Below are 57,671 nucleotides of genomic sequence, written 5' to 3' on the forward strand. Positions count from 1 at the left end.
TTAACACCACCTTGTTCCAACAAGCGGTTAATAGTACCGATGAAAGCACGGCTTACAATATTTTCAGCGGCGCCAGTGTAACTAACCCAAATACGGTTGATGATACGCCTGTATCACAAAGTGTTATAGACAGTTTTAAGGTGGACGTTGAGCGGGAGTCAGAAACAGAACTTGCTTCAATTGACGCCAAAGTGTCTCGACCAGATTTATTTAGTTTACCCGCCGGTGATGTAGGTTTTGCCGCAGGTGTTGAATATCGCTATGAGAGCTTTTTTGACAAACGAACCGATGATTTGAACGGTACGCTATTTTTCAGTGACCTAGTGGGTGGCACTTCGTCTGAAATTGCTAGCCAAGTATTAGGAAGTAGCCCCACGCCTGATGCCAGCGGAAGTCGCAATGTAGTATCTGCGTACGCAGAATTTGCCATTCCATTGCTGGCCGATAAACCCTTTATTGAAAGTTTGAATTTGCAGGTGGCTGGCCGTTACGAAGATTTCTCTGACGTAGGCAGCATATTTAAACCTAAATTTGCCCTTGCATGGACGGTAAATGAAAACGCGTTAATTCGTGGTGCTTATTCAGGGGGCTTCAAAGCGCCAGGGTTACCACAGACCACAGCAGTAAATGTTGCCCGTTCAAATACCAGAACCGATCCGGTGACACAAACGAATCGTGGTACGCTAGAACTTCGAAATGGCAGCGATACTTTAAGCCCCGAAGAAAGTGAAAACTACTCGTTTGGTGTAGTACTTACGCCTACCAAAGCGTTAACCCTTACAGTCGATTGGTGGCAAATCAAGCAAGAGAACACGGTGGGTATTTTAGATAGTCAGACGCAAATTTTGTACGATGCGTTATTGCGAAGCCAAGGTAGTTCAAATGAAAATGTGGTTCGTGATGAAAATGACGAAATTATATATATTCGAAACGACTACACCAACTTACTTCCAAGAGATATTTCAGGTATCGATTATAGTGCCGATTACCGTTTTGAAACTGAAGTGGGTGACTTTTCCATCAAGCTCAGTGCCGCCAACTTACGAAAGTTCGATCAAGGATCTGACGATATCACAGACTTAGTCGTTGAAGCGCAGGAAGCTGGGAACGATGCGTTATTGTTTGAAGGAGAGCAAGTTGCCATATTTGGTAGCGATGGCGACCTTATCCGTCAAAACGAACGCCCTGAATGGCGGGCTAACTTATCGCTAACTTATTCTCGCGATGCATGGCGTGCCGGTCTTAAATATCGTTATGTTAGTGATGTTGAAGACACTAGCTTAAATTATACCGACGATTCAGGTGATTTAGTGACTTACGTCATTGATGATTGGTCAACGTTAGATGCGTACGTAAGTTACCGCTTTAGTGAAGACGCACTGTTTAGCGGAAAAACCAAAGTGACCGTAGGCATGCGTAACCTGACTAACGAAGAGCCGCCGTTTGCCGATGAAACCTTTGGTTTCAGCAGTAGCCTTCATTCATCGATTGGCCGTTATACTTACGTAACGCTTAATCATAAATTCTAGGTTAAACACTTAATCTACTTCCACATCATAAAAAGGCGCTTACTATTAGGTGGGCGCTTATTTCATGGAGATATCATGTTTCGATTATTTTTCATTGCACTGGGGTTTGCCTCCCTTCTTGCTTCCCCTGTTGCATTGGCGTGTGAATTCGAAGGCGTTACTTTTTCTGCAGATTTTGAAGCCGGTAAGTTAGATTCCTGTGAAGTCGACGAAAACGGCACCTATGTATTGAGCTTCTTACCAGAAGATAAGCCTATAAATCCTAGCCCTTGGTATTACTTTAGCGTTACAGCAGCAGGTGATTCATCGTCGAAACAAGCAGAAAAAGTAGACGTAGTACTTACCTTTGACGGTTATACGCCAAGGTATTTACCTAAAGTGAGTTACGATCAAAAAAGCTGGAAGATAACCGCGTTTGATACCGCTGAGCAGGGCATGACCCTATCTTTACCTGTATCAAAACGGCCACTATATGTGGCAGCTCAGCGTCCTATTCCAAATTCTGTTTACACAAACTGGCTACAACAAGCAGAGCAAGACTTTGCCATTAAGCCGTTTACGATTGGTAAATCTACCGAAGGCCGCACGCTTTCTGCATTTACTTTAGAAAAGCCAGAAAACACAGAGTGGGTTATTTTCATTGGTCGCCAACACCCACCGGAAGTAACAGGCGCAGTAGCTATGTTCTCTTTTCTAAATCAATTCTTAACCACTACGTTTGAAACCAGTGCGTTTTTGTCGCGCTTTAATGTGTTGGTAGTGCCAAACATAAACCCTGATGGTGTCGCTAATGGTCATTGGCGACATAGCCTTGGCCATAAAGACCTAAACCGCGATTGGAATGTATTCTCTCAACCAGAGACCAGAGCAGTGAAAAAGTATCTGGATAAAATAACGGATGCTGGCGGGAAAATTGTAATGGGCATGGACTTTCACTCTACCCACAACAATGTTTTTTATACCATTCCTGTAGATGAAAGTATTGCCCCTAGCAACATGGTTGTAGACTGGTTAGCCGACTTGCAAACGCAAACAAAAGGCGTGTTTAAAGTCGTAGATAAACCTGGCACTTCGCCAGGGAAGGGGGTATTTAAACAGTTTTTTGCTGATGTTTATCACGTGCATGGCGTTACCTATGAAGTCGGTGATAATGAACCAAATGAAAAAACTCGCTACGTTGCTAAACATGCTGCCAATACGCTTATCGATACGTTAATTGCCACCCCTGCTGAGGCATTTTATATTAAAGCATGTGCAGGCGAAGCAGCAAGTTGTGAGCAATGATGATGCATTTATGTACAATTAAACCGACAGCCCTTCGTGATAAACTTGCTATTGCAGTGCTCATATCCTCCATTAGTGTTGTGGGCGCTGTTAAGGCTCAGAGCGTTGAGCAAACCGATATTTCGGCTATAGACTCTAAAGGCGCGGTTACGTTTGCTCACCAAAGCACAATGAAGCACATCGCTAAAACCATGTGGGAAAAACCTGAACTGGGTTTTCTAGAGCATAATAGCAGCGCATTAATGCAACAGACGCTGATTGAACGTGGCTTCAAAGTCACGGCCGGTGTTGCAGGAATGCCTACCGCATTTATCGCGCAGTACAGCCCAACTGGCCAAGACAATAAAGCCGATAACAAGCCTGTTATTGGCTTACTTGCCGAAATGGATGCCCTACCCAGCATGGGGGTCTTAAATACGTCTGACAAGCAGCCGATTAGCACTAACGGACATGTTCATTCTGGTCATGCTTGTGGACACAACTTGTTTGCCGGTGGGGTAATAGGCGCTGCGCTTAGCTTGGCTGATTATCTCGATACCCATCCAAATCAAGGTTCTCTGAAGGTTTTTGGCGCACCTGCTGAAGAAGGGGGCTCAGGGAAAGTTTATCTGGTTAAGGCCGGCATATTTGAAGATGTAGATGTTGCATTACATTGGCATCCTTCAGATAGCACGACGTCTTCACCCTCATCTTCGCTGGCCAATAAGAGCGGTAAGTTTCGTTTTTACGGTGTAGCTGCTCATGCTGCCGCAGCGCCAGATAAAGGGCGCTCGGCATTAGATGGCGCAGAAGCCATGAACATGATGGTAAATTTAATGCGTGAGCATGTACCAGACGGGACGCGAATTCACTATGTCATCACTAACGGCGGAAAAGCGCCCAACGTAGTGCCGGATTTCGCCGAAGTGTATTATTACGTGCGTTCAGCGCAGCCTTCTGTGGTGTTATCACTATGGGAAAGATTAGAAAAGGCGGCTAAAGGCGCAGCACTTGGCACTGAAACCCGTGTTGATTGGGAAGTCACAGGAGGGGTGTGGAATGTATTACCTAATGTGACCTTATCAAAACTAATGCACAAGCATATTGAAGCCGCACCGCCGATTATTTTGACCAAAAGTGAGCAGCAGTTTGCTAGCGAAATAAGTAGCACTCGCGAACAAACCTTTAATCACAATGCTCACAGCACACCAGAGCCCTTTGATGAAAAGATTACTGTTTGGTCGGCATCAACTGATGTAGGTGATGTGAGTTGGCAAGTGCCTACCGTGGGACTATCAAGCGCCACCTGGGTAAAAGGAACTCCGCCTCATACATGGCAGGCGTCAGCAATGAGTGGTACTGATATTGGTTACAAAGGCATGTACTTGGCCAGCGAGGTACTCACACAAACCGCGATATCGCTTTTTGCTGAACCTAAAAATATTAGTAAAGCAAAGCAAGAGTTTCGGCAACGAAAAAGTACGTTGAACTATGAATCCATGCTTGGGCAGAGAGCACCAGCACTCGATTATCGTAAGTAGAATATTTTCGTACTACAGCGTCAAAGGTTTATAACAATCTTGTAATATTACTAAGAGATTTGGCCGAATTTCGGTCAAATTCTTGATTTTATTCCAATCACTCACTAATTCTTAACGATGACCCCAGATTAATTTATTGCTTAAATACCAGTAAAACCTTGTGTTTATAAGGGCTTTTCTTTTATCATTTGCGGTCGAAATTTGACGAAACTTTAGTGAATTCTCGAATGAGCCCATAAGTGCCTTCGAGTTAACTTCATGACAAGCCATATGATGGGCGATCCTAACGTGATAAAACCAGTAAAAGTTAGGGTTATACATCATAATTATCCGAACCTGGAGAAATGTGGATGAGCAATGTATCTGTAGATGCAACAGAGTCTGCACACAATGACAACCAGCCAGAAAACAACACCCGTCGTCGGTTCTTGACCGTTGCCACGTCGGTAGTTGGTGGTGTAGGTGTTGTTGGAGCGGCAGTGCCTTTTATTGCGTCCTGGAATCCAAGTGCCAAAGCGAAAGCGGCCGGTGCTGACGTTGAAGTAGATATCAGCGGGATTGAACCTGGACAGCTAGTGCGTGTGATGTGGCGAAGCAAGCCTGTATGGATTGTTCGTCGTACCCCTGAAATTCTTGAAGAATTGAGCACTCACGAAGATAAACTGAAAGATCCTAACTCTGAAGCAGAGCAACAACCTACGTTTGCCCAGAACCGTTTCCGTTCTATGAAAGAAGAGTACCTTATCTTAGTAGGTATTTGTACGCATCTAGGTTGCTCACCGCAGCACCTTAAAGATGGTGCTTTCGAAGAAGTAGTGGAAGGGGTTCCAGATGGTTTCTTCTGCCCATGTCACGGTTCTAAGTTTGATATGGCTGGTCGTGTATTCCAAAACGTACCTGCGCCATTAAACCTTGTTGTACCGCCTTATCAGTTCGTTGATGATACAAATATCATCCTCGGCTCAGAAGCGGAGGCTGTGTAATATGAATGCTTTTTTAGAGTGGATTGAAGCGCGTATTCCAATTATGCGTGTGGCGAATATGCACGCCATCCAATACCCAGCCCCTAAAAACATGAACTTTTGGTACGTGTTTGGATTCTTGGCTACCATCGTTTTAGTTAACCAAATTATTACTGGAATCTGGTTAACAATGAACTTCGTACCGACTTCTGAAGGTGCGTTCGCGTCTGTTGAATACATCATGCGTGAAATTGATTACGGATGGATCATCCGCTATATGCACAGTACTGGCGCTTCAGCGTTCTTCATTGTGGTATATCTGCATATGTTCCGCGGCATGATTTACGGTTCTTACCAAAAGCCTCGTGAATTGCTGTGGGTGTTTGGTATGTTTATCTACCTTGCACTAATGGCTGAAGCCTTCATGGGTTATGTATTGCCTTGGGGACAAATGTCGTATTGGGGGGCACAGGTAATTGTATCTCTATTTGGTGCGATTCCAGTTGTAGGTCCAGACTTAGTTATCTGGCTACAAGGTGACTATGTTATCTCGGGTGCTACGCTAAACCGATTCTTCGCATTGCACGTTATTGCATTGCCATTGGTTATTGTTATTTTGGTATTCTTACACATTATTGCGCTACACGAAGTGGGTTCAAACAACCCAGACGGTATCGCCATTAAGCATAAGAAAGGCTCGTTACCTGAGTCAGAAAAGACTAAGTTCCAAATTCATGAGTACTACACTAGCAAGTATGATATCGCTGATGACATCTTGCCATTCTTCCCGCACATGGTGCTGAAAGACTTAGTAGCGTTCTGTATTTTCTTAGCTTTGTTCACGTATATCTTGTTCTTCGCACCTGAAATGGGCGGCAAGTTCCTTGAGCATCCTAACTTTGAAATTGCGAACCCGTTGAAAACACCTGAACATATCTTCCCTGTTTGGTACTTCACGCCGTTCTACGCCATTCTTAAGGCCGTACCTGATAAGTTAATTGGTGTACTTGCTATGTTTGGTGCTATTGCAGCCTTGTTCGCTTTACCATGGATAGATCGCGGTCGTGTTAAATCGTGGCGCTATCGTTGTGGTTTACACACAGTAAACCTTATTGTGTTCGCAATTGTGTTCGTTTTCTTAGGTTACTTAGGTGCTACACCTCAAGAAAACTGGAAGATTGTTGCGTCGCAAATCGCGACTGTTATGTACTTTGGTTTCTTCGTGTTGTTGTTCCTATACAGCCGTAACGAGAAAACTAAGCCTGTACCAGAGAGGATTGCCTAATGAAAAAATTGATGTGCTTTTTAGCATTTTTTCTACCGGGTGTAGCGTTAGCCGCTGGTGGTAGTGTGCATCTTGATAAGGCACCTATCGACCTAACCGACAAGGCCTCGTTGCAACGTGGTGCGCAGTTGTTCATGAACTACTGCTTAGGTTGTCACTCAATGAAGTATCAGCGTTACCAGCGTACGTTTGCCGATTTAGGTATCCCTGACGAGCTAGGAACTGAAAACCTTCAGTTCACTGGCGAGAAGGTTGCTGATTATATTACTCGTGCAATGCCTGAAGATGCAGCTGCAGGTTGGTTTGGTGCTGCGCCACCAGACTTAACGCTTGTCGCTCGTGTTCGTGGTGAAGATTGGATTTATACTTACCTACGTTCTTTCTACGTAGATGAGAGCCGTCCATTTGGAGTGAACAACAAAGTATTCCCAGAAGTGGGTATGCCGCATGTGCTTCAACCTTTGCAAGGTACACCAACTGAAATGCACGAAGAAGTTATGGTCGACGGCGAAATGGTTGAACAATATGTAGGTATTAAATCTGATGGTACAGGTTCAATGTCTCCAGATGAGTACGACCAAGCCGTTGCCGATATTGTTAACTTCTTAGAGTATACCGGTGAGCCAGCTAAGCTAGATTCACACCGTATTGGTAAATGGGTTCTTATCTTCATTGCCGTACTGTTTGTATTTGTTTACTTGCTGAAGAAAGAATACTGGCGAGAAGTGCACTAATCGCACAGAATTATGTATAATAGCAAAGGGGGCTTCTCGCCCCCTTTTTTAGTATTTGAATTTCGCCCGATTTAGTGGGCATAACTAGTTTCTCGACGGAGGAAATTGAATGGCCGTAGCCGCGAATAAACGTTCTATTATGACGTTGTTCTCTGACACAATTGATATTTACAGCCATCAGGTGCGTATTGTGTTGGCAGAAAAAGGTGTGGGTGTTGAAATAAGCTACACAGATCCTAGCAATCTGTCAGAGGATCTGTTGGAGTTAAACCCTTACGGAACCGTTCCAACTCTTGTTGATCGTGAACTGGTGCTTTATAAATCGCATATCATCATGGAATACCTTGATGAGCGTTTCCCGCATCCACCACTTATGCCAGTTTATCCGGTATCTCGTGGCCAAAGCCGTCTTATGATGCACCGCATCGAGCAAGACTGGTATTCGTTAGCAGCTCGTATCTTCCGTGGTGAAGGTAACGTTGAAGCTGCGCGTAACGACTTACGTGAAGCGCTACTTGCATTAGCACCTGTATTTGGTGAATTGCCTTACTTCATGAGCGAAGAATTCAGCTTAGTTGATTGTTATCTTGCTCCGTTATTATGGCGCTTACCTGCTTTAGGTATTGAGCTTAATGGCGCAGGTAGTAAAGAAATTAATGCATACATGAACCGTATCTTCTCTCGCAGTTCATTTAAAGCATCGTTAACCGATCAAGAGCGCGAGATCCACAACCCACTATGACATCTATGACGTCTAATCAGCCCTACCTATTAAGGGCCTTTTACGAATGGATAGTGGACAACGATCTCACCCCATACATTGTTGTTGATGCAACCAATGAAATGGTGGAAGTGCCTTTAGAGTTTGTTAAGGACGGGCAAATCGTTTTAAACGTGTCGCCTAGTGCGTGTGTGAACTTCTCATTGGACCTAACCGGGCTTTCTTTTCAAGCTCGTTTTGGTGGCCAACCAAGAAGGTTAAGCATGCCTAGCGAAGCCATTATGGCGATTTATGCTCGTGAAAATGGCGCTGGTACTGTATTTGCTACCGAAGAGGAGATGGCCAAAACAAGTAAGCCATCTGAACCTCAAGCCACTGGGCCTGCTTCTATTGAAGACGTCGACGCGTCTGATAATATAGATGCACCCGTTCCCCCTAAAAAGGGAAAGCCTACCTTAAAAGTTATTAAATAAGCATTCTGACTTTCTGCTGCCTTAGCAGGAAGTCAGCTTATTCTTTACCATTCAAATATGTAGCTCGCTACTTTTTCTGTTACTTTCCCAGTTTACTAATATAGTTATTAACATTAACTAGTTTGAAAGTGAACTTATGCAAAACGCCCCTATTAAAGATCTTATTGAGTTCAGTGATTTTGAAAAGCTGGATATTCGTGTAGGTACTATTATCAATGTTGCTGACGTGGAAAAGTCTAAAAAGCTGATGAAGCTCGCTGTAGATTTTGGTGATCATCAACGCTCAATTCTTGCGGGTATTAAACAAGAGCGTGAAAACCCTTTAGAGATTAAAGGCAAGCAAGCGCTGTTTGTCGTGAATTTACCCGAGCAAAAAATGGCGGGCGAAGTATCCCAAGGTATGTTGTTCGATATTGGCTACGCTGATAATTTAACGCCTTGTTTGGCCATGCCTGAAACACCAATGCCCAACGGTAGTAGAGCAGGTTAGTTAGAAGAACTCGGTATCTTTACCCGTATCAGGGGCGAAACTCTTTGTGCTAAAATAATCACTAAGTATCAAGTGGTCTTATTTATGGCAGTGTAATCTGCTAAAATATGCCTATTTGTATCGTTATTGTTTTATATCTGTCTTTTGGTGCCAGCATAATGTTCAAACAAGAAATTAAAACGCTCATCGAGAATAAGCTTACCAAAGATGGCTTATTTGAAACCGGTGTTAAAGGTGTGCAACTATTCAGAGTGACCGAAGGGGTTCGTTGTGCGCCTGCGGTATACGAGCCTACAGTAGTGGCAATTGTCAGTGGTACCAAGGAGGCGATACTAGATGGGAAGTCTTATGTCTATGGCACTGACCAATACATGTGCTGCAGCATGTCTATGCCTGTAGAGGCGGGCACACCTAGCGCGTCACCCGACAATCCACTGTTGGGAGTATTCATTTCCCTTGATACTCGTGTGATGACCGAGCTTACCATGGAAGTAGAGCGGGCTTGCGGCATGCAAAGACAATCAAAAGGGGCTAAGTTTCCGCCAAGTATTGCATTGTCTGATTGGGACAATGACTTTGCTGAAGCGCTAATGCGATTATTGCAGTTAAGCCAAAATACGGCGGATACCGCTGTACTTGGCGACAGTCGCCTTCGCGAAGTCTATTACGCCATATTGAAAGGGGGGGCTGGGGAATCGGCAAGACGCGCATTTGGGGTAGGCAATGAAATTGCTCGCGCCATCGACTATTTATCAACGCGTTTAGATGAAACGGTCACCATCGAGGATATGGCATCGCAGGTGGGCATGAGCAGGGCGGTATTCCATCGCAAGTTTAAACAAGCGACAAGCATGTCGCCAATTCAATTTATAAAGTCTATGCGATTGAATACGGCAGCAATGAAAATTGTAGGTGGTATGAACGTGAATGAAGCCGCGATGGACGTGGGTTACGTGAGCTCATCTCAATTTAGCCGAGAGTTCAAACGTTTGTACGGACAATCACCCAAGCGATGGAGCCAAGGTAGGCAAATACCCGCAGGATTGCTTGAGTATTAAACTAAAGGTGTAAGCCGATTGTATTGCATTGTCGCAAATATATTGGGATGGTAAATAAGTGCATTACACCTTGTTAAGTCAAAAGCAACATTTACGACTAACCACAAAATTGTAAAAGAAATTTCGTTCTTCAAGCACAAAAACTATTTGTCATAAAATAAAAATAATAGGCAGTGCAGTAGTGGAACAATTACTTTTAAATAACCGACAAAAATTACAAGCGGCTATTCCTCTGATTAACAGCTACAACGATAGGTTTGATGATTTGAACCATTGGTGGGGCAAAATCTCGCTTATAGGTAAAATCAATAGCCATAATGTGTCAGATAGCATTTTAGAAGAAATGCTTAGCACCAAAGAGAAATTCTCTGAGTTACAGGGTCGGCTCATTCAAAACCTGATGAAAGAGCACTTGTTGAAACGTTTGGCTGATGATCATAATAAATCTCAAGTCGCTATCGATATTCTTATCAGAAATTTGTTTGAACGTACTGCCGATGTAGGCTTTCTGGCAACTGATGATGATATCCGAGCTTTCTTGCTCAACACTGACTCGCAATCTGAAGACATTAACAATATTCGCTATCGTCTAGAGGAATACGTAAAAAAATACAGTGTATACGATGAAATTCTTCTTCTCGATACGCAGGGGCGGGTAAAGGCTAATTTGGACAGTGATAGTCCAATTGAATTTAGCGAAGACCCTCTAATTTCGAAAACCTTATCGTCTAAAGATGACTATACAGAAACCTTTCGTTATTCAGATCTTCAACCCCATAAGCGCAATGCATTAATTTATTCATGCGCGATTAGGGAAAGTAACGAGAAGGATGCAAGAACCCTAGGTGTTCTTTGTTTATGCTTTAAATTCGACGATGAAATGCAGTCTATTTTTAAGAACTTGCAATCTGAACGTGCCGCTAGCAGCATTATGATTGTGTCTGAAAACAGAGAAGTCATGGCGACTAGCCATCCACAAAAATTCAAAATTGGTGAAAAAATACCTAAGTGTGGTTCTCCTGACTTAGTCACTATGAAACACAATAGCTTTATATCCACAACGTCGGCAACCAAGGGATACCAGGGTTTTAAAGGCTTATCATGGCAGGGTGTAGCTATGACGCCATTAAATAATGCTTTCAAGCATTCAAATGATACCGTGCAACTTCAAACAGACTCTTGTCAGTTACTTAATTCAAAACTCTTTTCCGATGAATTGAAGCAAATATTCAAAACATCGATGTTAATCAATGACGATCTGAGTTTAGTGGTATTGAATGGTATTATTGCTGCAGCGCGCAACAATGCTGTTGAATTCATGCCGGTACTTTCTGAGATCAAATCGACCGGCGAGAGCATAGCGTTAATTTTTTCTAATTCTATCGATAACCTACAATCTACCGTGATCAGCGCACGTCTTGGTGATGTTAGATTTTGCGCCAGTTTAGCGGTAGATATTATGGATCGAAACCTATACGAGAGAGCGAACGATTGTCGTTGGTGGGCGCTTACCACTGCGTTCCGACAGCATTTGCAACTTCCTACCGTAACGCCTGATGCTCAACAAAAAATTTCAGATATTCTTCGTTACATTAATGACCTCTATACGGTTTACACCAATTTATACGTTTATGATAAAAATGGCATTATTATCGCGGTATCTAACAAAGAACATGCGTCAGTGGTTGGAGACAAAGTTGATCCGCACAGTGGCGCCATAGATGCGTTAAATTGTACGGATTCACAAGAATATTCGGTGTCGAGATTCGTTCCGAGCCCGCAGTACGATAATAAGCACACTTACATCTATAACGCGTCAATTACCAGTCTAAAACAAAATAGTGTTGTGGGCGGGATAGGCATTGTGTTTGACAGCGCTCCACAATTTAGTGAAATGTTAAACGATTCGTTACCAAAAGATGAAAGCGGGCATACTTTGATGGGCTGTTTTGGCATGTTTTGTCAGCGTGACGGCATGATCATTTCTTCTACAGAAGGTTGCCCTCAACACGTTGGGGAGGTTATCGAGATAGAACCATCTCTTTTAGGCTTAGCTAATGGTGAGGAAGACTCTCGAATTATAAATTACCAAGGGAAGAAATACGCAATAGGTGTTGCTGCGTCTAAAGGGTATAGAGAATATAAAACAACCGGTGATTATCGAAATGATGTGGTGGCCTTCATCATGATGCCAAGCTAAATAACCTTAAAGCAACCTGTAAGCGATTGTCGCGGCGTTACATTAAAAACAGGGTCGCAGTACCTAAGAATGCAAATATACCCACTACATCAGTAATGGTAGTGAGTATTACGCTTCCGGCTAGCGCAGGGTCTATTTTCAAACGTTTCATGATGAGTGGCAAGGTAGCGCCTGCCATTGCTGCGGCTATCATATTAACCAACATGGCAAAGGCGATAATGATGCCTAGCATGTAGTCTTGTTTCCAAAGCGCTATTACCGAAGCAATTAAGATTGCCCAAATCGCACCGTTTAAGAAACCAATAGATATCTCTTTGCTGATTAACCAGCGGGAGTTGTTGGCATTAACGTGCCCAAGTGCCATACCACGAATAACGAGGGTAAGTGTTTGGTTACCTGCTACGCCGCCCATACTAGGCACTATGGTATTGAGTATGGCTAGTACAGCTAGTTGGCTTAATGTGGCTTCAAATAAATCACTTACCATGGCTGCCATTAGCGCGGTAACCAGGTTTACAGCCAGCCATACTGAGCGTCGCTTGGTACTTTGAAGTACGGGGGCAAAGGTATCTTCGTCATCGTCTAAACCCGCCATACTCATCATGGAATGCTCAGCGTCTTCACGAATAATATCAACCACGTCATCAATAGTAATTCGGCCGACTAGACGGTGTTTTTCATCAACCACCGGGGCTGATAGCCAATTATAACGTTCGAACAAGCTGGCAACTTCATCATCTGGCATATGAACAGGAATGGCTTCAGACTCTTCATCCATTACATCCGATACCTTGGCTTCGGTTTCTGCGGTAAGTAATCGCGTAACCGGAACGATACCGACTAAATTATCAGTTCGATTCACTACATAAAAGGTATCGGTGTTTTCAGGTAATTCGCCTTTAAGGCGAATATAACGAAGTACAACATCAATGGTCACGTCAGGGCGAAGAGTGATGGTGTCGGTATTCATGATGAACCCAGCAGTCTCTTCACCGTATGACAGCGCTTGTTCAGCTCTGAGTCTGTCTTGTGCATCCATTGAATCAAGAATATCTTGCAGCACTGGTTCTGGAAGGCTGCTAAGGGTAACCGCTAAGTCATCGGTATCCATTTCTTCTAACGCGTCTACTACGTTGGCAGGCAGCATCTTGGTGATGATACCGTTACGTACGTCGTCAGAAAGTTCTTCTAGAATATCACCGTGGAAGTCACCATCAATAAGCTCCCATAGTTCGTCACGGGTGCGGCTTGGGCTAGATTCGAGAATATGTGCAACATCAGAAGGGGGTAATTCCAGCAGAAGCTTACGTACAGAAACAAATTGGCCGTTAATTAACGCGCCATTAAGTGCCCTGAGTTGGCTTTGTACGTATTTTGAGACCAGCGCTTCTGCCACTGCTTTTGCCTAAAAATGGAATTCTTTATAACGATAGGATATCGCACTTGCCATGACGCTGTCATGACAAAAGCGCAGCGGGGACAGACAATTACGGGTTATATGATGAAATTATAAGCGGCTTTATTCAGAAAGTCGTAACACAGGCAAGTGTAGTATTATTCGTCTTCGTTAAAACGGCCTTCAATTAAGGTTTCAATGGCGTTTAGTGCTGCTTCAGCATCATTCCCTTCAACCACTACGTTCACCTGTTCACCTTGGTGGCTTTCTAGCATCATTAAGCCCAACACACTGTTCGCATCGGCTTTCTTATCGCCTTTAACCAGCACGATTTTAGCGTCAAATTGATTGGCTAATTGAACCAACTGGGTGGCGGCGCGGGCATGTAAGCCCAACTTATTGACGATAGTAAGTGTTTTTTCAATAGTCATTACTGGTTTAACTCGCGGTGGCGAATTTGAACATCTGGGTGCATTTCGCCAAAGGTTTTCGCTAACGATTGCGCAATAAATACTGAGCGGTGCTGACCGCCAGTACACCCAATCGCAATGGTGACATAACTACGGTTATTGCGTTCCAAATGTGGCAGCCATGTGGTTATTAAGTTCTGAATTTGCCAAATAAATTTTGTCACAACAGGCTGAGAGCCCAAAAACACTTCTACAGGAGCGTCTAAGCCAGTTAAGTGCTTTAAATCTGGTTCCCAATGGGGGTTGGGTAGAAAGCGGGCGTCAAATACATAGTCGGCATCTTTAGGTATGCCGTGCTTGAAGCCAAACGATTCAAACACCAATACCAAACGAGAGCTTTTCTTACCTAGAATTCGCTCGCGAATAAGTTCTGCGAGTTGATGAATGGTGAGCTTATCTGTATCAATATACAAATCGGCGCGCTCAACAATAGGCGCAAGTAAATCTGATTCGGCTTTTATCGACTCAGATAAGGATTTGTTGAGCTTGGCTAACGGGTGAAGTCGGCGTGTTTCACTGAAACGCTTCACCAGCACATCGTCGCTGGCGTCGATATACACAATGGTCATAGACCAAGACGAGGGTAGGTAATCTAAAATCTCTACCAAGTCGGCTGGATTTTTTGGCAGGTTTCTTACATCAATACTTACCGCGACTTGGTCATATTCATCAACCACAGTATGGGTAAGGGTAGGGAGAAGGTTAACCGGAATATTATCTACGCAATAGTAGCCTAAGTCTTCAAGGGCACGTAGCGCAACTGATTTTCCTGAACCGGATCGACCACTGATAATAATCAGTTTCACCTGCATTTCTCCCTTTAAAATATGGTGCTGTGCTTTATTGGCTTAAAGCCGTAATAATGTCGTCACTGGTGGAGGCCCGCCTAATGGCTTTCACCGTTTCTTTATCACTTAGTTTACCGGCAACGGTAGCAAGTGTTTGTAAGTGACCTTCTGTTTTCTCTTCAGGCACTAACAAGGCAAAGAATATATCTACGGGTTGATCGTCAAGCGCATCAAAATCGATGGCAGGGTTACTGGTTACAATAATGGCGATAACGTGTTCTAAACCCGGTAATCGACCGTGAGGCAATGCAATGCCATTGCCAATACCCGTACTTCCCATTCGTTCACGGGCAAGTAGGCTAGCTAACACTGTGGCCTGATCGATGTCGGGATTATTTTTAGCGGCAATGTCGCTAATAATCTCTAAAATACGTTTTTTACTATTACATTGAACCGCACACTCGGTGCGGTCCAAACTTACTATGGCTTGAATTTCCATACTAATATTTAGTGCTTTTTCAGCTTTTCCTTATGCTTGATAACTTGCCTGTCGAGCTTGTCGATCATGCTATCTATCGCCGCATACATGTCTGTATTATGAGATGAAGCAAACACTTCTGCGCCGCTAAGGTGCATGGTGGCTTCGGCTTTTTGATTGAGTTTTTCGACGTTCAGGATGACATGCACATTAGATATGTGGTCAAAGTGACGCTCTAGTTTGCTGAACTTAGTATCGACATAGCTACGCAAAGAGTCAGTAATTTCGACATGATGACCGGTAAGGTTGATTTGCATATTTCGTCTTCCTTAAATTATCAAGGCCTTTAGATAAGGCTTTTGCGTTGGTTTGACGGCGGAATCGATAATGATTCCCGGTATTTTGCTATTGTTCGCCGGGCAACTTTAATGCCTTGTTCGGCCAACAATTGAGCAATCTTGCTATCGCTTAATGGCTTGCTGGGCGTTTCCGCTGCCACAAGCTTTTTAATTAACGCGCGAATAGCGGTAGATGAACACTCACCACCAGATTCCGTTGCCACGTGACTAGAGAAGAAATACTTCAATTCGAAAATGCCACGTGGGGTATGCATATACTTTTGCGTGGTGACACGTGAAATGGTGGATTCATGCATATCTACCATTTCTGCGACATCATTTAGCACCATTGGTTTCATCATTTCTGGGCCGTGCTCGAAAAAGCCCATTTGTTGCTGCACAATACAGTTCGCTACTTTCATCAAGGTGTCATTTCTTGACTCAAGGCTTTTTATAAACCATTTGGCTTCTTGCATGTGTGAGCGAATAAATTGCGAATCGCTGCTGTTTTTAGAGCGTCTGCTCATGGCAGCATATTGCTGATTTACGCTTAATTTAGGCAGGCTATCGGGGTTAAGTTCCACCACCCAACGGCCATTCTTTTTGTTTACCGAAACATCAGGAATAACGTATTCCGGCTCTTTGGTAATTAATGCACTACCTGGACGAGGATTCAACGTTTGCAATAAGCGCATGGCTTCGCGAAGTTGATCTTCTTTCAAACGGCTCTTGCGCATTAACGTACGGTAGTCTTTGCTGCTAAGTAGGTCTGAATACTCGTTGATAAGCTGTCTTGCTTCAGTAAGCCATGGCGTGTCGTCTGAGAACTGGCGAAGCTGCACAAGCAAACACTCTTGCGGAGTACGTGAACCTGAACCGATAGGGTCGAACATTTGAATACGTTTTAGTACGCATTCAACTTCGTCCATTTCAACCAATTCTTCAACATCGTCGGAATTCACTGACTCTAAAATCTGTTCAATGGGTACGTTGAGGTAACCAGATTCATCAATTGAGTCGATAATGGCGGTAGCAATTGCGCGGTCGGTATCTGAAAACGGGGTTAAACGCATCTGCCAAAGCAAATGGTCTTGAATATTGTCGGTAGTTTCACCCTGAAACAGTTGGTCGTCATCATTATTAGAGGGACCTGGAGCGGGTGCAGATGAGGCCGAGTAATACTCGTCCCATGTGCTATCAATTGGCAATTCGTCGGGAAGGTCGTTCTTTTCAAGCGCGTCTCCTGCTTCTTAAAGAATCGCTAGATGCAGTAGGAGCTGCTTCTACAGAAGGGTCATCTCCATCCATGTTGTTTTTCTCAACAGGGTGGTCATCGCCGCCTTCTTCAACTTCTAAAAGTGGGTTTGAGTCTAGTGCTTCCTGAATCTCTTGCTGCAGGTCGAGCGTAGACAACTGCAGCAGCTTGATTGCCTGCTGCAACTGCGGTGTCATGGTAAGTTGTTGACTGAACTTTAGCTGTAAAGATGGTTTCATCTACGTCTTATTTTTAAACTCTTGTTGTGAATATACCCGTACTTAAAACTGAAAATGACAATTCGGTTACAGTAACTATAGCCTGAATTGTTCTCCTAGGTATACATCCCTTACTTTCTGATTACTTAAAACTTGTTCTGCCGTCCCTTGCGCGATGAGTTCGCCTTGGCTCACAATATACGCTTTCTCACACACATCCAGTGTTTCTCTTACGTTGTGATCGGTGATTAGGATTCCAATTCCTCTGTCACGAAGATGTTGGATAATCTTCTTTATATCATTAACCGATATAGGATCAACACCAGCAAATGGCTCATCAAGCAAAATAAATTGCGGATCAGCGGCTAAAGCTCGCGCGATTTCTACTCGGCGACGTTCACCACCGGATAAACTCATACCCGTACTATTACGTATATGGTTGATATTAAATTCATCAAGTAGCGCATCGGCTTCTTGTTCTTGCTCTGCTGAACTTAACCCTTTACGGGTTTGTAAGATAGCCATGATGTTCTCAAACACCGTCAATTTTCTAAAAATCGAGGCTTCTTGCGGCAAATATCCAATTCCGCGGCGTGCACGTTCATGCATGGGCTCGTGGGTTAATTCGCTGTCATCAATGCTGATTTTGCCCTTATCAAGGGGCACTAAGCCAACAATCATGTAGAAGGTAGTGGTTTTACCGGCACCATTTGGGCCGAGTAATCCAACGATTTGCCCAGTCGATACTGATAAGCTTACATCGCGAACCACCTGACGTGCTTTATACGCCTTTGCAAGGCTCTGTGCGCTCAACGTTGCCATTATTAGTTATCGCCTTCGTTATTCGATGACGCTTTACGTATTGCCTCAGGCGTAAATACGGTAGTTACTCTGCCACCTTCACCGTCTTTGCCGCCTGTTGCAAGCAATTGTTCTGTAACCATGTCAAAGGTAATCTTGTCGCCTTGTACTTTACTGGTGTCTTGCTGTAATTCAGCACTACCTTGTAAAGAAATAGTTCGGTTTACCACTTCATAGCGAATTTCATTGGCCTTCGCTGTGACGGTGGCACCGTCTTCAAGTTCTTGCGAGTAGCTGGCTGGTTTGCCGCGAGCAACGAATATCTCTCGTCCATCACCTTCGCTGGCAATAACTTCAACTTCATCGGCATTTATTACCAAAGAACCTTGGGTAATTCGTACATCATCTTTAAACAATGAGGTTTTATTTTTGCCGTCAACAAATTGCGATTTCGAGTCGACTTTAATGGGTTTGTTAAAGTCGCTTTCAGCCGCTATAGCCACAGTAGCGAATAGGCTAACAGCTAGGCTGGTCGCTAATGCTTTAGTGGCTAGGCGAATAAATGGTTTGTACATGGTCTATTAACTCGTATTCCTGGGTACGCAAATTGGCGTTAAACCCATTGCTGTTAATCACATATTGTAAGCCACGTATTTCCACGGGCTGATCAGATGTCATTTGCTTAGTGTACAGGTTTATCTCTATAAACGCTGTGCGTATTGTTCTTACAAAGTCATCGACACTTTGGTTTTCAATAACGACATTATTTTCTAGCTGTATCAATTCGTTATTATACAAAGTACCTTCTGTCGCGGTCACTTCCCACGGAGACTGTGCATCGTCGGTATACAATGTATATCTGGGCTTTTGGAATAAAACAAAGCCCAATTGGTCGTAATGTTCCATCGACGCCGCAAATACTTTGTGATTTAGCTGGCCTTCTTGATTATACAAGGTGGTCGTTAAGTTTTTGGCTTTGTACGCGGGCTTTAATGCATCTAACCCCTGATTAGTCTGCTGGGTAGGATCTTCTTCCATCCAAATCGGAATATACATGGCGGATGCCAATATAAATAACACCGAAATACTCAAGCCTAATCGGTCAAACCCTAATACCTTCATACGCTAGCACCTTGAATGCCGTGCAGTTTGTCGTTTGCTTGAAGTAGAGTGTCACATATTTCACGTACCGCACCGAAGCCACCTGGCAATGCGGTGATCCAGTTCGCTTGTTGGGCAACCGCAGGGTGGGCGTCTTTTACCGCAATTTTTATGTTAGCGTGAGGGTACATGCCGGTATCTGGCATATCGTCACCTACCACCGCCACATGCTCGGGCTTAAGTGATAAGCGAGTCATAAGTTCGGCCAGTGCGTCAGACTTATTTTCTTCACCTTGCACGATGTGTGCAACATTCAGCGCTTTCATTCTATTTTCGACAATGGCAGAGCGCCTGCCCGTAATGACCGCTACCGCTACTCCAGAATTCACGAGCGCTTTAACGCCGTAGCCATCCCTAGTATGAAATGCTTTTAACTCTTCGCCAGCATTACCGAGGTAAATACGGCCATCCGAAAACACACCATCTACATCACACACTAATAATCGAACATGCTTTAACGAGGAATACAAAGCTTCAGGCATAGCGGTATAAAGTGTATTTACGGTTGTTTGGGTGTCGCTCATTATAAAACTCCCGCTTTGAGTAGCATGTGCATGTTGAACGCGCCCACAGGCTTGCGGGTTTCATCCGTTACCATAAGCGCGCTTATCTTATGGGTTTCCATTAAGTTTAGCGCTTCCACGGCGAGTTGCTCTGGCATGGTTGTTTTACCGCCCTTGGTCATCACTTGTGTAACCGTTGCGGTATGCAAGTCTATGCGGGCATCTAAAATACGGCGTAAGTCACCGTCGGTGAAAATTCCAATCAATATACCTTGATTATCGATAACCCCTGTCATACCCAAACCCTTATTGGAAATTTCCAATAGCGCGTCTGCAACCAGGGCGTTTTCGTCTACCAAGGGTAATTCGCTACCCGTCAGCATAATATCGCTTACTTTAAGCAATAGTTTTCTGCCTAAGCTGCCACCAGGGTGGGAAAGCGCAAAATCGTCAGAGGTAAAACCTTTGCGATCAAGTAGCGCGACGGCAAGGGCATCACCCATTACCAGCGTCGCGGTAGTGCTAGAGGTAGGTGCTAAGCCTAAAGAGCACGCTTCTTTTTCTACGCTGATATTTAATACCACGTCTGCGTGCTGGCCTAACGAACTGGTTACGCTATTAGTCATTGCAATAACCGGCACGTTTAAGCGCTTTACGATGGGTAATAGGTTAACGAGCTCTGCGGTTTCACCAGAATTAGAAATAGCGAGTAGCACATCACCTTTGCTTAACATGCCTAAGTCGCCATGGTTAGCTTCGCCTGGATGCATGAAAAACGACGGGGTTCCGGTACTGGCAAGTGTTGCTGCAATCTTGTGCCCGATATGCCCTGATTTACCCATGCCGCATACCACAACCTTGCCTACGCAGTTTTGTAGCAAAGTGCATGCAGTAACAAAGTCATCGTTCATACGAGATGCAAGCGCTGATATTGCCTGCGCTTCTATTTCTATGACGCGCTTAGCTGAAGTGATGAAGCTATTTTCTTGTGACATTACGCAAAAAGCCAAAATTGATAACCAATAAAGCAAGCAATCAATAAGCCGCCATTTCTTCGACTTATTCGACGATTACCCATCAAGGTGAAACTAAATAAGAACAATAATAAAGTTAGCCCAAGCACAACAAACATATCGCGGTTATAAACGTCAGGGTCTAACGCGCCCGGGGAAATTAAGCCCGGCATGCCTAGTACGGCAAGTAAATTGAAAATATTAGAGCCAATAATATTTCCTAAGGCCAAGTCGTCTTCCCCTTTAAGCACACCTGCAATACTGGCAGCCAATTCGGGCAGGCTGGTACCAAGAGCTATAATGGTCAAACCGATAACTAAATCCGACATACCTAGGTACTTGGCTATTTCTACTGCTGAACCTACCAAGAAGTGTGCACTCAGCGGTAGCAATATTAAGCCAACAACAATCCAAAAAATGGCGGAAGAGGTGGGTACATCGTTAGGAATTTCATCTGTCGTCTCACTCACTAACGGGTCTTCTTTGTCTACTTTCATAGACAACCATCCCATTAAGCCTAAAACAATCACGAAGAGGCTGATGAGAATGATGCCTTCCAGGTGAGTAAGTTCGCCATCGAAAAGAAAAGCAACCGCAATGACGGTAATAACAAGTAGGGCAGGGAGTTCACGCTTTAACGTAGAGGAGGCAACAAGAAGCGGTTTAACTAGCGCAGTAATACCAAGCACAAGGGCAATGTTGGTAATGTTTGAGCCTAATGCATTACCTACGGCGGTATTCATATTACCGTTAATAGATGCTGCGGCTGACACCACAATTTCAGGCGCAGACGAACCCATTGCGACAATGGTTAAGCCTATCATCATGGGCGCCATACCAATATTCTTGGCAAACGCTGATGCACCGTAAACAAAACGGTCTGCACTCCAGCTAAGTACAATCAGTCCAACTAAAAAAATGACTACGTTTAAAAGCACAACAACCAGCATAGTTAGGAATTTCACAAGATTGTCGCAAAAACAATGCCATTTGCCTATGGGAACTATCGCTTATTTTAGTAAAGGTGGTATTAAGTGCCCCTTTGATCATGCTTACTGATTGAAAATTATTCGAATTTTCTAAATTCGAATAAATCGAACATAACTTGTAACGTTTTGCTTTTGTGCCGCGCTTGAAAAAGCGTACAATGTCACTTAATTACACTGCTCAGTAAACTTTATCGATTTAACGTACTCAAAGGCATAGAACTTGCCTTGGCATTAGCTGTTATGTAAAGCAGTTATAGAACACTAATAGCGTTAAAGGCGACTTAAGTAGCTTAAATCTTACATCTATAGGAAGTGAGTGATGTGTGTCATTACTTGCTTTGCTGGTATCACTAATTATTCAAGGGTCGATAAATAAAATCGCTATGGACCATTTAGTCGAGATAGACAACCTAACCTTTCGACGCGCAGACCGTGTTATTTACGACGGTATTACGCTGAGCATTCCGAAAGGAAAAATTACGGCCGTAATGGGCCCCAGTGGTATAGGGAAGACCACCTTACTGCGCCTTATAGGCGGGCAATTAACGCCAGATGAAGGTGATATACAGTTTGATGGTGATTCTATTGTCGCCATGAGCCGTAAAGAGCTTTATCAAGCACGTCGTCGAATGAGCATGCTTTTTCAAAGCGGTGCTTTGTTCACTGACATGACGGTTTTTGACAATGTGGCGTTTCCACTGCGTGAACATACCAAATTATCGGAAGATCTTATCGCTACAACTGTCGCATTAAAGCTACAGGCTGTTGGGCTAAGAGGCGCTGCGCAACTCATGCCAAGCGAACTTTCCGGTGGTATGGCACGTCGTGCAGCGTTAGCCAGAGCCATTGCGTTAGACCCTGACCTTATAATGTACGATGAACCTTTTGCTGGCCAAGATCCTATTTCCATGGGCGTACTGGTTAAATTAATCAGAGGGCTTAACGACGCGCTAGATTTAACGAGCGTTGTGGTAACCCACGACGTGACCGAAGTACTCACTATTGCCGACTATATTTATATTTTGGCAGACAAAAGGGTGATTGGTGAAGGAACCGCGCAGCAAATTAGAGAAAGCGATTCTGAGTTAGTTCAGCAGTTCTTAAAAGGTAAAGCTGATGGACCTGTGCCATTTCATTACCCTGCTCCGGATATAGAAAATACCTTTTTCGGAGGGGATAAATGAAGTTTTTCCAATCGATAGGTGCTAACACCATTGGTAAATTAACCGCCATTGGCCGCGCTACGTATATGTTAATGGGAGCGCTGTTTGCCGTTCCTAGATTGAAAAATATTCCGCTTACCATTAAGCAGGTTCATGTGGTGGGCGTTCAGTCTTTGTTAATTATTATCGTGTCAGGATTATTCATTGGCATGGTAATGGCACTGCAAGGCTATACTATTTTAGTTGATTACGGCGCTGAAGGTAGCTTAGGCCCTATGGTGGCGTTATCACTGCTTCGTGAGCTTGGACCAGTAGTAACCGCACTATTATTTGCAGGTAGAGCGGGTTCTGCACTCACCGCCGAAATTGGTCTAATGAAGGCCACTGAGCAAATTAGTAGCTTAGAAATGATGGCGGTTGACCCGCTAAGACGTATTGTCGCTCCTCGCTTTTGGGCGGGCATTATTTCTATGCCAATGTTGGCGCTGATATTTAGTGCGGTAGGTATTTTAGGCGGACACCTAGTGGGCGTTGATTGGTTAGGTGTAGATGTTGGCAGTTATTGGTCAATTATGCAGTCTACAGTGGAATGGGGCGAGGATGTGGTAAACGGCATCATTAAAAGCCTTGTTTTCGCCTTGGTTGTCACCTGGATAGCCATATTTAAGGGTTACGATTCTATTCCTACGTCGGAAGGGATCAGCAAAGCTACTACAGAAACTGTAGTGTATTCTTCATTAGCAGTATTAGGGCTGGACTTCGTGCTTACCGCCCTTATGTTTGGCATTGAGTAGGGTTGAGTCATGAATAAATATAAATCTGAAGTATTGGTTGGCATGTTCGTTGTATTAACCATTGGTGCGGTAATGTTACTGGCACTAAAAGTGGCTAATCAATCGGTAGGTGGCGATGGTGATACCTACACCCTGTACGCTAAATTCGACAACATTGGTGGCTTAAAAGCGCGCTCATCGGTAAAGGTGGGGGGTGTGAACGTTGGTCGTGTTTCTTCTATTACACTTGATCAAGAAGACTTCACGCCCGTAGTAGAGTTATCAATTTTGAAAAGTTACGACGGTTTTCCAGAAACTAGCTCAGTTTCCATACTGACCTCTGGCCTACTAGGTGAGCAATACGTTGGTTTCCAGCCAGGGTTTTCGTTTGACGGGGTAGCAAACCTTAAAGACGGCGATTACTTACAAGACACTAAATCGGCGTTGGTATTAGAAGATTTGATAGGGCAATTCTTATTTAGTCGCGGAAGTGACGAAGAGTAAGAATTCAAAGGTTAATTAGAATTAATAAAGACCTGATGAAACCTAAAAGGGACTTTTCAGGTCTGTTGTAATAAGTATTTAGTTTTAGGAGATAAACATTGAAAAAGTTAATGATGGTAATGGGTGTGTGGATGTTCTCTTTAGTGGGAATGGCACAAGCTCAAGAAATCAACGAGCAAAACCCGTATGAGTTGGTTAAAGGCGTTGCTTCTAAAACCTTCGATAGAATTAAAGCGAACCAAGAAGCGGTTAAAGCTGATCCTGAAATGTTGCGCACCATTATGGAAGAAGAGCTAGTACCTCATATCGACTATAAATTTGCTGCTTTCATGGTATTGGGCAAACACTTTAAATCTGTTCCGCAAGAAAAAATGGGTGAATACATTACTGTATTCAGACAATACCTTATTACATCTTACGCGGTTGCGATGGGCTACTACGACAACCAAACGGTTCAATTTGAACCTGAGTCGTCGTTCAGTGATAAAAAATCAGTAACAGTTCGTGCCGTAGTTCAAGATCCAAAGCGTCCAGAGATTAAAATTGCATTTAAAGTACGTAAAGACTCTAAAACTAATGAGTGGAAAGCGTACGACATGGTTGCTGAAGGTATCAGCATGCTAAATAGTAAGCGTAGCGAGTTTGAATCTATCCTTCGCCAAGATGGAATAGATGCCGTGATTGCGCTAATGAGAGAAAAAATTGGTAAGCCGGTTGAGCTAAATCAAGATGAGCCTATCGATTTTGACGGAGAAACTGCGTGAGCCTTTTCCAGGTTAACGATAATGCCCAAGTCAGTGTGCATGGTCATTTAGACCGTGACACGCTGTCTAAAAATTTTTGGGAAAGTTTAACCTCTTCGCAAAGCGCTATATTGGTGAAAGCGGGTACGTGTTGTATAGACTTAGGCGATGTTGAGCGAGTAGACAGCGCTGGATTAGCTTGGATATTAAACGCAATTAGAGATGGAAAGCGTGAGGGGATTAATGTTAGCTTGCGTGAACCTCCAGAAAAATTACGTAAACTGGCTAAAATAAGCGACGTTGATGGCTTTTTACCAGTAGAATGATCTTAATTAGCTAGGTAAAGAACAAGCAGGTAAAGAAGTAAGTTATGGAATTGTCCGAAATTGAAAAAATTCTCACCGACGCCTTAGAGCTTCAAGAAGTTCATGTACGAGGCGAAGGATCTCATTTCAACATTATCGCGGTAGGCGATATTTTTAATGAGATGAGCCGCGTAAAACGCCAACAGGCCGTTTATGCACCCTTATCAGATAAGATTGCCGATGGGTCTATGCATGCCATTACAATCAAAACCTTTTCAGTAAAAGACTGGGAGCGTGAGCGCCAGTTTCACATTCCTCAGTAAGCGGGTCTTTTTTCGTGGATAAACTTGTTATAAAGAAAGGCCCTGCACTACAGGGAACCGTGCGTATTTCCGGTGCTAAGAATGCTGCGTTACCATTATTGATGACCAGTTTACTTAGCGACCAGCCATGTCGTTATACCAACGTGCCTCGACTGCGTGATATTAATACCACAGTAGCACTGTTGCGAGAGCTAGGCGTTGAAGTAGCACAACCTGCTGCAAACGATGTTGTATTAGACTCAAGCACGCTGCAAAGCATCACAGCTTCATACGAGTTAGTACGCACTATGCGTGCTTCAATTTTAGTGCTTGGTCCTTTGCTTGCGAAACAAGGCAAAGCAAACGTATCACTTCCTGGTGGCTGCGCTATAGGTGCACGCCCTGTAAATCTTCATTTAACTGGCCTTGAAAAAATGGGCGCAAAAATTGAAGTAGACGAAGGGTACATTCGCGCTGAAGTTGATGGTCGTTTAAAAGGTGCACGCATCTTTATGGACATGGTTAGTGTTGGCGCTACCGAAAACCTAATGATGGCAGCCGCGTTGGCAGACGGTACTACCGTGCTAGAAAACGCTGCGCGTGAGCCTGAAATTGTCGATTTAGCTAACTGCCTTATTCAAATGGGTGCGGTTATCTCTGGTGCAGGTACTGATAAAATTACTATTGAAGGGGTAGAAACCCTAAATGGTTGTGACTATCGTGTACTGCCTGATCGTATTGAAACCGGTACTTTCTTAGTCGCTGCTGCGGTAACAGGCGGAAAAATTCGCTGTACTCATGCAGCACCTGAAACATTAGAAGCGGTTATCGATAAGCTTGAACAAGCCGGTGCGGTTATCACCCAAGGTGAAGACTGGATTGAGCTAGACATGCAAGGCAAGCAGCCCAAAGCAGTTCGCGTTAAAACTGCGCCACACCCTGCATTTCCAACAGATATGCAAGCCCAGTTCGTTACGTTAAACTGCGTAGCGGAAGGCACAGGTGTTATAACCGAAACTATCTTTGAAAACCGCTTTATGCACGTACCAGAGCTACAACGTATGGGTGCTGAAATTGCCCTTGAAGGTAACTCTGCGGTATCTAAAGGCAGCTCAGCGCTTAAAGGTGCACCTGTAATGGCAACCGATTTACGTGCGTCTGCAAGCTTAGTGATTGCTGGGTTGATTGCCGATGGTGAAACCCATGTAAACCGAATCTATCACCTAGACCGCGGTTACGAAGCTATTGAAGAGAAGTTAGGTGCACTTGGCGCGAACATCGAGCGTGTTAAAGAGTAATCATTAAGAATAAAGAGCCACGAGCAATGTGAGTTAATTGCTCATTCACGGCTTATAGAAAAAAAGGCGCCTATGATGGTTTATCATAAGGCGCCTTTTTTGTGTTTGTGATTAATGCATTTTATTCGTTAGTACAGGCAGCGGCGAAAGCGCTTTATTCTTGCGCTCGTAGCTCAGCAACTAATGCATTAATAGTAAGCGGGTTACCACCACGGCTAATTTCAAGCTCTAAGGTAGTACCAGGTGCAGTTTCTGCAATCATGTCCAAGGTCTTCGACGCGCTTTCTAAACGAATGCCGTCAATGGCTAATATAATGTCACCTGGTTGCAAGCCAGCTTCATCTGCAGCGCTACCGTTAGCTACCGCCGTAACTTCAATACCTGGTCGGTTGCGGTACTCACCACCAATAAACCCTAGTTGACCACGAATAACACGGCCATTATTGATAATTTTGTCCATCACTCGCTTGGCGAGTTCGTAAGGTACTGCGAAGTTTATGCCGTCTACATTACGAACACGATTACGAGAATCACGTACTTGGAAATTCGCGTTGGTAATACCCAATAATATACCGTTACTGTCTACCAGTGCGCCGCCCGAATTACCTTGGTTAAGCACGGCATCAGTCTGGATGAAATCAACATAGTTTGATAGCCCGTTGCGTCCAGCGCGACTGACAATTCCTTGCGTAATCGTTTGTCCTAAATCGAAAGGGTTACCGATAGCCATTACCACATCACCTACGTGAATATCTGGCTCGGAAACTTGGGGAATAATGTGTAAGTTGTCTGCAGTTACTTTCAATACCGCTAAATCGGTAAGTGGGTCGTTACCCACTATTTGTGCTTCCAATATTCTGCCGTCTTGCACCGCAACATAGATGCTATCAGCATTTTCTACTACATGGTGGCAGGTAAGAATATAGCCGTTTTCGGTCATAATCACGCCTGAACCTAAACTGGCGCGCTCTCTAGGCTGATTGCGAAACAAGCCGGTGTCGTTCTCAATACTAACGCTATAAATATTCACTACAGCAGGGGCAGAGCGGCTTAAAGGCGAAAAATAGCTTTCACGGCTGGCACTCACAGAGGGCTCGGTGAAAAGTCCTTGGGTAAGGCCGCTACCTTGACGTAAATCCGGCAACAAAAACAACAGAAGCAAGGCTACTATTGTTCCAAGGAATATTGATTTTATAATGAAATTAACTATTGAGCTGCCAGTCACAAGCCACACTTACATTGTTTTTAATGCCAAAGCACTTCAGCCCACAAATTTGAGCCAAAATAGTTGGCAAAATAAGGCTTTGTGTTGATGGTATTTTTTATTTGATTAAGTTAAAGGATATCACCTTATCCGTCAATCTGTCGTCTTTAATCCGATTGGGCATAAGCATTTTACGGCAAACCTACACTTTCACTAAATTACGCATAAAAAAACAGCGCCTCTGGGCGCTGTTTTATGTACAAGTTCGTTACAACTACTGACGAATCAATAAGTAAATCGTAGAGTTTCCACGTTTAACATTAAGAGCAATAACCCCTTTTGCTTTATCTAACGCATCTCTAAACTCAGCCACAGATGGCGTGCGTAGGCGGTTCACACCCATCACAATATCATCAGGCTTCAAGCCAATGCGTGCAGCGGGGCTGCCATTAGCCAGTTCAGAAATAACCACACCCGCATTACCTGCTTCATCAGTACCATTAGTTAGCGTAGCACCTTCAAGTGCAGGATGAATTTGTGCAGCTGTGACGGTTGATTGCGTAGCATCGCCAAGCACAACATCCATATTCATCTTCTTACCTTTACGCATAATGGTAAGTTCAACCTCAGCACCTGCACCCATGCTAGAGATTTTAGCTCTCAGCTCTTGGAAGCTATGCAAGTTTCTACCATTAATACCGGTAATAATATCACCAGCTTGAATGCCCGCTTTGTCAGCAGCAGATTCTGGAGTTACTTCACTAACAAACGCACCAATGTTCACATCGGCGTTCATCGCTTCTGCAAGGCCTGCGTCTATGTCGCTGCCTAGAATGCCCAATAATCCACGGCGAACTTCGCCATATTCAGCAATTTGATCGACTAAGCTTTTCATCATATTGCTAGGAATAGCGAAGCCAATTCCCACGTTACCGCCGTTAGGGCCGAAAATTGCAGTATTTATACCGACGAGTTCGCCGCGCAAACTAACCAAGGCTCCACCCGAGTTACCACGGTTAATTGCAGCGTCGGTTTGAATGAAATCTTCGTAGCCACCAATGTTCAAACCAGAGCGGCCTAGTGCACTAACAATACCTGAGGTAACCGTTTGTGATAAACCAAAAGGGTTACCAATAGCTACCACAAAGTCACCCACTCGCAACGCATCTGAATCGGCCAGTGGTAATGCGGTGAGATCATCTGAATCGATTTTCAACAACGCTATATCACTTTGTTCATCAGAGCCGAGTTTTTTTGCTTTAAACTCACGGCCATCGGTAAGCTTGACGGTAATTTCATCGGCATTATCGACAACGTGGTTGTTCGTTACCACATAGCCTTTATCCGCATCAATAATAACACCTGAACCCAACCCCCTAAACGGTCGCTCTTGAACCTGTTCTTGCGGTGCGCCGAAAAAATACTGAAACATTTCAGGCACTTGTTGACGAGAGCTTTGCGTTCCCTCAACGGCAATACTTACCACTGCAGGCGTTGCTTCTTCTAGCATTGGGGCTAGAGACGGCACCTCATCCTTTTTATCTGAAAAGAACGGCAATGCCGCATAAGAGTTCACGCTAAAGCCAAGAGAACTTACTAATACTGCAGACGCCACGACATACTGACGAAAAGACACTTTCATGCTCGCTTATACTCCTTCAGGTTATTGCGATATTGAATCATTTTACTAAAGACTCTGAAATAACTGAAAAAGTTCCTGAATTATGACTTGTCTGCGGTGGATTGCTCAGAACCGCCGACGAATAGACCCGACCCTGAATTCGCAAAATCTTTTGGTTGGGTGTCGGATACTTTATTTACTTTAGACTTTTCAGAACTTTTTAAATTGTTGCGAAGGTAAGACGTCGCTTGTTCACCGTAGAAGGGGACTTTGGCGTCTTCATCGTCACTGCTTTGCGTGAGCAATGCTTCGTATTCTTCAATTTGTTGCTTCAGTGTTTCGCATTGACCTTCAATACTTTCAAGGCTTTGACGGGTTTGATGAATGTGATGTTGAGCTTGCTGAGCTAATATCTCTTTCACTTGCTGCTCTGTTTGAGCTGCGTTATTCCCGCCCGTTTTGGTTTGTACAAAACGACCTATAAAAAAGCCAATGATTAAACCCACCACTAGTAAAGCAAGAGACACTAACAGTTCCATTCTATTCTCCGAATTAACGTACTACTCACATTAAGTACACCTTGATACGTGCTACCTAATGCATTCGACCATTACTTGAATATAGCAAGAGCCAGTATGAAAAGCGCATAGAGATCGCATTAATTGTGTTTATACGAGCTATGCAAATTAACTAGGTACGATTCTACCGTGATTTCCATTAAAATTAAGGTCATAATTGATAATTTCAAGCAGGTCGGTGCAGCCACGGCCACTATTGACATTTTGCGGGAGTGGAATAGGCGATGACGCCATGGGAAAAATATCAAGTAGATTTGACGTCGCCTGAATTTCAGTACGATGCAGCACAAGAAAATGCGGTTAAAGAATTACAGCGTTTATTTGAGGAGTTAACCCAGCCAGAGAAAAAACATACGTGGCGGGTAAAGCTTAAGTCGGCATTTGGTAAAGGCCAAAAGAACGCTGGCATTCAAGGTATTTACTTTTATGGTGGTGTAGGCAGAGGAAAAACCTATTTGGTGGATACCTTCTACGACTGCCTGCCGTTTAAAAATAAAATGCGTGTGCATTTTCACCGGTTTATGCACCGAATTCATGACGAGCTTAAGCAGCTTACCAACGCACAAGACCCGTTAAAAACCATTGCGGCCAAGTTAGCCAAAGAAACCAAGGTAATTTGTTTTGATGAGTTTTTTGTATCGGACATTACCGATGCCATGATCTTAGGCACGCTAATGGAAGAGCTTTTCGGTTATGGCATTGTGCTGGTGGCTACATCAAACATTGTTCCAGATGACTTATACAAAAATGGCCTTCAGCGTGCACGCTTTTTACCGGCTATCGACTTAATTAATCAAAATACACGAGTGATAAATGTAGATAGTGGTGTGGACTATCGTCTTCGTACTCTTGAACAGGCAGAAATTTATCATTACCCCCTTGATGGCGATGCGATTAAGAATTTACATAGTTACTTTGCGCAGTTAGCACCTGAAGCGGGTTCAGAAAACGAAACGATAGAAGTGAATAACAGGCAAATAGACACCCTTAGAGATGCTGATGGTGTGTTAATGATAGAATTTAATGCGCTATGTGGTGGGCCGCGAAGTCAAAGCGATTATATCGAGCTAAGTCGTTGTTACCATTCGGTGTTATTAGCTAACGTAAAAGTGATGGGGCAACATAATGACGATGTTGCACGCCGCTTTATTGCCATGGTAGATGAATTTTACGAACGTCATGTAAAGCTGATTATTTCTGCCGAAGTTGCAATGGACAATTTATACGGCGAGGGGCTGCTGAACTTTGAATTTAGACGCTGTTTAAGCCGATTAAGCGAAATGCAATCGCACGAATACTTAGCCACTGAGCACTTACCTTAACTAATAAAAACAGCGAGAGTGCCCGTGGCACTGTATTGTTGGGCATAAAATCGGTAGAATTTGCCCAATTTTTTCTGCTACTGATGGCAGAACTCCATTTGTAAAAAAGAGAATCTTAAGATGGGAAGAGCATTCGAAGTAAGAAAAGCCGCTATGGCCAAGACCGCTGGCGCAAAAACTAAAGTGTATTCAAAGTACGGTAAAGAAATTTACGTGTGCGCTAAAAACGGCGGCGCCGATCCAGATACTAACTTATCGCTTCGCCGTTTAATGGAAAAAGCGAAAAAAGACCAAGTACCAGGTCACGTTATCGATAAAGCTATTGATAAAGCCGCTGGTGGCGCGGGTGAAGACTTTCAACCTATGCGTTATGAAGGCTTTGGCCCAGGCAACTGCATGGTAATTGTGGATTGTCTTTCTGATAACGCTAACCGTACCATTACTGAAGTACGTAACTGCTTCACTAAGACTAATGCAAAGCTTGGCGCACAAGGCGCTGTGTCGCACATGTTCGATCACCAAGCCGTATTCCAATTTGATGGCGACGACGAAGACGCTATTTTAGAAGTTTTGATGGAAGCGGATGTTGACGTTACTGAAGTGGAAGGCGAAGACGGCAAAATTACCGTTTATGCGCCACATACTGAGTACTTCCAAGTTAAAACTGCACTTACCGAAGCCTACCCAGATATTAGCTTCGACGCAGAAGAGATGAGCTGGATCCCGCAAACGGAATCAGACATCAGTGAAGAAGATATGCCTATGTTCGAAAAATTCATGGACATGCTGAACGACTGCGACGACGTACAAGATGTTTACCACAATGGTATAACACCAAACTAAACGCTTTTAGTACGCTACGTTATTTAAAGGCCCTCTGTTTAGAGGGCTTTTTTGTTTGTGTAGAAAAGGGGAAATGTACAAATGCCTAGCCAGAAATATTATAGCAAACCCTAGGCGATAACTGCCGGATACCAGCTCCCCAATGTTAAGCCAAAAAGTCCAATAAGAAAGATAGCAGAGACAACCAACAGCGTTGCGCTTATGAGATGTTTTAGTAGGGAAGTTCGATTGCTATTGCCAATAGCACTGTCGGTAGCATTAACGTTAACCATCCAAATTAACTGTGCAATAATATGAGGTGCTACATAAGACAGCACACTTACACTTATTACCGCAGGGCCAGTAAAGTTAGCGGTATTAATGCCAAGGGTGCCAAATAATGTCATCCAAGCGAAAATGAACAGCCTAAAAAAGAGCACGCCATTGGCGGCTAAAAATAAATGTAGCGCCCATCGTTGATGTAGTGCCACGTTGGCGTTTCTTATCGCGCGAATAGCAAAGAAACTACTTAGAATCACCATCCCGCCCGAAAAAGCCGTTAACCCATGTAGCAAAGGGTTGCCAACGGTGCCCCTTGATAGAAGAAGATACATACCAGCTAATGAAATACTGCATGCAAGGGTGACAAAAAGCCGGCCATTATATTTATGAAAGGTTTTATATTTACGCCTAATGGCTGGGATAAGTTGCAAGCTTCCGCCAATGATCATGACTATCGCCAATAAAACATGCGCGGCATACATGGCATTGCCAAGTGAGTCTCCCGCAACAAAGGCCGTGCTATTAAAGCGATTCCATTGAGACACTCCTTGGGTTATACCTGTAAAGCCATAACCTGCAATCAAATAACTAACAAAGAAAGCTTGCGCGATAAGCAAGCAAGAAAATCCTATTTTCTGGCTGGTATCGTACAGCTTTGATGCGGCTGATAAGGTAGTAGGTGTTAGTGGATCAGATGCTCGGGTTTCAGGGTTTAGAGAAACGGGTGCTAGGGTACTTTTCGCCAACATGTCTTTGCCTCTTGAATAAATGTTTTGCCCTCTAATGTTCCTCTATCGTAAAGAAAATAAGGGCTCATTCTTCTCAAATTCGGAAAATGAATACCTTTAGTTGGGGCTTTTGACATACTCCTTAACAAAGTTCTTTTGTGCTTAGCGGCGATTCTTCTTACACTGAGGGCAGAGATATATATTAAGGCGTAGCACCCCTGTGGCGTGGCAAAGCGATTTACCTTATTACCTTTTAGTGTGCTGTAGTTTGGGCATAATGCTTACCCATGCGTTCAAAAATGATAAGCAGACAGTTAATTATTTAATCGCCATATTTAGTGCATCGCTTTGTATGGTGGCCACGCAGAAATTGAGTGCTGATACCCTTGGCGTGTATCAGTATGTTATTGGGCTAGCAACCTGTGCAACGTGCAATGTGGTTTGGTTAATTGCAAGAACGCTATTTCGAGAACATAACCCCTTAAGTCGCAGACATATTGCGGTAGCACTTGTGGTTGCAGGATTAGTGATATTTAATCAAACGTGGCACTTAGTAGTATCGAGCGATATTCCACACCTGTTAAACCAAGCACAGATGCTTAAACTTAAACAGGGAATGAATGAAATTACGACCTTGCTTTCATCAAGCATTTTAGCATTGTCGTTTTGGGAAGCTTTGCGCGGGTTTGAGAACAAAAATATCATCCAAAAGCGCCAGTCGATAGTCTTTGCCACAGCTTTTTTCCTTGGCTTATTTAACTCATCAATATTACCTAAATTTCTATTCACGCCCACAGAAGTTGAATTTTACGCACCCTGGTTAATATGCTCTTCGGCAATGCTAATTCTTGGTGCCATTCAGTACGTGGTTCACTCGCAAAAAATGAGTGTTCGACGACGTGGGCAAATAAAAAATCAACCACAGAATGAACCACGAAATCAAGTTAACGCTGGCACACCTAGTCAATCATTAAATGGCGGCATCTCTGATTCTTCTTGTCTCAATAGCACTAGCAGTGAGGGCGACGCAATACAACAAGATGAAGCAATTGATATGGCTGTTGTGAAAGGAATAAATACGTTAATTCATCAGGAACAAATATTTTTGCAACCAAACTTAAAAATAGCTCATTTAGCGCAAGCGTTAGATACCTCGGAATATAAAGTCAGTAAGGCCATAAGAGGCTACTTTGCTGCGGCCAACTTTAACCTGTTCGTGAATCAGTTTAGGGTAAAGCATGCTAAGCAACTATTGCGGGATAACGAATGCCAGCAATGGAGTATTTTAGTAATAGCATTGGAGAGTGGTTTTTCGTCCTTAGCAACATTCAATCGGGTGTTTAAAGCCATTTCAGGGCAAATGCCAAGTGAATATAGAAAGCAGGGAAGTACAATGAATTATAGTGTGCCGAGCGTATAAAAAAGTGATTCATAGGTATGTAGAGAATCACTGATGAGCAATAGTTTTAGTGCCTTCTAGCATGTCATCTGCACAATGATTTCCGTGAAGCACAGAAATGTCGCCAGTGGTTTCCAGCACTACCGCTCTAACTTGTTGCATGTTTAGCACGTTTGCTTCTCGAAGTTTTGCCATAAGGTCGCTACGGGCCACCCGGGTTTCGGCTAGCGCAGAGTCAATAATTTCACCGTCGCGCATTAATATAACAGGGGTATTTTGCATAAGTGCTTCAATCTTATCGGAGCGTCTGCGCAATAGTGCAGTGACGAACTGCACTAAGAACAGGGCTGCCATAGCAATCATGGCCTGAAAGAACGCGCTCCAACTATTGGCTTGAGACGCACTTGCTAGCAATGAACCTACTGCTACCGTCATCACAAAATCAAAATTGGTCATTTTGGAAAAGGAACGCAGTCCATTCACGCGAACCAGTAACACCACCCAGAACATCCCCATAGTAGTTAGCAGTAAGCCTTTAAGCAGTATATCCAGAGTAGGTAGGGCGCTAAACATGGTGTTCTCCTTAACATGGTGATTACCACTATTTGTACCGTGTTAGTAGACAAAGAGATTAATATTTTTCGGTTTGCTTTTTACTATTTCATACCCATATACAGCGCAACGCAATAATAAAAAGTTATCACTACTGCTCTCATGCATCGTTTCAAGCCTGAACGTCTCAATGATGATCAATCATCATTTAAGAAAAACTACGCGTCTTCAGTTTACGCGTGGGTGTTTTCTATTGTGGTGTCGGTACTTGTATTCAGCGCGCCATTTTCAGCTTATTCCGCGAATGATACGGCATCGTTTAACGAGCAAACCCCGCAGATATCCTTTTCCGACTTCGGACTTTCTGTTGCTACACGCTTTGGGTTTACCCAGCACAATCAAAAGCAAGATGCCGACCTAGATAATTCAGATGAACATCTACTTCTCTTTGGGTATCAACCCCATTTAGTTCTCGTCAACTTCTCGGGTGCTATCTTTAGCAAACCCTTTGAATATATTGCCTTTCACTGGAAGGGCATATCGAGTCGCGGCCCACCTTCTTCTCTGTAATACCTTACTGATATCACGCGCTGCACTTGCAGTGCTTCTCATTTTTTAAAGGTTTATTGCAGGACTTTTTATGACACGATTTTCATTTCGCGGCCTAGTGTATGCGCTAGTTATATTACTAGGCCTACTTAGCGCCGCCCCCAATATTTTACCCGATTCTATGCGTCAGCATGTACCACAGTGGTACAGCCAACACACGCTTTCCCTTGGTTTGGATTTACAAGGTGGTTCTCACTTATTGTTAGAAGCGGATACCGATGCGTTATTTGCTCGGCAGTTAGACACCTATTCTTCAGCACTTTTTAGTGACTTAAGAGAACAAAATATTCGCTACGTTAAACATGCTTCTAAACAAGGGCTAAGCGTTCAATTTACACTTTCGAACCCCGACGACTTTTACAAAGTTAAACAACGGGCAAGTGAAGTGGCGGTACAATCTGACGGAAGTAGCGCGTTGCTTCTGACACAGCAGGTCACTTCCCAAAAAGGCGTTGAACAGCAAGGCACTGCTTCAAAAGGTATTAGCCAAAAAGGGAATGTGATTGTCCTTGAGCTGACCGAGGAATACCAAGCAGCAGTAGTAAAAGATGCCATCAATCGCAGCCTCGAAGTTGTGCGTAAACGGCTTGACGAAACCGGTCTCACAGAACCCAGTGTTACCCGCCAAGGTAGCGATGCTATTTTAGTGCAAATGCCCGGTATATCAGACCCTGCCAATGTGAAAGCCTTACTAGGCACAACGGCGCAAATGCGTTTTCATTGGCAAACTCAGGTGAATAATAGTGAGAGCTTTATTCGCGCCGACATTAACGATAGGCAGTATTTGCTTGAAAAGCATGTGGCACTTGAAGGTGAGCATATTACCGATGCGGCAGCGGTGTTTAGCCCTGAAACCAGTCAACCCGTGGTGACGTTTCGCTTAGATAACGAGGGTGCACGACAATTCGCCACCATGACTAAAAACAATATAGGCCGCGTGCTGGCAGTTGTATTAGATGACACGGTAGTCACTGCACCGGTTATCAATAGTGTTATTCCCGGTGGCAGAGGCGAAATTACCGGTAGCTTTACCATGAGTGAAGCACAAGATGTGGCACTCATGCTGCGCACAGGGGCGTTGCCTGTTCCACTGCATATTATTGAAGAGCGCACCGTGGGGCCTGATTTAGGAAGCGATGCTATTGAAACCGGAGTGAAAAGCGGCATTGCAGGGGCACTGGGTGTTTTAGTCTTTATGCTGGCCATTTACGGACGTTGGGGCGCGATTGCGAGTCTAGCGCTTACGGTCAATATGGCATTGGTATTCGGTGTGCTTACCCTCTTTGGTGCCACACTTACTCTCCCTGGTATTGCTGGGCTAATACTCACCATGGGCATGGCAGTAGATGCGAATATCCTAATTAATGAACGTATTCGTGAGGAAACCAAAAAAGGGCGGCCAGCAGGTAGCGCGCTTAAAATTGGGTTTGAAAAGGCGTTTGGTACCATTGTGGATTCAAACTTTACCACGCTAATTGCAGTTAGCTTGCTTTTTGTTTTTGGTAGCGGACCGGTAAAAGGCTTTGCGGTAACCATTGCGATAGGTCTGATAACCTCGCTGTTTACCTCGGTAGCGCTCACTAAGTTGCTTATGCAGCGAGCCACTAAGAAGCATCAAAGAGAGCCCATTAATTTATCGTCGCCACTGTTAACCATGGCCGATAAGTTAGGACCGTTTAACTTTTTAAAGTCTAAAAAATTAGCGTTGAGTGTGTCACTGATATTAACCCTGTGCTCAATGGCGCTCTTCTTTAAGCCTGGCTTGCAATATGGCGTAGACTTTACTGGCGGCACTATGATGGAAATTTCTGCGCCGCAGCTTTCTACGGAGCAGTTGCGCACAGTGTTAAAAGAGCACCACTTTGAAGATATTGCTATTCAAGAGTATGGCGCAAAGAATCAGTACTTATTACGTGCACCAGTATCGGAGCAATCGAACGCATTATCTAATATAGGAGCTAATACAGGAGCTAGCACCGAAGCTAATACGGTTGCCACGCAAGGCAGCAATATTGAAGTGTTAAAACAAGTGATACAAGACGCTGACAGCACTGTTGTATTTAATAAGGTTGATGTTGTGGGGCCGAAAGTGAGTGATGGCTTTGCCGACCTATCTATTTTAGCTTTACTGATTGCTGGTGGCGGTATGCTGGCCTATCTATGGTTTCAGTTTGAAGCGCATTTTGCTACCGCGGCCTTACTTACCGTGCTGCTTGATTTAACCAAAACCATTGGGTTTATTGCCTTAACCGGTATTGAGTTTAATCTTACCGCGGTGGCCGCGCTACTGGCCTTAATAGGGTACTCAATTAACGATAAAGTGGTAGTGTTAGACCGTGTGAGAGAGTTACTGCGCATTAGCCCAGAGCGCTCGCTGGCTGATATTATTAATGAAGCGGTAAATAGCACGCTTAGCAGAACGGTATTTACCTCGTTAACCACGCTGCTCGCGTTGTTACCTATGGCGCTAGTAGGCGGCGACGCAGTTAGTAGTTTTGCTGTACCTATGGTATTTGCCGTTGTTATTGGCACCTCATCTACTTTGTTTATTACTTCATCGTTACTCCATATGTTGGGTAAACGCAGAGAGCAAAGGGGGAAAACACAGCTTCGCCCAACAGCCGAGGAGGTAAAAGCGTCGCTGGCACATATACCTTAAGCGCTAAAATCGAAATAGGTAGGGCGGTAAAATACCGCTTTGCCCATTTCATCTATATACTTCAATACTATTATGTTAGAAGGAGATAACTTGTGTTTGCCGTAGACCACATCATTCTACTTAGTGCTTTATTAGCCATTTTCGGCGTGTTGGTCAGCAAACTGTCTCCTCGTTTTGGTGTACCCGTACTTGTTCTCTTTTTGGGTGTGGGTATGCTTGCTGGTGAAGATGGTATCGGTCGTATTTCTTTTGATAATGCCGATGCCGCACATTCCATAGGAACCTTCGCACTTATCCTCATTCTATTTGATGGTGGGCTTCAAACTTCAAAGAAGTCTATTAGGCGGGCGTGGAAGCCTGCAGCGTTACTTGCCTCTATTGGTGTGGTTGGCACCGCGGCCATAACCGGTCTGGCAGCCATGTACATTCTCGATTTGCCCCTTTATTTAGGGCTGTTGCTTGGGGCAATAGTGGGCTCTACCGATGCGGCGGCCGTATTTTCTGTACTGCGTAATGCGGGCATTTCTATTCCATCAAGACTAAAAGCAACCCTAGAGCTGGAAAGTGCATCAAACGATCCAATGGCCATATTCCTCACTATTGGTCTTATCACTCTTATTCAAGATAGCAGCACAAAGGCGTCAGAATTAGCCTTGTTGTTTGTCAGCCAAATGGGTGTGGGTGCAATTACAGGTGCTGTGGTAGGCGGCTTAGCGGTGGCGCTATTTAGGCGCGTAACGCTTATGGCGATTGGTTTGTACCCCGTATTCGTTATGTTATTTGGTGTGTTGGCTTTTGGTTTAGCGGCGAACTTAAATGGCAGCGGCTTTTTGGCTACTTTTATAACCGGCGTAATCGTAGGTAATAGCCGATTTTCCTATCAACGAAATACCTTTGTATTCATTGATGGCCTCGCGTGGCTAAGTCAAATTGCAATGTTCGTTATTTTAGGCTTGCTGGTAACGCCTTCTGAACTTTTACACACATGGAAAGAAGGCTTGTTAATCGCGGTAGTGCTTATTTTTGTGGCTCGGCCGCTGGTGGCAATGCCATTGTTGTTATTAAGCCGGTTTTCGTTTAAAGCCTCGGTGTTGATTTCATGGGTAGGGCTTCGCGGTTCTGTGCCTATAATCTTGGCTATTTTTCCGTTAATTTTTGAATTACCCAGCGCTGAGCTTATTTTTAATGTGGTATTTTTCATTGTGATGATTTCAGCCTTGCTACAAGGGTCAAGTTTGCCATTTGCCGCACGTAAATTAGGCTTAGTACTCGATAATCCTCGGGGGGAGTCGAATACGCTAGAAATCGTTAAAGTGGCAAAAGATAAACGGGAGCTCATTGAAATAGTGCTTCACTCTATGTCTGCCTCAACAGGCAAAAGTATTTCAGAGTTGGGGTTACCCGAAGACACTGTCGTGGCGTTAGTCGCCCGTGGTGAAAGTACGCTTATTCCCAAAGGAAGCACGGTATTACAGGCAGAAGATCAGGTTTTTGTTATAACAAAACTGCTGGATAAAAATATCGTAGAGACCTGCTTTTACGGCGATACCTAAAAGCTGCCAAGTGATTGTCGCTAAATAGGCCATCTTCATGTAGAATGCGCCGCGGAGTTGGCCAGGCAATCGCCGCTTTCGTAAGAAAGGGGAGGAAAGTCCGGGCTCCAAAGGGCAGGGTGCCAGATAACGTCTGGGCGGCGCGAGCCGACGACAAGTGCAGCAGAGAGAAGACCGCCTAAGCCAGCAATGGCCGGTAAGGCTGAAAGGGTGCGGTAAGAGCGCACCGCACACCTGGTAACAGGTTGTGGCAAGGTAAACTCCACCCGGAGCAAGACCAAATAGGATCCCTTAACGTGTGGCCCGCATGGGGATCGGGTAGGTTGCTTGAATCAGTGAGTAATTGCTGATCTAGAGGAATGGTTGCCCACGACAGAACCCGGCTTATCGGCCAACTCCACCTTTATTTGTGTAAGTGAAGCGTCTGCTTCACTTACCCTTTCTTTAAGCGCTCAATAATTTGAGTAAGTTATCCCAAGGTAACGGGCGCGATAAATAATATCCTTGTGCCCAGTCACAGCCGTTTTCTCGCAGATACGTCATCTGAGCTTCAGTTTCAACGCCTTCGGCAATAACGCGAAGATCGTAAAGCTTTGCCAAATTTTGAATAATCATCACCATTTTGTTGCGCGCTTCACGTTCTGAAAAGAGATCGTTAACAAATGAACGGTCGATTTTCAAACAATCGGCAGGGTAATGTATCAATTGACTGAATGCCGTGTAGCCGGTACCAAAATCATCGAGTGCTAAAGACACCCCTAATTCATCTAGTGCTTTTAGAGTTTCTAAACCGCTCACATCGTCGGCTACAAATGCGGTTTCAGTGACCTCGAGCTCTACGCATTCAGGGGCAATGCAATATTGCTCTAATAGCTGTTTTACTTGGGTAGGAAATACCTCATTATGAAGCTCCACACCCGAGATGTTAATGCAAATCTGCCCTTTAAAATCATGTTCTTTTTGCAAGACGACTAGCGCTTGAAAAGCATTTTCAATCACCCATAAATCAATTTCTTTGATAAGGCCGGTAGCTTCCGCAACAGGTATAAACTGGTCAGGGCCAATACCTTCAAGCTCAGGGCTAATACCTTCAAGCTCAGGGCTAATACCTTCAAGCTCAGGGCTTTGGCAGCGCAGCAGTACTTCAATCGCGACAATGCTGTTATCTTTACAGTCGAATATTGGCATATAAACTAAAGAGAAATGCGCGTCATTCAAAGCCTGCCTTAAGCCTTTCTCGATGCGTTGACGTTGGCGTAGCGTATCAGCTATATTTTGGGTGAAAAACTTAAAGCAATTACGACCGTTATGTTTTGCGTCGTACATTGCTGCATCGGCATGATGAAGTAATGTTGAAGGATCACAGGCATCATCGGGATAAACGGCAATGCCAATACTGGCATAAATCATATGTGTGACGTCATCCACTTCAAAACCGCCGTCGAAAATATTAAGAATACGTGTTGCCACGACACTGGCATCAAGAGGCGCTTTAATATTGGGCAATAATACAACGAATTCATCACCTGCTAGCCTTGCTAGGCTTTCCGTCTGCGGCTTTAAAAGCTGATCCGTAGGGCGGATTTCTTCCCAAAGTCGTTCACTGAACTCAAGTAATAGTCTATCGCCTGCTTCATGACCGTATTGGTCATTCACCTGCTTAAAATTGTCTAGGTCAATATACAATAAGCCAATGCGTTGTTTATCTTTCTCAGCTCGGGACAAGAGGCGCTCTAGATTGGTTTTAAAACTCCACCGATTGGGAAGGCCTGTCAACGTGTCGTAATAGGCCATCTTGCGAATATCATCATCATGCAATTGCATAATCGTCTGGTAGGCTTGTTCCTCGGAGCGTAAGGCGGCCAAGCAAATGGAATTTAGAGCCAACATGGTTAGGATGAACCGAATTGCTTCTACGAGTGAGTAGTTAGTCATCATTAAAAGAGAAGCAGGCGTAAACAGCAGTAGAATACTGGCCACACTAAAAATCACAAACCAAAATACAGCAGGCCAAAAGCGATTGATAAAAAGATTGATGGCAACAATAGGGTAAACCCACAGTAACCCAGTATTATTTTTACCGCCTGTAATGATTAAGCTCATTGATAAGAAGAAAAGAATACCACTTAGTATGGAGGCTGCACGCTCAACATTACCGGTACGTTTTAATAGATAAATATTGAGTAAGCCGACCAATGCGTTGACGATTAATATAGTGCCTAGGACTTCGGCGCCGTCGACTAAGCTAAAACTCCCTAATGCAAATAAGAAAATAACGCCTAATATAGTTAAAACTTGACAGAGCCTGTAGCGCCGTCGGTATCGTACTGCCAACATTTCTTGTTGGCCTGCTTTAATTTCACCGGTGTGAGTCATTATTACCAAGGCTTCATTAAGTATTAATATTAAGCTATTGCTGCTTAACAGTATTTACTATCAATGAGTCAATTTTTCTGATGTGTGTAAATAGGATAGACGACAAATCTACCCTATTCAAAGTGCGTGTTATTTTGGGAGATGAGGAGGAGCTGTATCAGCTAAGCTGTAACTTGGCTTCGGTGCTTTTTTCCGCCCAGTAGTTTACTTTTTCTAGTAGGTCTCGAACGTCGAAGGGTTTACTTAAATAGTCGTTCATACCAGCGTTAAAACAGTCTTCTCTGTCACCTTTCATGGCATTCGCTGTTAGTGCAATGATGGGAGCATTTACATACCGCTCGCCCGCCTCACCGCGACGTATTCGGCGGGTTGCTTCAAAACCATCCATGTCAGGCATTTGGCAGTCCATCAATATTAAATCAAAAGTCACTTTCATTTTCTTTAAGGCTTCTAATGCTTCAATACCTGATTTCGCACTCAAGGTTTTGTGGCCGCTTAAATGCTGTTTCACAATGACCTGGTTGATGTCGTTATCTTCAACAATAAGAATTTTACGTTTTTGTGCTGCGGTGTTGTGGCTATGAGCCGCACTTAGTTGGGGCGCTACTAGGCTATCGTCGCCCTCTTTTAGGATGATGTTAAAAGTGAAAGTACTGCCTTCGCCTTTTTCACTTTCTAAACGAATTTCACCATCCATAAGCTCACACAACTGTTTACTGATAGAAAGGCCAAGCCCCGTGCCACCAAATTTGCGTGTTGTAGACAGGTCTTCTTGGGTAAAGACCTCAAAAATTCCTGCTTGTTTTTCTTTTGCGATACCTATCCCCGAATCTTTGACTGCGCAGGTCAAGCGAAGCTTATCGCCATTGGTATGTTCTAAGGTGGTAGTGACGTCAATTTCACCCTTCTCGGTGAATTTAACTGCGTTACCAATCAAATTAGAGAGAATTTGCCGGAAGCGAACCGAGTCTCCGATGACCACATGAAAACCTTGAAGGTTAAAATGAAAATGAAGGCGAAGCCCTTTTTCTTGACACAAAATGGCGTATTGCGACTGCAAGCTTTCTAGGGTTTCTAATAAATCGAAAGGTTGATCATCTATTTGAAGTTGCCCAGCTTCAATTTTAGAGAAATCAAGAATGTCATTGACGATGTGCAGCAGGCCTTGAATACTGAAATTAGCAAGCGAGAGGTAGTGCTTTTGCTCGTCGTTCAATGGGGAATTCGATAGCAACTGCAGTACTCCAGAAATACCGTGAATAGGAGTACGTATTTCATGGCTCATACTGGCAAGGAAGCCAGATTTCATATGCGCTGACTCTTCCGCTTTTTGCTTCGCATCTTGCAAATAACGCTCGGCTTGTCGCTGTTGTGTCACGTCTTGTTGAAAACCAATATAGTGGGTGACTTCGCCTCCAGACTTTACTGGAGTAAGTATAAGCCTGTTGTAGAAAGACGTTCCGTCTTTACGGTAGTTAAGTATTGTGGTTTCAACAGGTTCACGGTTTGCAATCGCTCTGCGAATCAATGTTGTTGCATGGCTATCAGTACCCTCACCCTGCATCAGCCTGCAATTTCTACCAATAATATCTTCTTTACTGTGCCCTGTAAGACGGTGAAATGCATTGTTAACATAAATTATTGGCTGGCCTGTGCGTTTTATGTCTGAAATAACAATAGAAACGGTAGCTTCATCCATGGCGTGATTAAGAATTTGTACATGACTTTCAAGGGAGCGCTGGGTGCTATAATCAACCCCAACGAAAATAGCGCCTTTAATATTATGGTTAGCATCTTCAAGTGGCGTATTGGTCCATTTAATATGCTTTTCTAGTCCGTCTTCTACCGAGAAGTGTTTTAACTCTCCAGAAGATTTATTAATGAGCTTGTTGAGAATGTACTTAACCGTACCCTCACGTTCTCCGTACTGATCTTCACAAAAAGCATCGAAGCGTTTGTTGCTTAACATCACGCGATGCTTATCATCTACCACTAAGAGCATATCTCCCATCGAATCAATAACATTAGAAAACTGTTCATTCGATAATGACATCTCTGCAAGATCTGATATTAAAGTATCAAACGCACTGCGAATATTAGCTAATTCTCGGGCTTCTTCTACAATCACTGGCTCTTGAATATCGGTATCTTTAATACGATTAACAATGTCTTTATAAAGGGTTGAAAGGGTATTCTCCGCAAGCAGCGCAGTGGTACGAATCATGTGAAAATTAACTAAGATAATACCTATAATAATGGCCAACATGAGTAGTGCTAACCAATACAAACCTTTTAGGGCGTTGACGATAGGTTTAATGCTATACAGGGTTAAGTTCTGATAGCGAGAGTCCTGCAACACATAGCCCATGGTATCCACGTCACTAAACGGAGTGCCTGGAATGATAAATTCAGGATCACTGCTGAAAAGTACTAACCCATTTTCATCAGTCACGACTTGGTTAGTTAGTCGAGGGTAGGGGGCTAATAAGGCTTGAAGGCTTTCCACGTACATGACTAGCGCACCTTCTGCAGCGCCGCTTAGCAAAACAGGCACTGAAAAAAGCACCCCATTTTGGGTGATTGAAGAAAATGATAGCGACGCGCCAAGGGTCTTTTGCTGCCATGCAGTATCCAGTTTTTCAGAAATAGAATGACTCCAATTTTTCTGAATAACCATTTCGCCGGAAAAGTCGTATAACGCAAATTCTACATTACGGGTTTGGGTTAACTTTAACGATCTGAAGAACATAGGGAGATAATTATCCCGCTGTTCTAAATCCACCAGTGAGTTGATAATAATATCGTTAGACGCAAGGTCAGATAACTGCCGGGTGGTATCATTAACGATGAAAGAAAGATCTTGCTTTAAGCCTTCAATAGACTGTTTTTGAACGCTCTCAATTTGCTGCTTGGCAAAAAAGAAGGTAAACGCAAAAAGCATTAACGCTACAATTAAAATTAACCCAAACAAGCGGGGCAGCATACTGGTTAATAGGCGCTTTCTAAGCGGTGGTGGCTGGAATTGCATTACTGATTTTCCAGAACGACCAAGTTACCTTTTTTATCAAATGAAGCCATAAAATAGTCCTTAGCCATTAATGCGTCATGCTGTGTGGGGGTAAATGCTGGGTCATAAGTTTTCAATGCACCGTCGAAAGTACCTAAGTCTTCTAATGTGTTTCGTAGCGCATCTACATCCGTGGTACCCGCTTTTGTTACCGCTAATGCTAGCATATTAACAAGGTCATACGCGTGCGCAATGCCTGTAACCGCGTGAATAGCTTCAGGAGCGATTAAGCCATATTTGCGGTGGTAAGCCTCTAACAACTGCTGGGCTTTTGCGTGCTTCTGATAATCAAAATGAAATGTTTGCAATACCGACAAGTTCAGTAAGTCGGGCTCTACATTTAAACGCTCTATAAAGTTGCCTGAAGCAATGCCCCAATGGGAAACAACAGGGAAAGCTGTGAGGTTTTGGGCGGCTAATTCGTTCACTACCAACGCACCTTCAGGTGCATTAGCAACTAAAACGATGGCTTCTGCTTTGTCTGACTTGATAGCAGATATATCTTCTTCAAATTTCTTCTGTTGCCAGTTAATCCAGCGGGTAGTGGTTATGGTGATCCCCATTTCGGCCGCAGCCAAGCTGAGCGATGTCTCGTTAGAGCGCCCCCACCCAGTACGTTCTAAAACCAGTGCTACACGTTTAATACCGCGAGAAGCAACATGCTGAATAAGTACTTTTCCCGCCTCGGCGTCACGGACTGACACGCGAAATACATTGTTGGGAGTATATTGGTTGTCTACCACTTGCGTGCCCGCCGCCCAAGGAACGAGATAAAGCAAATTAAGTTGATGAACAGTCTCAAGCTCGGCCAATGCCACAGGGGTATGTACGCCTCCTATTACCGCGATTAAATCGCTATTGGTGGCGAACTGTTTAATATTGTGAATACCGCGGGCAGGGTTGCCTCTGTGATCTTTCAAGAGGATATCAACCGGACGGCCTAGCAAGCCCCCCTTTTTATTAATTTCATCTACCGCAAGTTCAACGCCTCTTTTTATGGCTACACCACCGTCCACGGCAACAGCCGAAAAGTCAGCGTCTATACCAATATAGAGTGGTGTAGACGTCTCACTGCCGTTGGAGTGAAAACTTAACATCAATAACGTTAAGAGCCAAAATGTGAAACGTAAGCGCATAAAATCTTGAAGTTGAGGATAAGGCTTGTAATTGTATAGCATTAATTGGTTAGTTTTACCTTCCAAACCTTATTCTTTCGTCTATTTTTGTTTAATTATTAATCATTCATAAACCGAATTTTTAGCAAGGTTTTGTTAGGCGAAAAACAGCCTTAAGTGAGTTATATTACTGCAATTAGTTCGCAGATTGACGATCTTGGACTGGGGTGAATTGGTAGTATCGCTTAAACTCTCTGGAGAATTGCGATAGGCTGTTGTAACCCACCGCTTCGGCCGCGTCTCCCACTCGATGACCTAGCGCGATTAACTCTCTGGCTTTAGACAATCTAAATTTCTTTATATATTGGACGGGTGAGTCCAGCACGACATCACGAAATGCGCGGTGGAAACCAGATACACTCATGTTCACACTCGCAGCAAGTGAATCTACATTTAATACCGATGCATAGTCATCATGAATCGTTCGTAATGCTTGTGCGACTCTCGCATAGTGGCCGTTGTCAGTTAATCCACATAGTACGTGACCAGCTGGGCCATTGAGAACATAGTATACAATTTCTCGCACAAAACCTGCGCCCAGTGCCTGTGCACTATTACCGTGTGTTAATGCTTGTAGTAGTCTGCGTGTAGCATCGGTAATATTTTCATCTAATGACTGCTGACTGACTGTAAACGTAGGGGCGGGGCTGTTTTTTTCCTTGTCGTCACGCCATTGGGAAAGCTCTACCAGTAACGATGCGGGAATATCAATGACCAAACCTAATATGCAATCGTCATTGTCTAAGGTGGCAGCACATTGCGCAGGCAAGGGCACACCGAAAACAATGTAATCGCCTTTCTTGTATTCGATTTCACGATTATCAACATACAAGCGTTTAGTGCCTTGTAACATGATAATAATACCCGACTGATAAAGTAGCGGCTGCTTGGGGCTTCCGTGAGGATCGCGGAAAACTCGCACTCCTTCTATATCCGTTTTGCTCACGCCATTCAGTGCCGATTTACCTTTAGCGTTTAAAAACTGTTTCAGAATTTGGCTTAAAAAAGCCAGCTCAGTAGTGGAAACTGGATTGTTTGTAGAAATAGGCAAATTTTTTCCAGAAATAGACGGTTTGTTTACACGTAATGGCACTATTATGCATTAACACAGGCATGCAATGACAGAGGAAAGACCATGAAATTTTCATTTAGCAACCCAACTCGCATTCAATTTGGCCAAGGACAAATTGGCTCAATCAACACCCTTATTCCAAAAGACAGCCACGTTCTTGTGTTGTTTGGCGGCGGTTCGATTAAAAAGAACGGCGTTTACGACCAAGTAGAAAAAGCATTGGAAGGCTATAACTGGGAATCTTTCGGTGGCGTTGAACCAAACCCAACCATTGAAACTCTAGACAAAGCTGTTGCCCTAATCAAAGAAGCTGGTGTTGACTATATTCTCGCGGTAGGCGGTGGTAGCGTGATTGATGGCGCTAAGTATGTGGCGGCAAGTGCCGTGTATGACGGCGACGGGTGGGACATTCTAACTGGAGAGCACAAGGTTGATAAGGCACTACCTATTGGCGCTATTCTAACCTTGCCGGCAACAGGTTCTGAATCTAATGGTGGCTCTGTTATTAGCAAGAAAGCGACTAAGCAAAAGTTGGCGTTTATGTCTCCGTTAGTTTATCCGCAGTTTGCTGTATTAGATCCAGATGTAATAAAAAGCCTTCCGCATCGCCAGGTAGTTAACGGCTTAGTGGATGCCTTTGTTCATGTTTGCGAGCAATACTTAACCTTCCCGCAAAATGCTCCGGTTCAAGATGGTTACGCTGAAACCTTGCTAAAAACCCTAATTCAACTTGGCGGAAAAATTGATAATAAAGATGACGCATGGCGCGCTAACCTTATGTGGTCAGCAAACCAAGCACTGAACGGCCTCATTGGTTCAGGTGTTGCGCAAGATTGGGCTACGCATATGATAGGCCACGAACTCACGGCACTTTATGGCGTAGATCATGCTCGTTCATTGGCGATTGTTCAGCCGTCACTACTACGGGTTCAACTTGAGACCAAATCAGCGAAGTTAACGCAGATGGGCCAAAACGTGTTTGGTTTAGCACAAAGCGATGATATTGCTCTTCGCACTATCGATGCTATAGAAGCGTTCTATCAAAGCCTTGAAGTGGCTACCCAGCTTACCGAGCATGAAGGCGACAAGCAAAGTGCAGTGAATGCCGTGCTAGAAAACTTAAAAGGAAATAAGATGCTTTCCCTTGGCGAAACGGGTGCTATTACCCCAGAGGTAAGTGAGCAAATTCTTAACTTGGCGGTGGCTGAGTAATACCTATCTAAAAGTGGGCTATCACTTTATATACAGCCCGCCTTCTGATTGTGTATTGATACAAACTGGCACGATTCTACTATTAACAAGGTAGATGAAGTGTCGGTTTGTTTTTTAATTATACAACAGAAGTATGATTTTCAATTCCGTTTGCGCTTTCTGAGTTCGTTTATTAAGTTTAAAGAAGGCAAGGCGTATATCACGCCAGCGCAGATGGGAGTTAGCTTGCAAAGAAATTATCCCCCTTCCATTATTGATGTGGAAGCCAGTGGGTTTGGTGCCCGTAGTTATCCTATTGAAATAGGGATAGTGCGCTATGATGGTGCAAAGTGGTGCAAACTCATTCGTCCCGTTGATAGTTGGGTTCATTGGGATCAAGAAGCAGAATCTTTACATGGTATCACCAGAGCCATGTTGAACACTTACGGCGTTTGCCCGGTCAAAGTGTGTCACGAGCTTAATGCCTTTCTAAGCAATACCATTGTGTATAGCGACGGATGGGTGGTAGATAACCCTTGGCTAATAAAACTTTTTGCAGCAGCCTCGGTTCAAATGTCTTTTTCATGTCGAGCATTGGAGTATGTCTTGAGCGAACCTCAAATGGCGCTTTGGCATGACGTAAAAACAGATATTGAATCGCAAAGCGACGATCGCCGCCATCGAGCAAGTACTGATGCGAAAGTTATTCAAAGTACGTATGTGGAAACTCGTAATAAAGTGGAAGCGGCAAAGCACAAAAATTAGTACCAGCTTTTAGTAATGCTTTATAAAATCAGAAAAAGTATTGAACACCTAACGTAAGCGCATTGTTTTCTTTGTCTCCCACCTCTCGATGTTCAAATTCTAACGCCATATTCAAACCGCTCTCGTCACCAACTAGCCAACCTAATCGAGTAAACGTGCCTAAGTCTTCAGGTATGTAGCGCCATTCAGGATAGTATTGCAAAGGTGAGTGAGTCGTATTAAACGACGCATATACTTGCTGTTCAAAAAGTAGCGTTAAAGCACGCTGGGCGCGAATAGAAAGTTGACTGTTTTTGCTGGCGTTAAAGTGATTATCGTAGCCAGGTATGGATTCAAGGCGCGTTTCATTAAAGCGACTTTTAATTTTCCACTTTGCTATTTTCTCGCTTTTGAACACGATGGGGCCGTAGTAGCCATCCCAATCAGCAGCTTTCCAATCAGCTGCCTCGCTGTAAGTGGCACTCAAAGGGGCAAGCAATATTAAACAAACCACGCAAGTTGGGTAAGTTTTCATGAATAAATTCCTAGTCGAGTGAGACAGCGTAAACGTGTTCTTTTGAATACCGATTATTATAAATTTAAGTGGTAGCTTCAAAGCCACAAGGGTTTTGTTCGCCCTAAGTGCCTAACTTTATCTTAAAAAAATGACACAAAACTGAAACAAAAAATTAGAGCTGAATAGTAAGTGTAGTCTTTTATCCAAAAGGTGAAAAATAAACTTGTTAGATATTTCTATTGTGAACTAACTTTTAAAGGGTAGTAGTAAGACTTACTTCAATTGAGTGGGCAAAGCAGTACTTTCAAATAGGGAACATGGCCGGAGGTGAGTGATGCAAACGGAATGGGAATTTGAACGAAAGTTTTTAGTAAGTTATGTGCCAGAAGGTTTGTTAGATACACGAAAACCTGTGGCAATTAGACAAGGTTATTTAGCCACCGAGCCGGATAAGCATATTCGAATTAGGGACGAAGGTGGCAACTACACCATGGCCGTTAAACAAGGTGTTGGCCTTAAACGCAGAGATACGCGAATTGCGTTGGACTCTGAGCAATTTGCTGATTTATGGCCGTTAACCCAAAACATGCGGGTGGAAAAGCAGCGATATCGTATCGACTTTTTTGGTGCACAGCTGGTGGTAGACATTTTCACCGGTAATTTAGCACCTTTGAAAGTGGTGGAAGTTGAATTTGACAGTGAAATGAGCAGTCGACAGTTTTTACCGCCAGATTTCGCTGAAACGGAGGTGACCCATAAGAAAGAATTTCAAAATGTCGCGTTAGCGCGATTTGGTTTGCCTGATATGGTTATTGCAAGCGGCAGTATGAATAGTGCTTCTATTTTTGCAGGATCCATATAGTCCTATATAGCCATTATATAATCACTATGTAGCGAAGAAACTGCCTAGATATGGCTTAAAGACAGCCAAGGTTAAATAGATAAATATCTGAAATTAAAAAGGGTCGCTTTACTTTATAAAGTGAAGCGACCCTTTTTCTGTCTTTAGCTTTCAACAGCCTTGAGCTAGGTAAACAGCCTTGAGCTAGATAAACAGCCTTCGGCAGACTATACCGATGAACGAAGTGCTTCAGCTTTATCAGTCGCTTCCCACGGGAATGCCTCACGGCCGAAGTGACCATATGCAGCAGTAGGTAAGTAAATAGCACGCTCTAAATCAAGCATTTTGATTAGCCCATAAGGGCGTAAATCGAAATGTTCACGTACCAACGCCACTAAGGTTTTCTCATCAACCACGCCAGTACCGAAAGTATCAATGCTAATAGAGGTTGGCTCGGCAACACCAATGGCGTAAGAAACTTGAATTTCGCAACGCTTAGCTAGCCCTGCAGCGACAATGTTCTTAGCAACATAACGGCCAGCGTAAGCTGCGCTTCTGTCTACTTTTGAAGGATCTTTACCAGAGAAAGCACCACCACCGTGACGGGCCATACCACCGTAGGTATCTACAATGATTTTACGACCAGTTAAACCACAATCACCAACAGGTCCGCCAATAACGAAGCGACCGGTAGGGTTAATGTGAAATTGAGTGTTGCTATTAAGCCACTCGCTAGGAAGCACCGGTTTAATAATTTCTTCCATTACTGCTTCACGTACTTGTGCAGTAGAAACAGAATCACAATGCTGCGTAGAAAGTACTACCGCATCAATGCCTACAGGCTTGTCGTTTTCGTACTTAAAGGTAATTTGGCTTTTCGCATCTGGGCGCAAAAAGTCTAGCTTGCCAGACTTTCTTACTTCAGCTTGTTTTTGAACCAAGCGGTGAGAATAAGTAATTGGCGCTGGCATCAGTACGTCAGTTTCGTCACTGGCGTAACCGAACATAAGGCCTTGGTCGCCTGCACCTTGTTCTTCTAAACTTTCGCGGTCAACACCTTGGTTGATATCTGGCGACTGTTTACCGATAGCGTTTAACACTGCACAAGAGTCAGCATCGAAACCCATATCAGAGTGAACGTAGCCTATGTCTCTTACGGTTTTACGTGTAATTTCTTCAATATCAACCCACGCTGAGGTAGTGACTTCACCACCTACTAATACCATTCCGGTTTTAACGTAGGTCTCACAGGCCACGCGGGCACGAGGATCTTGCTCTAGAATAGCATCTAGAACCGCATCTGAAATTTGATCGGCGATTTTGTCCGGGTGTCCTTCAGACACAGACTCGGAGGTGAATAAATGCGTGGCCATACATGCTCCATAAGCGTTTATTGTTCAAAATAGGTGAGTATTGTACTAAAACAAGGTATAAATACCAGTCTTTACTTCTAGACGTCTAAAAGTCCTTTCGTTACGATTTGTTGACAGTGGCGGATCACTTTTGCAGACAATTAAGTAAATTTAGCCACGCTTACCCAAAGAAGCGATATTGGCTAGCAAAGGAATGATGTGAATATTCATTATTTTAGCCAACTTTCGGTAATGGCAATGAAAAGCCATTGAACTGAATGGTGGCATGGGTAAGAATAACGCCCACATTAAGATATACAGCAATGCAGCGCTTTAAGGTTGAACAAAGGGATTTTGCCCACAGTGTTCCCTTAGCGAAATTCAGCTACAAAATAAATCAGGAGACAACATGCCCTCTCGTCGTGAACTTGCCAATGCCATCCGTGCTTTAAGCATGGACGCTGTTCAACAGGCCAAATCTGGTCACCCAGGCGCCCCTATGGGGATGGCTGATATTGCCGAGGTATTATGGGGTGATTTTCTATCACACAACCCAGCAAACCCGTCTTGGGCAAACAGAGACCGCTTCGTGCTTTCAAACGGTCACGGCTCTATGCTGTTGTACTCTTTGCTTCATCTTTCAGGCTATGAACTGCCTATTGAAGAGCTTAAGAACTTCCGTCAGCTACATTCTAAAACGCCAGGTCATCCAGAATATGGATATGCACCGGGTGTTGAAACTACCACTGGCCCATTAGGTCAAGGCGTAAGTAATGCTGTGGGTATGGCGCTAGCTGAGAAAGTATTAGCAGCGCAGTTTAACCGTGACGGTCACGATATTGTCGATCACTACACCTATACTTTCATGGGCGATGGTTGCCTTATGGAAGGTATTTCTCATGAAACTTGTTCACTTGCGGGTACATTAGGCCTTGGTAAGTTAGTGGCATTTTGGGATGACAACGGTATCTCAATTGACGGTGAAGTTGAAGGTTGGTTTACCGACGATACGCCAGCACGCTTTAAAAGCTACGGCTGGGAAGTGATTGAAGGTGTTGACGGTCATGATTCAGAACAAATTAAAGCAGCCATTGAGCAAGCTAAATCGAACAGCGCTCAGCCTACGCTAATTTGCTGTAAAACGGTGATTGGTTTTGGTTCGCCAAACAAAGAAGGCACTGAGTCTTGTCACGGTGCACCATTAGGTGATGACGAAATCATTGCTACTCGCGAAAAGCTTGGGTGGAAACACGGTGCATTTGAAATTCCAGACGACATTTATGCCGGTTGGGATGCGAAAGCCAAAGGTGGCGACGCTGAAAGTGCGTGGAACGATGCCTTCGCAGCATACGAAAGTGCTTACCCTGAATTGGCGGCTGAATTTAAGCGTCGTGTAAATGGCGAATTGCCAGCCGACTTCAGCGATAAAGCAGACAAAATCATTGCTGATTTGCAAGCTAACCCGCAAAACATTGCGTCACGTAAAGCATCTCAAAATGCATTAAACGCCTTTGGCCCATTACTACCAGAGCTTCTAGGCGGTTCTGCCGACTTAGCGGGTTCAAACCTAACTATTTGGGATGGCAGTAAAGGCGTTGAAGCCACTGACGCTTCTGGTAACTACATTTACTACGGTGTACGTGAATTCGGTATGTCAGCCATGATGAACGGTATTACCCTTCATGGTGGTTTTAAAGCCTACGGCGCAACTTTCCTAATGTTTATGGAATACGCCCGTAACGCTGTACGTATGGCGGCGTTAATGAAGCAACCTGCTATTTTTGTATACACCCACGATTCAATCGGTTTGGGTGAAGATGGTCCAACGCACCAGCCAGTAGAACAAGTAGTGGCACTACGTGCTACACCAAACCTAGATAACTGGCGTCCATGTGACCAAGTTGAATCGGCTATAGCATGGAAGTTCGCAATTGAGCGTAACGATGGCCCTTCAACATTGATTTTCACTCGCCAAGGTTTGCCACAGCAACCTCGTGATGCCCAGCAATTAGCTGATGTTACTAAAGGTGGTTATGTGCTTAAAGATTGTGCAGGCACGCCTGAATACATCTTTATTGCCACTGGTTCTGAAGTTCAACTTGCCGTTGAAGCAGCTGATAAACTAACTGCAGATGGTAAAGCGGTTCGCGTAGTTTCAATGCCTTCTACCGACGTTTTCGACCGTCAATCAGCGGATTACCGTGAAAGCGTGTTGCCTTCTAGCGTAACTAAGCGTGTTGCAGTTGAAGCACTATCGAAAGAAAGCTGGTACAAATATGTAGGTTTCAACGGCGCCATCATTGGTATGGATACGTTCGGTGAATCAGCACCAGCGGGTGACTTGTTCAAACATTTTAATATTACTACTGATGCAGTGGTAGAGGCAGCATTGTCTCTTAGCTAACGAGGTCACCGCAGTCTATGGTAAACATTGCCATAAACGGGTTTGGTCGTATTGGTCGTAACGTATTGCGCGCGCTTTATGAAAGCGGGCGCAATAGCCACTTCAACGTGGTTGCGATTAATGATGTGGCTAAGCCAGAAGGTATAGCTCACTTATTGAAATACGATACCGCCCATGGGCGGTTCGGTTTTGATGTGACATTAGAAAACGAAACACTTAACGTGGCAGGCGATGCTATTCGCTTGTTAGCACAGCCTGATATCAACTTACTGCCTTGGCGAGAAATTGGGGTGGATATTGTACTGGAATGTACAGGTAAGTTTGATGATAGGGCATCAGGTCAATCGCATATTAATGCGGGGGCAGGTAAAGTGCTCTTCTCTTCTCCGGGTTCCCCCGATTTAGACAATACCGTGATTTTTGGTACCAACGACGACACGCTAAAAGCGGAGCATAAGTTGGTGTCTAATGGGTCGTGCACAACCAACTGCATTGTGCCGGTTATTCAGGCGCTAGACGCAGCCTTTGGGGTTGAAAGCGGTACGATTACGACTATTCACGCTTCTATGCACGATCAGCAAGTTATCGATGCTTACCACCCAGATTTACGCCGTACTCGCGCAGCCAGTCAGTCTATTATTCCAGTAGACACACGGTTAGCCGCGGGAATAGAACGTATTTTGCCTAAATTTGCAGGTAAATTTGAAGCTATTGCGGTACGGGTGCCAACCATTAATGTTACTGCAATGGATTTAAGTGTAACCTTAAGTACGCAAGTAACCATTGCTGACGTTAATCATGCATTGAAGCGAGTGAAAGCAGGGCGATTGCAGGGTATTTTAGATTACACTGAAGAGCCGTTGGTTTCTGTTGATTTCAATCACGATCCCCACTCTTGTATAGTGGATGGTACCCAAACCCGAGTAAGTCACAAACAACTGGTAAAAACGCTGGTGTGGTGTGACAACGAATGGGGTTTCGCAAACAGAATGCTCGACACCGCGCAAGCAATGTATGACGCAAGCTAATTAAGAATTTTGCTGCCAAGGTTGGTAGCGCCAGCCTTGGCAGCTTTCACAGTTATTCGATTAACAAGGGAAAGACAATGGCAATTCCAAGTATGAGTGATTTGGCCTTAAACGGTCAGCGCGTATTAATTAGACAAGACTTAAACGTGCCAGTAAAAGATGGCGTAGTGACCTCTGATGCGCGTATTAAAGCTTCGATCCCTACTATTAAAGCCGCACTAGATGCTGGTGCTGCGGTAATGGTAATGTCGCATTTAGGCCGCCCTACAGAAGGCGAGCCAGCGGAAGAATTCTCACTTCAGCCTGTTGTGAATTATTTGAACGACGTGTTGGACGTACCGGTTACCCTAGAAAAAGACTATTTGGACGGTGTTGATGTAGCACCAGGTTCTTTGGTTGTTCTAGAAAACGTGCGCTTTAATGAAGGCGAGAAAAGCGACGACGAAACCCTATCAAAGCAATATGCCGCCCTTTGCGATATCTTCGTAATGGACGCATTTGGCACCGCGCACCGCGCACAAGCTTCTACCCACGGTGTGGCAAAATTTGCCACTAAAGCGTGTGCAGGCCCACTTCTTGCGGCAGAGCTAGATGCACTAGGCAAAGCATTAGATAATCCTAAACGTCCAATGGTAGCCATTGTAGGCGGGTCTAAAGTATCAACTAAGCTTACTGTACTTAAAACCTTAGCTGAAAAAGTTGACCAACTTATTGTTGGCGGCGGTATTGCCAATACATTTATTGCCGCGCAAGGTCATAATGTAGGTAAGTCTTTGGTTGAAATGGACTTAACTGAGCAAGCGAAGCAGTTAATGAGCGATGCAGTCGCCAATGGCGGGAATATTCCAGTGCCTACCGATGTAGTAGTGGGTAAAGCCTTCGATGAAAATACAGAAGCAACTCTTAAAGCCGTTAGTGATGTCGCTGACGATGATATGATTTTTGATATCGGCCCAGATTCATCAAAAGCCCTTGAAAGCATTATTAAAAATGCGGGTACTATTGTATGGAATGGCCCAGTAGGTGTATTTGAATTTGAACAGTTCAGTGCAGGTACAAAGGCCTTAGCCGAGGCTATTGCTGATAGCGATGCGTTCTCAATTGCAGGTGGTGGTGATACACTGGCAGCAGTAGATAAATATGAAATCGCTGATAAGATATCTTATATCTCTACAGGTGGTGGAGCATTTCTAGAGTTTTTAGAAGGCAAAACATTACCTGCAGTAGCCATGCTAGAAGAAAAAAACAAATAAAATTAGCAGACTACTAAAAAATCGATTCCGATTTTCGCCGGCGATACATTGAAGTACGTCGGCATATAACGATAAACCCTACACCTGTTCTTAGAGCAGTATTATAAAAAAGGAGTGTTGCAATGGCATCACAAGCACAGCAGGCCATGCTAGATAAACTTAAAACGCAAGTTGGTTTTATTGCAGCTTTGGATCAAAGCGGCGGTAGTACACCAAAAGCGCTACGTTTATATGGCATTGAAGAGTCAGAATACAGTTCTGACGAAGAAATGTTTAACCTTGTTCACCAAATGCGTACACGTATTATCACCAGCACCCCTTTCAGTGGCGAGCGGGTTTTAGGCGCTATTTTATTTGAAAATACCCTAGACCGTGAAATTGAAGGCATGTCTACTGCGCACTATCTGTGGCAGAAGAAGCGCGTTATTCCTTTCTTGAAAGTGGATAAAGGGCTTGTTGAAGAGAGCAACGGTGTACAGGTGATGAAGCCGATAGTTGGTCTAGATGCGTTACTGGCTAAAGCCGTTGCCCAAGATGTTTTTGGTACTAAGATGCGTTCAGTGGTAAA

At 44.0% G+C, this 57,671-nt stretch carries 53 protein-coding genes, 1 other RNA gene and 1 pseudogene (2 of these 55 only partly in view); 32 read left to right on the forward strand and 23 right to left on the reverse strand.

From position 1 onward, the window contains the following. The 11 genes from AVL57_RS03780 to AVL57_RS03830 all read left to right on the forward strand — a co-directional run. Positions 1 to 1,529, forward strand: the 3' portion of a protein-coding gene (locus tag AVL57_RS03780) for a TonB-dependent receptor (RefSeq protein WP_057793774.1). 1,597 nt of this gene lie to the left of the window's left edge; 1,529 of the gene's 3,126 nt are visible here — the last part of the coding sequence; the start codon falls outside the window, past its left edge; the stop codon is at positions 1,527 to 1,529. Between the two features lie 75 nt (positions 1,530 to 1,604). Further along, a complete protein-coding gene (locus AVL57_RS03785; protein ID WP_057793772.1) occupies positions 1,605 to 2,813 on the forward strand; it encodes a M14 family metallopeptidase in 1,209 nt (402 codons plus the stop codon). Next, the gene (locus AVL57_RS03790) at positions 2,810 to 4,333 is read left to right on the forward strand and encodes an amidohydrolase (RefSeq protein ID WP_231751161.1); all 1,524 of its coding nucleotides are present in this window, start codon (positions 2,810 to 2,812) and stop codon (positions 4,331 to 4,333) included. The genes AVL57_RS03785 and AVL57_RS03790 overlap by 4 nt, the downstream gene beginning before the upstream one ends. 350 nt (positions 4,334 to 4,683) lie before the next feature. Continuing rightward, positions 4,684 to 5,316 carry a ubiquinol-cytochrome c reductase iron-sulfur subunit gene (petA, locus tag AVL57_RS03795; RefSeq protein WP_013785371.1) on the forward strand — a complete coding sequence of 211 codons (633 nt, stop codon included), beginning with the start codon at positions 4,684 to 4,686 and terminating at the stop codon, positions 5,314 to 5,316. A 1-nt stretch (position 5,317) separates the two neighbouring features. After that, positions 5,318 to 6,580: a cytochrome b gene (locus AVL57_RS03800; RefSeq protein WP_013785370.1), complete on the forward strand. Its 1,263-nt coding sequence runs from the start codon at positions 5,318 to 5,320 to the stop codon at positions 6,578 to 6,580. Beyond that, positions 6,580 to 7,314 carry a cytochrome c1 gene (locus AVL57_RS03805; RefSeq protein WP_057793768.1) on the forward strand — a complete coding sequence of 245 codons (735 nt, stop codon included), beginning with the start codon at positions 6,580 to 6,582 and terminating at the stop codon, positions 7,312 to 7,314. Before AVL57_RS03800 ends, AVL57_RS03805 begins: the two co-directional genes overlap by 1 nt. Before the next feature lie 109 nt (positions 7,315 to 7,423). Further along, positions 7,424 to 8,056: a stringent starvation protein SspA gene (gene sspA / locus AVL57_RS03810; protein WP_013785368.1), complete on the forward strand. Its 633-nt coding sequence runs from the start codon at positions 7,424 to 7,426 to the stop codon at positions 8,054 to 8,056. Next, positions 8,053 to 8,508: a ClpXP protease specificity-enhancing factor gene (locus AVL57_RS03815; RefSeq protein ID WP_082604968.1), complete on the forward strand. Its 456-nt coding sequence runs from the start codon at positions 8,053 to 8,055 to the stop codon at positions 8,506 to 8,508. The genes sspA and AVL57_RS03815 overlap by 4 nt, the downstream gene beginning before the upstream one ends. Before the next feature lie 136 nt (positions 8,509 to 8,644). After that, positions 8,645 to 8,998 (forward strand): tRNA-binding protein, encoded by a 354-nt coding sequence (locus AVL57_RS03820; RefSeq protein WP_057793766.1) that lies wholly within the window; start codon positions 8,645 to 8,647, stop codon positions 8,996 to 8,998. Between the two features lie 158 nt (positions 8,999 to 9,156). Further along, positions 9,157 to 10,056, forward strand: coding sequence for an AraC family transcriptional regulator (locus AVL57_RS03825; RefSeq protein ID WP_057793763.1), 900 nt, complete (start codon positions 9,157 to 9,159; stop codon positions 10,054 to 10,056). 181 nt (positions 10,057 to 10,237) lie between these two features. Further along, entirely contained in the window at positions 10,238 to 12,256 is a 2,019-nt protein-coding gene (locus tag AVL57_RS03830; protein WP_138118111.1) for a cache domain-containing protein, read from the forward strand. A gap of 37 nt (positions 12,257 to 12,293) precedes the next feature. Here AVL57_RS03830 and mgtE read toward each other — a convergent pair whose 3' ends face one another. The 12 genes and pseudogenes from mgtE to AVL57_RS03890 form a co-directional block, all read right to left on the reverse strand. After that, a complete protein-coding gene (mgtE, locus tag AVL57_RS03835) occupies positions 12,294 to 13,652 on the reverse strand; it encodes a magnesium transporter (RefSeq protein WP_057793761.1) in 1,359 nt (452 codons plus the stop codon). Between the two features lie 158 nt (positions 13,653 to 13,810). Beyond that, positions 13,811 to 14,083, reverse strand: a complete 273-nt coding sequence (locus AVL57_RS03840) for an HPr family phosphocarrier protein (RefSeq protein WP_013785364.1) — start codon at positions 14,081 to 14,083, stop codon at positions 13,811 to 13,813. Then, on the reverse strand, positions 14,083 to 14,928 hold the full coding sequence (rapZ, locus tag AVL57_RS03845) for an RNase adapter RapZ (RefSeq protein WP_041453031.1): 846 nt from the start codon (positions 14,926 to 14,928) through the stop codon (positions 14,083 to 14,085). Before rapZ ends, AVL57_RS03840 begins: the two co-directional genes overlap by 1 nt. Positions 14,929 to 14,962: 34 nt before the next feature. After that, a complete protein-coding gene (ptsN, locus tag AVL57_RS03850) occupies positions 14,963 to 15,409 on the reverse strand; it encodes a PTS IIA-like nitrogen regulatory protein PtsN (protein ID WP_057793759.1) in 447 nt (148 codons plus the stop codon). Between the two features lie 8 nt (positions 15,410 to 15,417). Then, positions 15,418 to 15,705, reverse strand: a complete 288-nt coding sequence (gene hpf, locus AVL57_RS03855; RefSeq protein ID WP_013785361.1) for a ribosome hibernation promoting factor — start codon at positions 15,703 to 15,705, stop codon at positions 15,418 to 15,420. A 29-nt stretch (positions 15,706 to 15,734) separates the two neighbouring features. Then, positions 15,735 to 17,220, reverse strand: a pseudogene (locus AVL57_RS03860) (RNA polymerase factor sigma-54). 75 nt (positions 17,221 to 17,295) lie between these two features. Continuing rightward, positions 17,296 to 18,021, reverse strand: a complete 726-nt coding sequence (gene lptB / locus AVL57_RS03865; RefSeq protein ID WP_057793757.1) for an LPS export ABC transporter ATP-binding protein — start codon at positions 18,019 to 18,021, stop codon at positions 17,296 to 17,298. A 2-nt stretch (positions 18,022 to 18,023) separates the two neighbouring features. Further along, on the reverse strand, positions 18,024 to 18,575 hold the full coding sequence (gene lptA, locus AVL57_RS03870) for a lipopolysaccharide transport periplasmic protein LptA (RefSeq protein WP_082604967.1): 552 nt from the start codon (positions 18,573 to 18,575) through the stop codon (positions 18,024 to 18,026). Next, positions 18,544 to 19,122 (reverse strand): LPS export ABC transporter periplasmic protein LptC, encoded by a 579-nt coding sequence (gene lptC / locus AVL57_RS03875; protein ID WP_057793754.1) that lies wholly within the window; start codon positions 19,120 to 19,122, stop codon positions 18,544 to 18,546. Before lptC ends, lptA begins: the two co-directional genes overlap by 32 nt. Continuing rightward, positions 19,119 to 19,685, reverse strand: a complete 567-nt coding sequence (gene kdsC / locus AVL57_RS03880; protein ID WP_082604966.1) for a 3-deoxy-manno-octulosonate-8-phosphatase KdsC — start codon at positions 19,683 to 19,685, stop codon at positions 19,119 to 19,121. Before kdsC ends, lptC begins: the two co-directional genes overlap by 4 nt. After that, complete coding sequence (locus tag AVL57_RS03885) at positions 19,685 to 20,659, reverse strand: KpsF/GutQ family sugar-phosphate isomerase (RefSeq protein WP_057793752.1); 975 nt, start codon at positions 20,657 to 20,659, stop codon at positions 19,685 to 19,687. The genes kdsC and AVL57_RS03885 overlap by 1 nt, the downstream gene beginning before the upstream one ends. Then, on the reverse strand, positions 20,659 to 21,615 hold the full coding sequence (locus AVL57_RS03890) for a calcium/sodium antiporter (RefSeq protein ID WP_057796342.1): 957 nt from the start codon (positions 21,613 to 21,615) through the stop codon (positions 20,659 to 20,661). Before AVL57_RS03890 ends, AVL57_RS03885 begins: the two co-directional genes overlap by 1 nt. Before the next feature lie 434 nt (positions 21,616 to 22,049). On the opposite strand from AVL57_RS03890, the gene mlaF reads away from it, so the two are divergent. From mlaF to murA, 7 genes are all read left to right on the forward strand, one after another. Further along, positions 22,050 to 22,850, forward strand: coding sequence for a phospholipid ABC transporter ATP-binding protein MlaF (gene mlaF / locus AVL57_RS03895; RefSeq protein ID WP_057796340.1), 801 nt, complete (start codon positions 22,050 to 22,052; stop codon positions 22,848 to 22,850). Then, on the forward strand, positions 22,847 to 23,623 hold the full coding sequence (gene mlaE / locus AVL57_RS03900) for a lipid asymmetry maintenance ABC transporter permease subunit MlaE (protein WP_057793750.1): 777 nt from the start codon (positions 22,847 to 22,849) through the stop codon (positions 23,621 to 23,623). Before mlaF ends, mlaE begins: the two co-directional genes overlap by 4 nt. A 9-nt stretch (positions 23,624 to 23,632) precedes the next feature. Continuing rightward, positions 23,633 to 24,106: an outer membrane lipid asymmetry maintenance protein MlaD gene (mlaD, locus tag AVL57_RS03905; RefSeq protein WP_013785351.1), complete on the forward strand. Its 474-nt coding sequence runs from the start codon at positions 23,633 to 23,635 to the stop codon at positions 24,104 to 24,106. A 110-nt stretch (positions 24,107 to 24,216) separates the two neighbouring features. Next, positions 24,217 to 24,870 (forward strand): MlaC/ttg2D family ABC transporter substrate-binding protein, encoded by a 654-nt coding sequence (locus AVL57_RS03910; protein WP_376738717.1) that lies wholly within the window; start codon positions 24,217 to 24,219, stop codon positions 24,868 to 24,870. Then, on the forward strand, positions 24,867 to 25,175 hold the full coding sequence (locus AVL57_RS03915) for an STAS domain-containing protein (RefSeq protein ID WP_057793744.1): 309 nt from the start codon (positions 24,867 to 24,869) through the stop codon (positions 25,173 to 25,175). The genes AVL57_RS03910 and AVL57_RS03915 overlap by 4 nt, the downstream gene beginning before the upstream one ends. Positions 25,176 to 25,219: 44 nt before the next feature. After that, positions 25,220 to 25,477: a BolA family protein gene (locus AVL57_RS03920; protein WP_057793741.1), complete on the forward strand. Its 258-nt coding sequence runs from the start codon at positions 25,220 to 25,222 to the stop codon at positions 25,475 to 25,477. 14 nt (positions 25,478 to 25,491) lie between these two features. Next, positions 25,492 to 26,754, forward strand: coding sequence for a UDP-N-acetylglucosamine 1-carboxyvinyltransferase (gene murA / locus AVL57_RS03925; RefSeq protein ID WP_057793739.1), 1,263 nt, complete (start codon positions 25,492 to 25,494; stop codon positions 26,752 to 26,754). Between the two features lie 154 nt (positions 26,755 to 26,908). On the opposite strand, the gene AVL57_RS03930 is transcribed toward murA, so the two are convergent. From AVL57_RS03930 to AVL57_RS03940, 3 genes are all read right to left on the reverse strand, one after another. After that, positions 26,909 to 27,979, reverse strand: a complete 1,071-nt coding sequence (locus AVL57_RS03930; protein ID WP_057793737.1) for a trypsin-like peptidase domain-containing protein — start codon at positions 27,977 to 27,979, stop codon at positions 26,909 to 26,911. A gap of 253 nt (positions 27,980 to 28,232) precedes the next feature. Continuing rightward, the gene (locus tag AVL57_RS03935) at positions 28,233 to 29,600 is read right to left on the reverse strand and encodes a DegQ family serine endoprotease (RefSeq protein ID WP_057793735.1); all 1,368 of its coding nucleotides are present in this window, start codon (positions 29,598 to 29,600) and stop codon (positions 28,233 to 28,235) included. Between the two features lie 80 nt (positions 29,601 to 29,680). After that, complete coding sequence (locus AVL57_RS03940) at positions 29,681 to 30,118, reverse strand: ZapG family protein (RefSeq protein WP_057793734.1); 438 nt, start codon at positions 30,116 to 30,118, stop codon at positions 29,681 to 29,683. A gap of 263 nt (positions 30,119 to 30,381) precedes the next feature. On the opposite strand from AVL57_RS03940, the gene zapE reads away from it, so the two are divergent. Both zapE and AVL57_RS03950 read left to right on the forward strand, forming a co-directional pair. Next, positions 30,382 to 31,479, forward strand: a complete 1,098-nt coding sequence (gene zapE / locus AVL57_RS03945; RefSeq protein WP_057793732.1) for a cell division protein ZapE — start codon at positions 30,382 to 30,384, stop codon at positions 31,477 to 31,479. 120 nt (positions 31,480 to 31,599) lie between these two features. After that, complete coding sequence (locus tag AVL57_RS03950; RefSeq protein WP_057793730.1) at positions 31,600 to 32,322, forward strand: YebC/PmpR family DNA-binding transcriptional regulator; 723 nt, start codon at positions 31,600 to 31,602, stop codon at positions 32,320 to 32,322. Positions 32,323 to 32,432: 110 nt separating this feature from the next. Here the strand turns inward: AVL57_RS03950 and AVL57_RS03955 are convergent, their stop codons facing one another. Continuing rightward, entirely contained in the window at positions 32,433 to 33,332 is a 900-nt protein-coding gene (locus AVL57_RS03955; RefSeq protein ID WP_057793727.1) for a DUF2306 domain-containing protein, read from the reverse strand. A gap of 199 nt (positions 33,333 to 33,531) precedes the next feature. Here AVL57_RS03955 and AVL57_RS03960 point away from each other — a divergent pair, with 199 nt between their 5' ends. Continuing rightward, the gene (locus AVL57_RS03960) at positions 33,532 to 34,731 is read left to right on the forward strand and encodes a helix-turn-helix domain-containing protein (protein WP_057793725.1); all 1,200 of its coding nucleotides are present in this window, start codon (positions 33,532 to 33,534) and stop codon (positions 34,729 to 34,731) included. A 27-nt stretch (positions 34,732 to 34,758) separates the two neighbouring features. Here the strand turns inward: AVL57_RS03960 and AVL57_RS03965 are convergent, their stop codons facing one another. After that, positions 34,759 to 35,283 carry a DUF421 domain-containing protein gene (locus tag AVL57_RS03965; protein ID WP_057793723.1) on the reverse strand — a complete coding sequence of 175 codons (525 nt, stop codon included), beginning with the start codon at positions 35,281 to 35,283 and terminating at the stop codon, positions 34,759 to 34,761. 141 nt (positions 35,284 to 35,424) lie between these two features. Between AVL57_RS03965 and AVL57_RS03970 the strand changes: the two genes are divergently transcribed. The 4 genes from AVL57_RS03970 (at position 35,425) to rnpB (ending at position 40,486) form a co-directional block, all read left to right on the forward strand. Next, positions 35,425 to 35,832, forward strand: coding sequence for a hypothetical protein (locus tag AVL57_RS03970; protein ID WP_057793721.1), 408 nt, complete (start codon positions 35,425 to 35,427; stop codon positions 35,830 to 35,832). A 70-nt stretch (positions 35,833 to 35,902) separates the two neighbouring features. Next, positions 35,903 to 38,530 (forward strand): protein translocase subunit SecDF, encoded by a 2,628-nt coding sequence (locus tag AVL57_RS03975; RefSeq protein WP_057793719.1) that lies wholly within the window; start codon positions 35,903 to 35,905, stop codon positions 38,528 to 38,530. A 92-nt stretch (positions 38,531 to 38,622) separates the two neighbouring features. Beyond that, the gene (locus AVL57_RS03980) at positions 38,623 to 40,083 is read left to right on the forward strand and encodes a potassium/proton antiporter (RefSeq protein WP_057793718.1); all 1,461 of its coding nucleotides are present in this window, start codon (positions 38,623 to 38,625) and stop codon (positions 40,081 to 40,083) included. A gap of 53 nt (positions 40,084 to 40,136) precedes the next feature. Continuing rightward, positions 40,137 to 40,486, forward strand: an RNA gene (rnpB, locus tag AVL57_RS03985) — RNase P RNA component class A. Between the two features lie 41 nt (positions 40,487 to 40,527). Here the strand turns inward: rnpB and AVL57_RS03990 are convergent. The 4 genes from AVL57_RS03990 to AVL57_RS04005 all read right to left on the reverse strand — a co-directional run bounded on the left by AVL57_RS03990 (position 40,528) and on the right by AVL57_RS04005 (position 47,752). Then, a complete protein-coding gene (locus tag AVL57_RS03990) occupies positions 40,528 to 42,459 on the reverse strand; it encodes a putative bifunctional diguanylate cyclase/phosphodiesterase (protein WP_061093572.1) in 1,932 nt (643 codons plus the stop codon). A 157-nt stretch (positions 42,460 to 42,616) separates the two neighbouring features. Then, complete coding sequence (locus tag AVL57_RS03995) at positions 42,617 to 45,487, reverse strand: ATP-binding protein (protein ID WP_057793714.1); 2,871 nt, start codon at positions 45,485 to 45,487, stop codon at positions 42,617 to 42,619. Next, a complete protein-coding gene (locus AVL57_RS04000) occupies positions 45,487 to 46,728 on the reverse strand; it encodes an ABC transporter substrate-binding protein (protein ID WP_231701277.1) in 1,242 nt (413 codons plus the stop codon). Before AVL57_RS04000 ends, AVL57_RS03995 begins: the two co-directional genes overlap by 1 nt. Positions 46,729 to 46,837: 109 nt before the next feature. Further along, complete coding sequence (locus AVL57_RS04005; protein ID WP_057793712.1) at positions 46,838 to 47,752, reverse strand: AraC family transcriptional regulator; 915 nt, start codon at positions 47,750 to 47,752, stop codon at positions 46,838 to 46,840. An 84-nt stretch (positions 47,753 to 47,836) separates the two neighbouring features. Between AVL57_RS04005 and AVL57_RS04010 the strand changes: the two genes are divergently transcribed. Together AVL57_RS04010 and AVL57_RS04015 are read left to right on the forward strand one after the other, a co-directional pair. Next, entirely contained in the window at positions 47,837 to 48,985 is a 1,149-nt protein-coding gene (locus AVL57_RS04010) for an iron-containing alcohol dehydrogenase (protein WP_057793710.1), read from the forward strand. 213 nt (positions 48,986 to 49,198) lie between these two features. Further along, complete coding sequence (locus AVL57_RS04015) at positions 49,199 to 49,729, forward strand: 3'-5' exonuclease (RefSeq protein ID WP_057796336.1); 531 nt, start codon at positions 49,199 to 49,201, stop codon at positions 49,727 to 49,729. Positions 49,730 to 49,757: 28 nt separating this feature from the next. Here the strand turns inward: AVL57_RS04015 and AVL57_RS04020 are convergent, their stop codons facing one another. Continuing rightward, positions 49,758 to 50,243, reverse strand: a complete 486-nt coding sequence (locus AVL57_RS04020; protein WP_057793708.1) for a hypothetical protein — start codon at positions 50,241 to 50,243, stop codon at positions 49,758 to 49,760. Positions 50,244 to 50,559: 316 nt separating this feature from the next. On the opposite strand from AVL57_RS04020, the gene AVL57_RS04025 reads away from it, so the two are divergent. Continuing rightward, entirely contained in the window at positions 50,560 to 51,087 is a 528-nt protein-coding gene (locus AVL57_RS04025) for a CYTH domain-containing protein (protein WP_057793706.1), read from the forward strand. Between the two features lie 206 nt (positions 51,088 to 51,293). Here AVL57_RS04025 and metK read toward each other — a convergent pair whose 3' ends face one another. Next, positions 51,294 to 52,439, reverse strand: coding sequence for a methionine adenosyltransferase (gene metK / locus AVL57_RS04030; protein WP_057793704.1), 1,146 nt, complete (start codon positions 52,437 to 52,439; stop codon positions 51,294 to 51,296). A gap of 388 nt (positions 52,440 to 52,827) precedes the next feature. Between metK and tkt the strand changes: the two genes are divergently transcribed. From tkt to AVL57_RS04050, 4 genes are all read left to right on the forward strand, one after another. Continuing rightward, complete coding sequence (gene tkt / locus AVL57_RS04035; RefSeq protein WP_057793702.1) at positions 52,828 to 54,822, forward strand: transketolase; 1,995 nt, start codon at positions 52,828 to 52,830, stop codon at positions 54,820 to 54,822. A 17-nt stretch (positions 54,823 to 54,839) separates the two neighbouring features. Next, positions 54,840 to 55,850 carry an erythrose-4-phosphate dehydrogenase gene (gene epd / locus AVL57_RS04040; protein ID WP_057793699.1) on the forward strand — a complete coding sequence of 337 codons (1,011 nt, stop codon included), beginning with the start codon at positions 54,840 to 54,842 and terminating at the stop codon, positions 55,848 to 55,850. A gap of 77 nt (positions 55,851 to 55,927) precedes the next feature. After that, positions 55,928 to 57,103: a phosphoglycerate kinase gene (locus tag AVL57_RS04045; protein WP_057793697.1), complete on the forward strand. Its 1,176-nt coding sequence runs from the start codon at positions 55,928 to 55,930 to the stop codon at positions 57,101 to 57,103. A 122-nt stretch (positions 57,104 to 57,225) separates the two neighbouring features. Next, positions 57,226 to 57,671 carry the start of a fructose bisphosphate aldolase gene (locus tag AVL57_RS04050; protein WP_057793695.1) on the forward strand. The gene runs 454 nt beyond the window's last position, so only the first 446 of its 900 coding nucleotides appear in the window; its start codon is at positions 57,226 to 57,228; its stop codon lies beyond the right edge, outside the window.

Source organism: Alteromonas stellipolaris, assembly GCF_001562115.1.
Lineage (GTDB): Bacteria > Pseudomonadota > Gammaproteobacteria > Enterobacterales > Alteromonadaceae > Alteromonas > Alteromonas stellipolaris.

What these genes read in the sequence shown, in the direction of transcription:
- AVL57_RS03910 (WP_376738717.1), top strand. Translation starts at nt 24,217, where the DNA reads ATGATGGTAATGGGTGTGTGGATGTTCTCTTTAGTGGGAATGGCACAA.
- AVL57_RS03790 (WP_231751161.1), top strand. Translation starts at nt 2,810, where the DNA reads ATGATGATGCATTTATGTACAATTAAACCGACAGCCCTTCGTGATAAA.
- AVL57_RS03940 (WP_057793734.1), bottom strand. Translation starts at nt 30,118, where the DNA reads ATGGAACTGTTAGTGTCTCTTGCTTTACTAGTGGTGGGTTTAATCATT.
- AVL57_RS03815 (WP_082604968.1), top strand. Translation starts at nt 8,053, where the DNA reads ATGACATCTATGACGTCTAATCAGCCCTACCTATTAAGGGCCTTTTAC.
- AVL57_RS03955 (WP_057793727.1), bottom strand. Translation starts at nt 33,332, where the DNA reads ATGTTGGCGAAAAGTACCCTAGCACCCGTTTCTCTAAACCCTGAAACC.
- AVL57_RS04045 (WP_057793697.1), top strand. Translation starts at nt 55,928, where the DNA reads ATGGCAATTCCAAGTATGAGTGATTTGGCCTTAAACGGTCAGCGCGTA.
- AVL57_RS03820 (WP_057793766.1), top strand. Translation starts at nt 8,645, where the DNA reads ATGCAAAACGCCCCTATTAAAGATCTTATTGAGTTCAGTGATTTTGAA.
- AVL57_RS03800 (WP_013785370.1), top strand. Translation starts at nt 5,318, where the DNA reads ATGAATGCTTTTTTAGAGTGGATTGAAGCGCGTATTCCAATTATGCGT.
- AVL57_RS04025 (WP_057793706.1), top strand. Translation starts at nt 50,560, where the DNA reads ATGCAAACGGAATGGGAATTTGAACGAAAGTTTTTAGTAAGTTATGTG.
- zapE (WP_057793732.1), top strand. Translation starts at nt 30,382, where the DNA reads ATGACGCCATGGGAAAAATATCAAGTAGATTTGACGTCGCCTGAATTT.
- AVL57_RS04020 (WP_057793708.1), bottom strand. Translation starts at nt 50,243, where the DNA reads ATGAAAACTTACCCAACTTGCGTGGTTTGTTTAATATTGCTTGCCCCT.
- sspA (WP_013785368.1), top strand. Translation starts at nt 7,424, where the DNA reads ATGGCCGTAGCCGCGAATAAACGTTCTATTATGACGTTGTTCTCTGAC.
- AVL57_RS03840 (WP_013785364.1), bottom strand. Translation starts at nt 14,083, where the DNA reads ATGACTATTGAAAAAACACTTACTATCGTCAATAAGTTGGGCTTACAT.
- AVL57_RS03970 (WP_057793721.1), top strand. Translation starts at nt 35,425, where the DNA reads ATGCATCGTTTCAAGCCTGAACGTCTCAATGATGATCAATCATCATTT.
- AVL57_RS03825 (WP_057793763.1), top strand. Translation starts at nt 9,157, where the DNA reads ATGTTCAAACAAGAAATTAAAACGCTCATCGAGAATAAGCTTACCAAA.
- petA (WP_013785371.1), top strand. Translation starts at nt 4,684, where the DNA reads ATGAGCAATGTATCTGTAGATGCAACAGAGTCTGCACACAATGACAAC.
- tkt (WP_057793702.1), top strand. Translation starts at nt 52,828, where the DNA reads ATGCCCTCTCGTCGTGAACTTGCCAATGCCATCCGTGCTTTAAGCATG.
- AVL57_RS03950 (WP_057793730.1), top strand. Translation starts at nt 31,600, where the DNA reads ATGGGAAGAGCATTCGAAGTAAGAAAAGCCGCTATGGCCAAGACCGCT.
- AVL57_RS03805 (WP_057793768.1), top strand. Translation starts at nt 6,580, where the DNA reads ATGAAAAAATTGATGTGCTTTTTAGCATTTTTTCTACCGGGTGTAGCG.
- AVL57_RS03990 (WP_061093572.1), bottom strand. Translation starts at nt 42,459, where the DNA reads ATGACTCACACCGGTGAAATTAAAGCAGGCCAACAAGAAATGTTGGCA.
- AVL57_RS03975 (WP_057793719.1), top strand. Translation starts at nt 35,903, where the DNA reads ATGACACGATTTTCATTTCGCGGCCTAGTGTATGCGCTAGTTATATTA.
- AVL57_RS03785 (WP_057793772.1), top strand. Translation starts at nt 1,605, where the DNA reads ATGTTTCGATTATTTTTCATTGCACTGGGGTTTGCCTCCCTTCTTGCT.
- mlaD (WP_013785351.1), top strand. Translation starts at nt 23,633, where the DNA reads ATGAATAAATATAAATCTGAAGTATTGGTTGGCATGTTCGTTGTATTA.
- kdsC (WP_082604966.1), bottom strand. Translation starts at nt 19,685, where the DNA reads ATGAGCGACACCCAAACAACCGTAAATACACTTTATACCGCTATGCCT.
- AVL57_RS03920 (WP_057793741.1), top strand. Translation starts at nt 25,220, where the DNA reads ATGGAATTGTCCGAAATTGAAAAAATTCTCACCGACGCCTTAGAGCTT.
- AVL57_RS03935 (WP_057793735.1), bottom strand. Translation starts at nt 29,600, where the DNA reads ATGAAAGTGTCTTTTCGTCAGTATGTCGTGGCGTCTGCAGTATTAGTA.
- AVL57_RS03965 (WP_057793723.1), bottom strand. Translation starts at nt 35,283, where the DNA reads ATGTTTAGCGCCCTACCTACTCTGGATATACTGCTTAAAGGCTTACTG.
- epd (WP_057793699.1), top strand. Translation starts at nt 54,840, where the DNA reads ATGGTAAACATTGCCATAAACGGGTTTGGTCGTATTGGTCGTAACGTA.
- mlaF (WP_057796340.1), top strand. Translation starts at nt 22,050, where the DNA reads ATGGACCATTTAGTCGAGATAGACAACCTAACCTTTCGACGCGCAGAC.
- ptsN (WP_057793759.1), bottom strand. Translation starts at nt 15,409, where the DNA reads ATGGAAATTCAAGCCATAGTAAGTTTGGACCGCACCGAGTGTGCGGTT.
- mlaE (WP_057793750.1), top strand. Translation starts at nt 22,847, where the DNA reads ATGAAGTTTTTCCAATCGATAGGTGCTAACACCATTGGTAAATTAACC.
- AVL57_RS03995 (WP_057793714.1), bottom strand. Translation starts at nt 45,487, where the DNA reads ATGCAATTCCAGCCACCACCGCTTAGAAAGCGCCTATTAACCAGTATG.
- AVL57_RS04010 (WP_057793710.1), top strand. Translation starts at nt 47,837, where the DNA reads ATGAAATTTTCATTTAGCAACCCAACTCGCATTCAATTTGGCCAAGGA.
- metK (WP_057793704.1), bottom strand. Translation starts at nt 52,439, where the DNA reads ATGGCCACGCATTTATTCACCTCCGAGTCTGTGTCTGAAGGACACCCG.
- lptC (WP_057793754.1), bottom strand. Translation starts at nt 19,122, where the DNA reads ATGAAGGTATTAGGGTTTGACCGATTAGGCTTGAGTATTTCGGTGTTA.
- hpf (WP_013785361.1), bottom strand. Translation starts at nt 15,705, where the DNA reads ATGCAAATCAACCTTACCGGTCATCATGTCGAAATTACTGACTCTTTG.
- lptA (WP_082604967.1), bottom strand. Translation starts at nt 18,575, where the DNA reads ATGTACAAACCATTTATTCGCCTAGCCACTAAAGCATTAGCGACCAGC.
- lptB (WP_057793757.1), bottom strand. Translation starts at nt 18,021, where the DNA reads ATGGCAACGTTGAGCGCACAGAGCCTTGCAAAGGCGTATAAAGCACGT.
- AVL57_RS03885 (WP_057793752.1), bottom strand. Translation starts at nt 20,659, where the DNA reads ATGTCACAAGAAAATAGCTTCATCACTTCAGCTAAGCGCGTCATAGAA.
- AVL57_RS04015 (WP_057796336.1), top strand. Translation starts at nt 49,199, where the DNA reads ATGGGAGTTAGCTTGCAAAGAAATTATCCCCCTTCCATTATTGATGTG.